This is a genomic window from Acidimicrobiales bacterium (assembly GCA_036491125.1).
Taxonomy (GTDB): Bacteria; Actinomycetota; Acidimicrobiia; order Acidimicrobiales; family AC-9; genus AC-9.
Genome location: DASXCO010000180.1, coordinates 1 through 45,302, shown reverse-complemented (window position 1 = coordinate 45,302; position 45,302 = coordinate 1). Strand labels below are relative to the sequence as shown.

Below are 45,302 nucleotides of genomic sequence, written 5' to 3'. Positions count from 1 at the left end.
TGGGCCGCCGCCTCGGCCAACCTTGCTGCGAGCCGGAGGCGCTGCTCGAAGTCATCGGGTCCCCAGCGCACGAGCAGCGCGGCGTCGAGCGCGTCGGCAAGGACGTCGGGATCGCCGAGTCCTTCCGCCAGATCCACAGCCTCCGCTGCGAACGCGACCGCTCGGTCAGCGTCGCCGCCATAGACCCACGCCCGCGCCAGCGCCGCGGCCAAGCGGCAACGGCTCAGACTTGACCCGGCGACGGTGTACGCCTCGTGCACGAGGGCAGGCACCTGCCCTGGATGTACGCCGAAGCGCTGACCCGCCGGCATGCCGAGCGCCGCCGTTGCCATGAGTTCGGCGTCGCCGGCCTCCCGGGCCTCGTAGAACGACTGGACCTGCGCCCTCAGGGCATCGCCGACCTTGTCAGCCGAAGCCTCCATGAGTAGATGGTAGAGCCGTCCCCCCAGGCTCCGTCAGGTCCTCAGCAGCTGCACCGTCGCTGCGTGGCTGGCCACGCGCTGGGAGTCCCAGTCACCTGTGCAGTACACCGACAGCTGCGAGATGGCGCCGTCGGAGACATCGGCCCGAATCAGCTCGCGGCAGTACCACGACTCGTTGTCCTGGTCCCACTCCTCCTCGACCTCGAGCACGAACCCGGTCGTGGTGGCGTCGAGACGTGATCGGGGGACCCGCCCCGGAGCTGGGTGCCCACCCTTTCGCAAGGCGACCACATCCTCGATGCCAGCCGCTTGCAGCCGCCATTGCGGCATCGTGAAGTCACAGAAGACCTCCGCGGTAAACAGACCGTCGGGCGGCGTGCCGGTCTCGAGAAAGGAGACCAACTCATCCGCCACCTCCCGGGTCGAACGCTCGACGGCCCTCACTCTGAACCCGCTACGGCCGACATATTGGCGGCCACAACCGCCATGGTTTGCTCCAGCTGCACCGAGGGACTGAACTCGACGGTCTCAGTCCCTGAAGTCACGATCGGCACGTGGCCAGGCGGGGCATAGTAGGCGTCGCCAGCCACGTAGGTCTCCTCGCGGTCGTGATATCGGAGCACCAGTCGACCGGAGACGACGAGGCCCCAGTGGGGGCATTGGCAGCGGTCATCCGGCAGGCCCCGGAACATCGGCGTCCCGTCGGCGTCGGCTCGGAAGGTCTCGAACGAGACGGTCCAGTCGTCGAGCTCGGCGTAGCGGCCCTGGATGACCGGTGCGTCGACAAGGATCGGCGCCTCCTTCTTGCTGATCCGCGGCATTGTGACCTCCTGTGTCGTTGGTGCCGTCACTAGGAAGGCGTGAATTCAGGCGTCACATTGTGACGTTGGCCAACAACCGATCGCACGAGCGGGGAAATCCCCGGTGGCCTGTTGGCGTCGAGCTCGAGCACGAGGACCAGAACGCTGACGGAACCGGGGCTGTGGTCGGCGAATGCGAGCCAGCGCCTAGCTACGCGAGAATCGGGCGCTGGTCTGTCGGCCTGAGGCAGCCAGGAGAGGAGTCGACCGGTGACCACTCCGCGCAGCTTGTCGAAGGCCAAAGCCAGAGAAGTCTTGCGTCGGGCCAACTACGGCGATGCGCTTATAGACGAGATCATGGCGCAACTTCCGGACCCGTTCGACCTCGATCGGGATAGCGCAGTCCTTATGCGCTACGGGCTCAATCGCGACACCCTCATCGGCCGCGCCGGGGGCAGTCCCTAGAGCCAGCCTGTCGGCTTACGCCGACGTGCCGGTCTGGTCTCGTCGAACGTCGAGCGCCAGCGGTGAGGTCAGGCACTGGAACCGTTCTTCAACTCTGCACCGAGAGCATCGAGCCAGTCGGCGGTGCCCTGCTCCCGCCACGCCGGCTGCTCCCGTCCGTCGAGGTAGGCGCCGGCCTCGACCAGCACCAGGCGGGTCCCTTGACCCTCGGGGACGAGCTCGATGGTGGTCAACGACGCGGTCGCCACCGTGCCCTGCTCGGAGAGCACCGACGTGTAGACGATGCGCTCGTCGGTGACGATCTCGCGGTAGAGCGACTCCCAGGTGATCTGCTTGCCCTCGTGGATGACCCTGTTGCGCTCGACGCCGCCGGGTCGAAAGTCCAGTTCGTAGTCTTCGGGGTTGCCAGCGAACCAGCGGACTTTGACCACCGGTTCGGCCCACGCCATGAAAACGGCCTCGGGCGGTGCTTGGTACGTGCGTTCGAGACTGAAGGTGGCATGAGTGACGGCGTGGTCGGTCATTGGGAAGTCCTTTCCGATACGGGTTGGGGATTCTCGGCGAGAAGTTCGCCGAGACGGTCGAGACGGTGCTCCCAGGCGGTCCGTTGCGCACGCAACCAGTCCTCGGCGACTCGCAGTCCTCCCGGCTCGATATGACAGGTCCTTACTCGGCCGACCTTTTCTGAGCGCACGAGACCGCACGCCTCGAGCACCCCGAGGTGCTGCATGACCGCAGGTAGCGACATGGCGAGGGGCTCGGCCAACTCCTTCACCGAGGCCGGGCTTTGGATCAGCCGCTCGACCATGCTGCGTCGGCTCGCATCGACCAACGCCTGGAACAGCTGGTCGAGGCCGGAAGGTTGGTTAGGCACAGACTTAACTGTATGTGAACCCCGTCCAACAGTCAAGTAGCTCCTAAACTATTGCCAGACCCATTTGGCCGCAACGCTGCATCTACCGGCGCTCGATGCGCAGCACGACGCTGGACAGTCGACTCGGAGGCAGAAAGGCGTGGCTTGGGACCCTGGTCACGACTCCGACGCGGTACACCTGCGACCATCGCTGCGACCCTGGGGCTCGTCCACCCGCCCATCGGGCGCCAACCTGGGTGGGAACCACGAGGTCAGCGGCCCGAAGTCGGCTCCCGCGGCCTAGCAGCCGACGCAGCAGGGCGGTGGTCACGGCGAAGGGCGGGTTCGCCACCACACTGAATGGTCGTCGCGGTAGACGCAGGTCCGCGGCGTCGGCCTCCACGACCACGACGGGCTGGTCCCGAAAGCGCGTCCGGAGCAAATTGGCCCTTGCCGGGTGCAGCTCGACAGCGACCACCCGAGCGCCGGACGAGACCAGATGCGACGTCAGCGCACCACTGCCGGCGCCGACGTCGAGGACCAGCTGATCCGGCCGGATACCGGCCGATTCCACCAACCTGCGAGCCCAGAGATCAGCGAGCTGGTGGTAACCCCAATGTGTCCGCCGCTCGACGGACACGACGCACCATCACCATCGCGGTTGTCACAACAGGAAGTATGGCCGCAGGCGCGAAGCCGAGGAAGCGAGTTTCGCGATCACCCCGAGGCGGTACTGACAACTAGCCGCACGCCGCATTCGGGCGCTCCGATTGGCCAGCACGCACCACCCCCGTCGAGAGATGGCTAGACTGTCTGACGAAGGGGAGTAGTCCGTATCCGTCTGGTCGACACACTGGGGCATGCGCCCCCGGTCGGCGGGCTCGGCGGCAGCGTCGAGTGGGCGAGACCTTCGGCAGGCAGCTGGTGCCGGCCGAGGTCACATTCCTCCTCCGGCACGAAGGAGGAGGTATGGACGAAGCGCCGATCGTGCCAGGGAGAGACACGGATCATGGCGGGCCGGGGGTCCTGGAGCGCCGCGGTCGTCGCCTCGAGTACCTCACCACGGCGTGGAACAGCCTGGAGGCCGTGGTGGCCATCGGCACCGGACTGGCGGCTCACTCGCTGGCCCTTGTCGCGTTCGGCCTCGATTCGTGCATCGAGGTCTTCGCGTCAGTTGTGGTCCTCTGGCACCTGGGTGGTGCGCCCGAGGCGGTGGAGCCGCTTCGAGCCCGGCGGGCGCTGCGTCTCATCGCCGGCGCCTTCGGGGTGCTCAGTCTCTACCTGGGGGCCCAGGCTGTGCATGCCCTCGTCGCACGAACGCGACCTGAGTCCTCTCCAGTCGGTATCGGCTTCATCGCTGCCACCGTCGTGGTCATGTTCGTCCTGGCTCGAGGCAAGCGTCGGACCGGCCGGGCGCTGGGCAACCGTCCACTCGTGGCCAACGGGATGATGACGCTCATTGACGGTTGTCTGGCGGCGGGGGTACTTCTCGCCCTTGTCCTGCAGACGACTACTGGATGGTGGTGGACCGACCCCCTGGCGGCCGGCGTGGTGGCGATCGTAGCGTTCAACGAAGCTCGCGAGGGGTGGCAGTCGGCAGACCGGTCCGCTGGGCAATCCGCTGGTGTGGCCGACCCGTAGAGCGCCGATCAGCCCGCCTGCTGCACGCCCAATCTTCGGCGCCGAGCCAGTCCGAGGGACCTCTTCGAGCCGCTCCGCTGGCTGACGAGGTAAACCGTCCAGCCGACGCCGGTCACCAACCAGAAGCTGATGAAACGGTAGAGGAGCACTGCAGCCACGGCCGAGGGACGCTGCATGCCGACGCCCACCAGCGCGACGGCGAGCGCTCCTTCGACCACCCCGAGGCCGCCAGGAGTGATCGAGATGCTTCCCGCCGCGATCCGGACCCCGTAGGCGAGGAGCACGCCTCGCCACGGCACGGTGCCGCTGACGGCGAGGATGCTCACCACCAGGACGCCTGCGTCAGTGAGCCAGTTCGCGAGGGCCAACCCGAGGACCCTGGCCCAGTCGGTTCGCCGGAGCCGAAGGGTCCGGACACGGGCGACGAATCCCGTGATCGCGGCGTGTGGGCTCCGATGACGAAGGCGGAGCACGCGCTGGGCACGCTCGAGGATCCACACCAGCCAATGCTCGACCGCCCGGTGAAGGGCCGGGCGGCGAAGCGCAAGGGTGGCGACGGCGAGAATTCCGACTCCGATGACACCGCCGATGGCGCCAGACTTCGACACCGCGCTGTTTCCGGAGAGTACGGTCCCTGCGACGATGACGAGGCCGGCGGCGAGCGACGCCACGACGCCCGAGACGACCAGCGCCCACCCCGCGAGTGCGGCGTCGATCCCCAGCCTCCGGAAGCGCCGGAAGGCAAAGGCGGTCCCGAGCTGGGGCCCGGCCAAGGGCACCGAGACCGAGATGGCGTTGCCAGCGACGGTGGTCGCCATCACGGACCTCTGCGTGGCGCTCTTGTTCCCCGCTCGAAAGAGACGGCGCTGCATCAGGGCGAAGGCCGCGATCGATGCCCATTCGAGGCCGAGCGCCGCCGGCAGCCACACCAGGTTGACGTGACCAAGAGTGGCGATAGACGACGCGATGAGGCTTCGTTGGGTGACGACCAGTACGACGAGGACGCCGAGGGCGAGAAGCGTGAGCGCGAATCGCACCTGACCGTTGCGTCGCCGACCCACCGGCGGTTGATTCCCGTCCGCCTCTCGTGCTTCCTCGAGCTGTCGGCTAGCCACCATTGTCACGATTAGATCCTCTTGAACTTAGAGTTCTGCGTGCGTTGCCCATGGGCCTGCATGGAAACCCCTGGGACCAGGCGTAAAGCGGCCTGAGAGTCTCCGTAGAATGCACGTCGAGGCGATTTGCAGTGGTTTCGGGACGCGGGGCCTAAGGCGGGTCCTTCAGACAACCGACAGGGGGCGTCGCCGATGATCGATGACATGGAGGATCCTCGCCGACGGGAGCCTCCATATGTCCTGCCCGAGCGGGAGATGCTCGAGGGATGGCTCGACTTCCACCGCACGACCCTTCTCCTCAAGTGCGAAGAGGTCGACCCGACACTGCGCAAGGCCCGACCGGTGTCGACCTCGAAGCTGTCGCTTCACGGTCTTGTGCGCCACCTGGCCGAGGTCGAGCGGGCGTGGTTCCGTCGGACGCTGCTTCGCGAGGCGAACGCGCCGCGTCTTTTCCGCGACCAGGCTGGCAGGGACAGCGAGTTCGACCGCCTGGAGGACGCCGATTGGGACGAGGACCTGCGCACGTGGGAGGCGGAGTGCGACGCCAGTCGGAGGGCTGCCGCCGCCTACGCGCTGGACGACACCGGCACTCGAGACGGGAAGCCCTGCTCGTTGCGCTGGATCTACGTCCACATGATCGAGGAGTACGCACGGCACAACGGGCACGCCGACCTCATTCGCGAGCTCGTCGATGGCGCTGTGGGCTGGTAACCGGGGTCGGCTCCCCGAGACTGGCCTTCACGCCAGTGTGCTCTTCTGGCACCGGGCCCGCCGGTTCGTGACCACACCGATGGGGGATAGGGTCGTCGCCCAGTGCGTGGTGCCTGGCGAAAGCGCCCCTTCTGATGGACGGAGAGCGCGCGTCGCTCTTCGTGCCGGGGACGACGCTGCTGGCCAGCCTGATCGCCGGGACGACCTACGCCGTCTACCGGGCCCGCCAGCTCGCCGAACGGTGGCGGCCCCGAGGCGTGTCGGTTCTACCGGTCCTGTTCGTGCTGGCCACCTCGATCAGCTATGTCGCCGACGGTGGCACGCTCACCCAGCCCGCCCCGCACCGGTTGCCCGGCGGGGCCCCTCCCCCTCCGCGAACCGCCACCGCGCCACCGCCGTCGGGGCCGGTCGCGACGCAGGGCGTCCCTGACTATGCCCTGCCCCGCCAAGGGCTCGACATCGGCTACGACTTCGGACCGCCGGGGAGTCCGCACCCCGTGCCGGCACCGGTGAGCGCCGCTGCGGCCACGTTCCCGGCCCCCCCGAAGGCCGTGCCACCGCGACCCGCGCCACCGCCCCCGCCCCCGCCCCGACGGAGCCTCATCCCGCCGGTGCCGCCCCTGCCGCTGCCGCCGCTGCCCCGGCCACCCTCACCTCCGATCCCGATCCCGAGGGTGGGCTGAGGCCCACCGGGTCGGGGACGTAGGTGGGGCCGGTCTGGCGAAACCGGATTGACGAGCCAGGCACGACCGCTGGCACGGCCGGAAGCGACGCCTGGCAACGCCGGCCTCCGGGTACCGTGGCCCCATGGTGATTGTCCTTGGCGCTGCGCTGGGTCTGGTCACGCTGCTGGCTCGCCGCTCGCTGTGGCGGGCGGTGATGCGCACCGCGGTGCTCCTCCTCCTGGTCACGATCATCGCCAGCGCGGCGATGGTGCTCGCTGGTCCTCGCTGGCCATTGATCGCAGCGGCCGTGGTCCTGCTGGTGGCCGCGGGCGTCACCTGGAAGACGGTCCGGTGGGCGCGCGCCGTCCACGCCGTGGCCATCGGCAGGCTGGTCTGGTTCGGCTGGCAACGGGTCATGGATGTTCGAGACGCGCATGCCTGGGCGCGGTCGGGCCGGTCGCTCCCGCCATCTTCCTCGTAGGTATCGCCCCCAAGGTCGATCGCCGGCGCCGGCAGGAGGTGTGCCCGTGAGCGGGGAAGTCCTCCAGGGTGATCGCCTCGTTCCCGCGCCCGCAGGCGTCCCTGATCGCGGCCGGTCCGGCCGAGCCCTGTCCAGCGCACGACCGCTGCTGGGCCGATGAGCCGAATGGCCAGCAGTGCGCCGCTGTGATCGACGACGACGATCTGCTCGGACTGTGTGAGCGCCATCGCGCCCTCCTTCGTCAGGAGGGCGGATTGAGCGGGGGCTCGGTGGCGGCCGAGGACTCGGCGGCGACGAGCGTCAGATAGCCGGTCAGGGTCGGGGTGGGGGACGGCCCCAGCCGGCTCAGCTTCGGCTGCGGTGGGCCCGGCGGGCTTGATCACCCAGGCGAAGGCCTCGGCCGGGTCTACCCAGCCCCGAAGGGCCCGACAACGGGAGATCGATCTCTGGGCGGGTGAATGCTCCACACCCCGGTTCAGCCGAAGATGCCGAGGTGCATGACCGTGGCCACGGCGTGGGACCGGTCGTTGACGCCGAGCTTCCGGTAGATCGACCGCAGGTGGGTCTTCACGGTCTCTTCGCCGACGACCAGTTGGGCGGCGATGAGACGGTTGCTCAGTCCCTCCACCAGCAGGGCTATCACCTGGCTCTCGCGCTGGCTGAGCGACAGCTGGCTGCCCGGCCACATCTCGGCGCCCCCGAAGTGGGCGCCGCGGAGGGCGATGCGGGTGGCCATCATGGGGTCGATGACGACCTGACCGTCGGCCACCCGCACCAGGTGGTCCGCCAGCTGGACCGCGTTGAGCGACTTGAGGAGGTACCCGGACACTCCGAGCCGCAGGGCCTCGAAGAGTCGGCGCTCCTCACTGTCGTCGGTGAAGATCACCAGCCGGAAAGGCGGCCTGTCCGCCAGCAGGCGGGCCGCCAGCTCGAGCCCGCTGGCGCCCTGGATGTGGAGGTCGACCAGTACGACCTCGGCTCCGAGATCGGGAATCGTCGACGCGAGGTCCTCGGAGGCCAGCACGCGCCCAACGACCTTCACCTGTTCCCTGTGGCTCGCCAGCATCGTCCGGAGGCCGTCGATGATGATCTGCTCGTCGTTGACGAGGACCACCCGCACCGGCTGGCGCTTGGGCTTCTGCGGTGTTGTCACGACCGGCAGGGCGCTAGCCCCGAGGCGCTCCCGCGCTCGGGTGCGCGCCTACCGCACTCGCCCTCTTCGCCATGGCGCTCCCCCCCTGGCACCGGTTTGTCGAGATGTCAGCCCGGAGAGCCAGGTTAGCTGCTCACCCTCCCGGGGGACGGAGAGCCTCGGCGAGGAAGCCGACGAGTAGGTCGTTCACCTCGCTCGGGCGTTCCTGAGCCGTCCAGTGCCCGCAGCCGGCCAGCACGTGCGAGCCCCGGAGATCGGGGAGGGTCTGGTCGAACCTGGCGATGGCCGATGCTCCCCACAGTGTGGGCCCGTCGCGGGTGCCCCCGATGAACAGCGAGGGCACCGTGATCGGCCGATGGGCCCAGATGGCGAGGTCCTCCCAATCCCGATCGACGTTGCGATAGCGGTTGAGCGCGCCGGTGAAGCCGGTTCGCTCGAACTCGGCAACGTAGGTCTCGAGGTCGTCCTCGGTGAGCCAACTGGGCAGGTGGTCGGGGATCACGAAGCGATCACGCATCCGGCCGCCCGGCGCCACCGTGGCGATCGTGTGCCCATCGGGTGGCGCCACCGCGTCTCCCGACGCCGCCACGTACATGCCGAGGAGCCAGGCCCGCACGTCCTCCTCGATCTCGGCCTCGGCCCGTCCCGGCTCCTGGAAATAGGAGATGTAGAACTCCTCGTCTCCACCCATGCGCCGGAAGGCGTCGGTGGGCCGCGTCCGTCCGGGTGGGGAGTACGGCACGCTAAGCAGGCCCACGGCCCGGAACACGTCAGGACGCAGCAGCGCGGAGGCCGCGGCGATGGGCGAGCCCCAGTCGTGGCCCACGACCGCAGCGGTCTCCTCGCCCAGCGCGGCCACCACCCCGAGGTTGTCGGCGACGTGCGCGAGCATCCCGTAGGCGTCGACGGCGGCGGGCTTCGACGAGCGGCCGTAGCCTCGTACGTCGATGGCCGCGGCCCGGTAGCCGGCGTCGGCCAGGGCGGCCAGCTGGTGCCGCCACGAGTACCACGACTCGGGAAAGCCGTGCACCATCAGCACCAGGGGGCCGTGGCCCTCCTCGACCACGTTGATGCGAACGCCATTGGCAGCGACGACCTGCTGGTTGCGTGCGCTCATGGCCGAAGAGTCTGGCTCATTCGGAATATCCGTGCCCCTGGCATTTACGCCGTTTACAATACGCGCTCGTGCTGGCGACTTCCTGATTTGTGATGGGGGCTCGGGATGGGAGAAGGCTGATGGGCGGTCGGAGCTACCCGCACAGGCTCACGATCGACGTGGAGCCGGAGGTCTACGAAGCCTTGCGGGTGCACGCCTTTCGAGAGCGGACGAATGTCGCCGAGCTCGTGCGGCAGATGGGGCGACGTCTGCTGACCGAGGATCGCAGCCTGGCGCGCGAAGTTCGTGAGCGACTCGACGGCAGCACATCCCGATCCGACGGGCGGACCCGATAGGCGCAGCGCGACAGGGCACACGTATCCAGCATCTGTGTCATCTGTGAAACACGGATGACACAGGCAACGTGCTGGGGTATCCTGTTGTCAGCTCGACCTGCGGCCACAGATTCCCCCCTCGTGGGCCCCGGGCGAACTGCGGTGGCCGGTAGGGGCGCCTCTTCGCCGCCGGGAAGGGTGACCCGCCGGCCACCCGCTACCTGGGTCATCCGCCGAAGGGCGGTCAGGCCCAGGCGTTGCGCACGGCGAGTGGTCGCAGCGTCGACGATGTCGGGGCTCGGTACTGCACGGTCCAGGGCTGGCGGCTGCGGTCGATCTTGCCGGCCAGTGCGCCCGAGGTGCAGAGGTACTCGAGGGTGGTCGTGCCGACCTGGGTCGCCGTCCCAGTGCCGAGGACGCATCGATCAGCGTTGGTCAGCTCCATGGCCCAGACCGGTCTGGGCCCGGAGCCGGGTGTGTTGGCCGCGTCGAGGGGCAACGACTGGGTGAGCAGCAACCGGGTCGCCGGCGCCCATGGCGTTGACGCGCAGACGAGTTGTGTTGCATCGGGTTGACCAGGTGGAGCGAAGCAGGGATCCATGATCTGGTTCGCCGCCGTGCAGCGCCAGGCGCTGGGGTCCTGGTAGAGGGTGAGAGAGCCCTCCCAGCATGATCCCGAGGTCGTGGTCGATGCCGCCGGAAGCGCGGTCGTGGCAGTGGTGTGCGAGGGGGCCAGGCCCTGCACGTTGGTATGCGCCGCGGGTGAGCTCGTGGCACAACCCCCGAGGCCCAGCGCCCCTGCCGACGCCGCGACGAGGAGTGCCCTCAGCCGCATGTCGCGATCTTACCGGCGTACGGTGTCGGGGCTGTGTCCGGGCGTCAGCCGGGCGCGCCCAGCGCTGCTTCGAACACGGCGATCACGCCGGGAGCACGCTCTGGTTGCGGTCGGCCTCCGGTCTGCAGGACGCCGATGAGCAGGGCCAGCACGATGGTCACCAACCCGTCGGCGAGCTGCGTGGGATCCACGTCGTGACGCACGGCCCCGATGTCCTGGTCGCTCGCGAGCAGCTCGGCCAGCTGAGCTCGCAGCCGGGCCAGGGCGGGGATGTCGAGCAGTCGCTCGGTCGACTCGGGCTCGAGGCCAGAGAGCACGCGCCGGGCGAGCGGATGGTCGGGCAGGGAGTCGAGCAACAGCTGGATCAGCGCGGCCCAGTCGCCCGTGAACCGGCCGCGTTCCACGGCGTGGAGGGCGACCTCCACCAGGGCGTCGGCGTCGGCGTCCACAGCGGCGGTGAAGAGGGCCTCCTTGCCCGGGAAGTAGGCGTAGACGGCCGCCGGCGTCACGCCCACGTCGCGCGCCACATCGGAGAGGGCCACGCCCCTCAGCCCGTCGGCCGAGAAGCGCTGGATGGCGGCGTCGAGGAGGGCCTGGCGGGTCCGCTCGCCCTTGGAGGGGGGTGCCGGCGTGGTGGTCCGAAGCGTGTCCAAGGTCACAGAAATGAAGGGTTGACGATTTCCGTCAATTCGTAGGATACTCCATCCATGGCTGCTGTGAGTGGGGACCTGAAGCCAGACGCGCAGGCGGACGTCAAGATCGAGCGGTTGTCGGCGGCGTCGCTGCGCCGCACGATCGAGCCGGACGTCGACGTGAGCGGCGAGGTGGGCGCCGGGGCGGTGCTGCCGTCCGAGCTGCTCAGCGTGGCGGGCCTTGATCTCGAGCTGAGTCCCGAGCAGCTGATCACGTTGTCCCGCGAGGAGGTGGCATCGATCGTCGAGGCGGGCCTCCAGTTCGAGGCCATCCTGATGGCGGGGTTCTCGTTCCAGCTGGCTCTGCAGCGGGATTACACCGACCCCCGCGTCGTGTACGCCCTCCACGAGATGGGTGAGGAGACACGGCACTCTCGCCTCTTCTCCCGGCTGCTGGACCAGTTGCAGCCCAGCGCCCGCAGCCCGTTGGACAAGGCGCTGTTCCGGTCGATCCAGCGGGTCGGGATGGGAGCCATCATCCGCCGGCCAGCGCTGCTGGACGTCCTCGTGCTGGCCGGTGAGGAGATCCCCGACCTCCTGCAGAAGAAGGCCGCCGAGCACCCCGACACCGACCCCTTCCTGGTCAACGTCAATCGCTACCACCGCCAGGAGGAGGCTCGTCACCTCGCCTTCGCCCGTACCGTGCTGCCCGAGGAGTGGCGTCGGGCGTCGTGGACGGACCGCTTCGCCGTTCGCCACATCGCGCCGCTCGTCATCCGGGACATGTTCCGCCTGCTCGTGCACCCCGGTGTGTACGAGACCGTCGGACTGCCGGGGTGGGCCACCTGGCGTGCCGCCAATCGCACCCCCGAACGGGTCGCCCTCCGATACGAGGCGACCCGGCCAGTCCTGGACGCCATGCTCCAGGCAGAGGTGGTCACACCCGGGCGGGTGCCCCGAGGCTGGCGAGACCTGTGCGGCGTCGACCCGCAAGGGACCCCGGCGGCATGACGGCCGGCCCGGGAGGCCGGCCCAGCCACACGGCCGGCCCGGGAGGCCGGCCCAGCCACACATCCACTCGATAGCGTCGGCACCCCGGCGACCCGAGGAGCCCCATTGCCGACCAGACCGAGCGCAGATCCATCCGCGGGGCCCGTCCTGGTCACCGGCGCCGCCAGCGGCATCGGGCGGGAGACGGCGCTCGCCTTCGCCCGGGTCGGCGCGTCCGTCCTGGCGGTGGACATCGACCAGGCGGGGGCCGAGGCCACGGCTGCCGACTGCTCGGGGATCGGCCCACCGGCCGACGCCTTCGGGGTGGACGTGGCCGACCGCGGGGCAATGACCGAGCTGGCGGAGAAGGTCCACGGCGTCCACGGGCCGTTGGAAGTGCTGGTCAACAACGCGGGCGTGGGCATGTCCGCCCGCTTCCTCGACATGGAGCCGTCGGACTGGGAGTGGATCCTCGGGATCAACCTGATGGGGGTGATCCACGGATGCCAGGCGTTCGGGCCCGCCATGGTGGCCCGCGGCAGGGGGCACGTCGTCAACATGGCGTCGGGACTCGCATACACGACCACGGCCAACGAGGCCGGCTATGTCACCAGCAAGGCCGCCGTGCTGGCGTTCTCGCGCTGCTTACGGGCCGACTGGTACCGCCAGGGGGTGGGGGTGTCGGTGATCTGCCCGGGAATCGTCAACACCCCGATCATCTCCCGGGCGCGGTTCCGGGGAGCCGATCCCGCCCAGGTGCGCCGTCTTGCCACCGTGTTCCGACGACGGAACTACCAGCCGTCGCGGGTGGCCATGGCGATTCTCGCCGCCGTCGAGCACGACCGCGCCCTGGTCCCCGTCTCACCCGAGGCCAAGCTGGGGTGGGCGCTCAACCGGCTCCTCCCGATCTCGGTGTCGGATCGGCTCGCTCGCGTGGGCGCGGGGCGGAGGTGACGCCGAGCCCGTTTCGCCCCAAATCCTCAATAGTTGATCAGGTTAGTCAGAAATCACGCTAGGATCGCGGGCCTGCGCCCGGGTGGCCGAGCCCGGACCATCTGCTCAGTCGAGGACCGGGATCGATGGAGTTCCTACGGCCGTTTCGGACGGTGGGAAAGCTCAACGAAGTCGAGCGGATCAAGCTGGCGCGCCCCCCCCTCGACGTCTACCAGGCCGTCATCGACCGCTACGCCAAAGAGGGCCCCGAGGCCATCGCCGCCGTTGACGGTGAGCAGGAGCGGCTCAAGTGGGTGGGCCTCTATCCCCAGCGTCAGGGCGGGGATGCGTTCATGGTGCGCATCAAGGTTCCGGGGGGTCGCCTCAGCGCCGTCCAGGCCCGGACCATCGGCGAGATCGCGGAGCAGTTCGCTCGCGGCCCGGAGCCCAACCCGGCGTTCGGAGACGGCTTCTGCGACCTGACGACGCGCCAGGACGTGCAGCTGCACTGGATCCGCATCGGGGACGTGCCCGAGATCTGGCGACGGTTGGAGTCGGTCGGCGTGGTCACCGTGCAGGCGTGCGGCGACTCGGCCCGCAACGTGCTGTGCTGCCCGGTCGCCGGGATCGACGCCGAGGAGGTCTTCGATGCCTCGCCCGTCGCCTCCGCCATCTCCAACTTCTTCACCGGGAACCGCGAGTACGCCAACCTGCCCCGCAAGTTCAAGATGAGCGTCACGGGGTGCCGTGAGGACTGCGCCCAGGCCGAGATCAACGACATCGGGATGTGGCCCGCTCGCGCCGAGGACGGAACTGTCGGGTTCAACGTCCTCGTCGGCGGGGGACTGTCCGACGGGCCCCGCATGGCGTCGGACATCGACGTCTTCGTTCGGCCCGAGCAGGCCGTGGAGCTCACCAGGGCCATCGCCCAGCTCTACGGTGAGCTGGGAAATCGGGAGAACCGCGGCATCTGCCGGATGCGGTATCTGGTCCAGGAGCTCGGGCCCGAGGGATTTCGCGCCGAACTGGGGGCAAGGAGTGCGGTTGCGCTCGCACCCGCCGGAGAGCAGCTGACCCGGCGCTACCGCGGCGACCACGTGGGTGTCCACGCCGAGCGTCAGCGAGGGCGGTTCTACGTGGGATTGAGCGTGACCGTGGGCCGGATGTCGGGAGGGGACCTCATCGAGGCGGCCCGACTGGCCGAGACCTACGGGGACGGCCAGCTGCGGCTGGCGACAGATCAGAACCTGGTTCTCCCGGGAGTGCCCGAGGATCGCCTCGACGATCTGCTGGCCGAGCCGCTGCTCGGGGTCCACAGTCCCAACCCTGGGCCTTTCACCCGCGGCGTTGCCGCCTGCACGGGCAGCGAGTTCTGTCGCTTCGCCGTGGTCGAGACCAAGGCGCGCGCCACGCAGTGGGCCCGTTTCCTCGACGACGAGCTGGGCGCCGACTGGACTGGGGCGAACGGGAGCAGCAACGGCGACGGCATCGTCCGCATGCACTTCTCGGGGTGCCCGGCATCGTGCGCCCAGCCCCAGATCGCCGACATCGGCTTCCGTGGGGAGACGGCGCACCTGCCTGATCGGATCTCCGAGGCGGTCGACATCGGCGTCGGGGGCAGCCTGGGCGCAGAGGCCAGGTTCACCGACTGGGTCGAAGGCGCCAAGCCCATCGACGACGTGCCCGACGCCCTGGTGCGGGTGTTGCGTCGCTACCAAGCCGAGCGCGCGGACGACGAGCCGTTCCATCGGTGGTCCCGGCGGGTGGCCAACGCCGACGTGCGGGCGACGCTGAACGGGTCCGCCTGATGGCCGGCTTCACCATCCGCGAGGAGATGAGCGGCGCCGAGGAGGCGCCCGGCAAGACCTGGTTCTGGGAGCTCGAGGCGGCGGTCATCGATGCTGAGCGCTGCATCCAGTGTGGCGCCTGCGTCGCGGTGTGCCCCTCCGACTCGATCGGCATCGGTACCGACGATCTGCCCGAGCTGGTGAAGATGTGCACGGGCTGCTCGCTGTGCTGGGACTTCTGCCCGCGGGGTGGGTTGCGCTACGAGGCGACCTGGCCGCTCATCGAGGAGACACCGGTCACCCTGTCATCCCGCCGCAACGGCAACGGGGCGCGAGGGCGGGCAGACGCAGTCAGCCCGCCGCCTGATGGTGCAGACTCGGGGTGGACGATCACCGGGGGACCGGCGAGCAACGGGCTGGGCGTCGTGCGGGACTCGCACACGGCCCGGGTGGCCGGCGGCATGTCGGGAGCCCAGGACGGAGGCGTGGTGAGCGCCATCCTCGTTGCCGCCCTCGAGGCCGGCCACCTGGACGGCGTGCTGCTGGCGCGCGAGGACGACAACAAGCCGTGGAAGGGCGTCGCCCACCTGGCCCGGACGCCCGACGAGGTCGCGGCTTCGGCCGGCAGCTTCTACAACCAGACCATGGCCCTTGGTCATCTGGATCTTGATCGCCACGACCTTCCCCCCGATCCACGGATCGCCGTGGTCGGCACGCCGTGCGAGGTGCAAGGGATCAGAGCCATGCAGGCCCGGCCGTGGACCTGGGGCAAGTCGCGGGTCGAGGCTGTCGTGCTCACGATCGCCCTGTTGTGCACCAAGAGCTTCGACTACCGGGGTCTCATGCTTCGCGAGCTGCGAGACGAGCGAGGACTTCTGCTGTCCCAGGTGGGCAAGGTGGACGTCATCCACGGTCGGATGATCGTCGAGGACCGCGAGGGGAACCGCCTCGTGGACGAACCCGTGCGCGACTTCCACGGTGCCGCCCTCAAGGGCTGCGACGAGTGCGCCGACTTCTTGGGCCACGGGGCCGACATCTCGGTCGGCAGTGTCGGGAGCGACGAGGGGTACTCGAGCGTCCTGGTGCGCACCGAGCCCGGTCGCACGGCCTTCGAGCTGGCGAGAGACCGGCTGGAGGTTCGGGGCCTCGACGCGGTCGAGCCGCTCCACAAGCTGAGCGGCTTCGACAAGAAGATCGCTCTCCAGACGCTCTCGAGGCCCTTCGACCCTGATGGGTCGCTGTTCGTCGACTTCGAGGAGCACCTCCGGTCGTATGCGGACACCGACCGGGCTCCCGTCTTTCGAGAGCGCTGAGCCTCGTGGAGCTGCCGGGGCTCGCCGAGCCGGTCGGACTGCGGGCTCGCGTGACGAGCGAGCCGGATGCGGTGCGGGCGAAGATCGCCTCGGGTCGGCTCATCGTCACACCGCTGTGGAAGGCGTGGGGTCCCGCGCTCGCCGGGCAAGGTGTGGATCGAGCCGCGCTGTCGGCGATCCTCCGCGGCTACGACTACGAGCTGTGGCTGTGGGCGGTAGGCGAGCGCACGTGGGCGCAGTGCCTCGAGGGCCTTGCCGGGAGAGTGAGCCGGCGGGTCGGCGCCAGGGCACCGGCGAAGCCGGCTCGGGCGGCTCGGGCAGCGAAGTCGACCAAGACCGCCAAGGCGACCAAGACCGCCAAGGCGACCAAGACCAAACGGGTCGCCGGGCCGGCGAGGAAGACCCGCCGGCGCTAGCGCGACCGCTGCTCAGGCCCGGATCTCGACCGGCGTGCCGAGGGGGAGCAGGGGAACGAGGGCGTCGACGTCGGCGTTGTTGAGCCGCACGCAGCCGTGGCTGACGCTCTGGCCGATGCTGGATGGATCGCCGGTGCCGTGAAGGCCGATCTCGGCGTCGTAGCCATCGAAGTCGGTGAGGGTCGGGGAGTGGCCCGACAGGCCGTAGGCGTAGTCACCGTAGACGTCGGGGTTGGTGGTCTTGAGCAGCTCGGTGATGTAGTAGGTGCCGAGGGGCGTGGGTGTCTCCGGTGCGCCCACCGCGATCGGGTAGGAGCGCACGAGGTTGTCGAGGTTGTACATACTCAGCTGGTGCGTCGACTGGGTGACGACCAGCCGGTAGGGGTCGCCCTGCACCTTCACCTCGCTCGCGGGAATCCAGCCGGTGCTGCCGTTGGGCTTGGTCGGTAGGAACACCTGGAGCCAGCCCCCCGCCGTCTGAGCGATGCTCGGCGTGAGGAGAAGGGTGAGCGGTGTGCCCTCAGGCAGCGGGCTGTTCAGGGTGAGCGTGGTCGGCCCGTTCGGGGCGCTGTGGACGTCGATCTGTGGACCCTGAGCGGTGGCCGTGTAGGCGGGGAACTGCGGGCCCGCGGGCGTCGCCTGTCGCGACACCGCCGTGGGGTGCGCCTTGGTCGACGCCGATGCTCTCAGGGCGGCCTTTGCTTGCGCGGCGTCGCTGCTATTGCCGCAGCCAGCGGCCAGGGCACTAACGGCAATGGCGGCAACCGCTGCGACGAACGTCATCGTCGACCTGGTCCGTGACATTGGCGGAACCCTCCCCCCTCGTTCCTGGAGCAATGGTACAGAGGGCCGCACACCTATGGCGTGCGGCCCTCTGTTCCGTACTTCGACTGGTAGTGCTAGCCGGTGAAGTGCGCCGTCGTGGTGACGGCCGAGGCCACCGGGGCCTGCTGGACCTGCTGCACGACCGTGTTGGTCTGCGGCACCACGACCGTCTTGGTCACGGTCTGCGGCACCACGACCGTCTTGGTCACGGTCTGGGGCGTGGTGTTGTTGAAGCAGCTGACCGACACATTCTGGTTGATCGCTGTGATGTTGTGGTTCTCGGTGCCACCGGTACCCCTGCCGTTGCCGGACGCGTCGCCATTGTTGACGGATGGGCTGTCGTTCGCGTTGCCACTGTTGTTGGTGACGGCGGCCTGAGCGGTATTGGCGCCGCTCACCTGCTGACCGACGACCGGCGAGCATGTCCCGGTGTGGTTGCCGGCGATGACCTGCACGGTGTTGTTCGAGAAGTTGCCGCCCCCGCCACCGCCGGTGGGCGCCGGCGATCGCAGAGCACCTGGGGCCGGCCCTGCCGGAATTGTTCCAGGCCCTCCCGGCGTTGTTTCGGGCCCTGTCGTGGCGGCACCGATCGCCGAGGCCTGGCCACTACCTGCGGAAGCGGCTCCGACAGCTGTGCCACCAGTACCCGCTGCCTGAGCCGACGCCGTGGCTGCAAACAACCCCAGCGAAACACTCCCCGATGCGAGCGTCAGCGCGCCCGCGATATGCCGAATGTTCGGCATAGTTGCTCCCCCCTCTTTTGTTATAGGACTCCGCCGAGCCCGCCGTTCTTTCATCGTTGTAACACAACGGGTCGTCTGCGTCTATGGTCGTTGTTTTGCCGCGCCCGAATTGCCGCGTATGTTACGAGGGGATGGGCGCCGTTCGCGCTCTATGGCTGAGGCGTGAACCGCACCGGGACGCTGGTGGGCTTGCGGAATCCGAGGCCATGAATATGCGGGTCAGCGGTATCCGATCCGTCTGGACCGGGTGCCAACTCGATGTCGGGTAGACGGTCCAGAATCGCGGCGAGCACGACTCGCATCTCCATGCGGGCCAGGTGCATCCCCAGGCACATGTGAGGCCCGGAGGCGAAGGCGAGCTGCTGCTGCTCTGGCCGATGGATGTCGAATCGGTCGGGCTCGATGAATCGGGTCTCGTCCCGGTTCGCCGAGCCGAGGCACACCGTCACACGGGCACCGGCTGGGATGGGGACCTCGGCGATGCTGACGTCACGGGTGGCTACACGAGGGATGAAGGGGATGGCCGGCTCCCAGCGGAACAGCTCTTCGATCGCTCGGGGCATGAGCGCGCTGTCGCCGCGTACGTCCTCGAGCTGGTCCCGATGGGTGAGCAGGGCGAAGAGGAGGTTGCCGATCGAGCAGTAGGTGGTCTCGGACCCAGCCGGGAGGAGGAGCCGGAGGTAGGAGACGATCTCCTCGTCGCAGAGCGCCTCGCCATCCATCTCGGCCGCTGCCAGCTCGCTGATGAGGTCGTCCGCCGGGCGGGCGCGCCGATCGCGGACAATCGGCAAGAGGTACGCGCCGAGCTGATCGGAAGCCTGGCGGCTGGCTCGGTATCCCGCGCCCACGCTGGTGAGCGTGAACGCGAGCTCCTGGAACATCGGGTAGTCGCCTCGGGGCAGACCGAGGATGCGGGCGATGACCTGGACGGGGAACGGGAACGTGAGCTCCCGCACCAGCTCGGCGTGACCACGCCCGGCGAACGCAGCGATGGTCTCCTGGGCGAGGGGCTCGACGAGCTCCGACTCCCATCGCTCCAGCGCCTTGTGGCGGAAGGCGTGACCCGCCAGTCTTCGGAATCGACCGTGCTCGGGGTCGTCCATCTCGAGGATCGTGTGCCCCATGACGGGGCCCATCACCCTCTCGTAGACCCGCGACGAGAAGGTCACGCTGTCCCGGAGGACGCCAGCGCAGTCGTCGTAGCGGAGGACCGCGAACCGTCGGCCGCTTCTGTCTGTGCCCGCGCCAGCGTCGGGGACGATGTCGCCCTCGACAACCCCGTCGTCTCGGCGCAGGGTGGCCAATCGGGTCCATGGATCCCGCGTGCCGCCGACGGTCCGATCGAAGGCCTGCTGGGCGCTGGACGACGGCATGGACCTCCTCCCCTGATCGCTGACGTCAGCGTCACCTTAGCTCGGGGCTGGCCGTCGCGCCGCCGGCTGACGACCTACGGGTTGCCGGGTACGTACAGACGCGGGTTGTGGGGCACGTTGTTGATGCGCACCTCGAAGTGCACGTGGGGACCAGTGGAGTACCCCGTCGACCCTTCGTACCCGATGACATCCCCCTGGCTCACCTTCTGGCCGCGGGTCACCGCGATACGCGACTGGTGCCCGTAGCCGGTCACGAGCCCGCTGCCGTGGTCGATCAGCACGAAGTTGCCGTAGCCGCCCTGCCAATCGGCCCAGGTGACGACACCGTTGCCAGCGGCGTGGATTGGCGTGCCGTACGGCGCGTCGATATCGATCCCGGGATGACCGTTGTGGCCGAACTCCTGGGCCACGGGACCGTGGACGGGCCAGATGAGACCAGCGGGGGCCGGCGCCGGCTGCACTGCGGCCACGGGCGGTCCGGGCGCGGCAGGCAGAGGGGGCGGTGCGCCGGAGAGCGAGTCCGTCGCCGGAGGGGCGGGAGGTACCACCACGACGTGTGTTGGTGCGCGTCGCGTCAGGCGCTCGTCCGGCCCGTGCCCTGTGGCCGAGACAGCGAACGCGCCGGCGTTCGCTGGTCCTCCGGATCCGTGGCCGGGGACGAGGCCCAGTGCGATCCCGGCGGCAGCGAGCACCGTCACCAGCGAGGTGCTCAGGACGAGGGTCGCCAGGACCGGTGGAGGTTGCCCCCAGGGAAAACCATTTGGTCGGTCGTCCCTGCGGGAGCGGGCCCGTGGCCAGAGTCGGTCGAGCTGGTGATGCACCCGGCGCCAGCGGGGCTGCAACGCGGCATCGAGGGCGAATGCCGTCCGGGCTAGGAGCCGGACGATGAGAAGGGGTGAGGAGGTGGCGCGTTCCGCGAGCTCGGCGGGACCAGGCGGCGATGGCGGCTGCGTCAGCGGGACTGCTGTCGGCCGTTCGTCCTGGAGCCGAGGTCGGCTCATCCGTTCTCCGGCGCGACGAACCAACGCACTCTCCGCGACATGGGAAGAGTGGTTCGGCCCACCCCAGGGCGAATCCTGCCGTCATCTCGACAATTCCGACATTTGACCCAACCGCACCACAGTGCGGCGGAGCGGGTTCGAGACGCCTAGTTGTCGGCGGCCGGATGCTCCACGACGCTGACCACCCGGGTCGACATGAAGCGGGCGGTGCGCACCGGCTGCCCCGACCGGGTCACCTCGGTCACCTCCATCACGCCCCGGGCGGTGGACACCTCGATCCGCCGGCCCGCCTTCGTCGCTCGCACGTCGAACTGGCGCACGCCGCCGCCGACGTCCACGAGGATCTCGACCCGGTCACCCTTCACGGCCAAAGCGTAGGACCGGAGGTCACGGAGGGCGTGGATGGCTCGACCCGGGGCGGCCCGCTGGAGGCATGCTGGTCGCCACTCGTTGACGTTGGCGGCTCCGGTGGCGAGACTCGGCGGTGATCGGAGGAGGTCGTATGAGCTACGCGCTGCGGGGAGCGCTGGTGGTCGACGGGTCAGGTGGGCCGGGCCGTAGGGCCGACGTGGTGATCGATGGTGATCGGATCGTGTCGGTCGATGGCGCTCCCGATGACGTCTCGGATGCTGAGGAGGTGGACCTGTCGGGGCTCGTCCTGGCGCCGGGCTTCATCGACATCCACACCCACTACGACGCCCAGATCCTGTGGGACCCCGATCTCACTCCTTCCTGCTGGCACGGGGTGACGACGGTGGCCATGGGCAACTGCGGTTTCGGGATCGCCCCCACTCGACCCGAGCACCGGTCGACGATCGCTCACACGCTCGAGAACGTGGAAGGGATGTCGGCCGAGGCGCTGGAGGCTGGCATCCCCTGGGGGTTCGAGACGTTCCCGGAGTACCTCGACACGCTCGACCGCATCCCGAAGCGGATCAACGTGGGCGCGTTCATCGGTCACACGCCCCTCCGTCTCTACGCCATGGGAGACGAGGCCGTCGAGCGACCCGCGACCGACGACGAGGTCGAGGCCATGCGCCGGATGGTGCTCGAGGCGATGACCGCGGGTGCCCTCGGGTTCGCCACGTCGCGGTCACCGACGCACGCAGGGGCCGGGGGCCGACCCGTGCCGAGCCGCCTGGCCGAGGTCGACGAGGTCTTCCGTATCGCCGACGCGCTGCGCGAGGCGGGCAAGGGCCTCGTCCAGATCACGCCCGGTCCCGGACTGTTCCTCGACGAGTTCGCCACCCTCTCCACCCGGCTGGGGTTGCCGGTGACGTGGACGGCGCTGCTCACGGGCTTTGGTGCGCGGGGAACGGCCACGGCCCTGGCGGAGCAGACCGCCACGTTGGGGGGCGAGGTGTGGCCGCAGATCGCGTGCCGTCCGCTGGTCATGCAGGTGGCGCTGGAGGACCCCTTTCCCATCGCCATGCTCCCGTCGATGAAGGACGTGCTGGCCGTACCGCGCGCCGAGCGGCCCGGCGTGTACGCCGACCCGGCGTGGCGGGAGCGGGCCCGTCCGGAGGTGAACCAGGCCTGGGCGAGACGGTGGGCCAAGATGTCGATCGAGGAGACCGAGTGTCATCAGGCACTGCGAGGTCGCACCGTGGCGGAAGTCGCCGAGGAGCGTGGTGTCGAGCCCTTCGACGTGCTCGTCGATCTGTCGCTGGAGGAGGGTCTGCGGACGCGGTTCCAGGTGGTGCTGCTCAACGACGACGAGGTCGAGGTGGCCGACCTGTTGCGGGACAAGCGGACCGTGCTTGGCCTGTCGGACGCGGGGGCGCACGCCAGCCAGCTCTGCGACGCCTGCTTCTCGACCCACCTGCTCGGTTACTGGTGGCGCCAACGACAGACCCTGTCGCTGGAAGAGGCCGTCTGGCGGCTCACCGGCCATCCGGCCGAGGTGTTCCGATTCGGCGGGCGGGGCCTGGTCCGCGAGGGGTACGCGGCCGACCTGGTGGCGTTCGACCCCGAGCTGGTGGGCACGACCGAGCCGACCCGCACGTGGGACCTTCCGGGCGGTGCCGACCGGTTGGTCGTCGACAGCGTGGGCATCGATCACGTCTGGGTCGGTGGCACCCCAACGCGGGCCGGCGGGGTCGACCTGGAGGACGCGCGGCCGGGACGGCTGCTGCGGAGGTAGCGGCGCCGTGCGGGGGGACTTCAATTCCCGGTCGGTGGACGACGCCGTGCTCTCGCTCGGTGTCGACCTCGGCGCAGAGGGCCGGCTGGAGCGGCTGGCGGAGGCGGCCCGAGGCCTGGTCGGCGCGCGCTACGCCGCCATCGGCATCCCCGACGACGAGGGTGAGTTCGCCCAGTTCGTGACCTCGGGCCTGAGCGACGAGGCGGTGGCTGCCATCGGGCCCCTGCCGAGGACGCACGGGCTGCTGGGCGCCATCCTCCAGGACGGCAAGGCCTACCGCAGTGACGACATCCAGTCCGACCCCCGCTTCGAATGGTGGCCCGCCGCCCATCCCCGAATGGGAACGTTCCTTGGCGTCCCCGTGGAGCTCGAGGGACGGGTCATCGGGGCCTTCTACCTGGCGGACAAGATCGAGGGCGGCTGCTTCGACGAGCTCGACCAGGAGCTGATCCAGGGGTTCGCGACGCGGGTCGCGTTGGCATTGGAGAACGTCCGACTCCACGAGGAGCGGCTCGAGCTCGGGGTCGTCGAGGAGCGCAACCGCCTGGCCCGGGAGCTGCACGACTCGGTGACCCAGACACTCTTCACCTCTGTCCTGTTGTCCGAGACCGGGCTGACCATGCTGGGCAGCGAGCACGCCGAGGCGGCGGAGCAGCTGCGTCGGTCCCAGGAGCTGGCCCGCCAGGCGCTGGAGGAGATGCGCTCGATGATCTTCGAGCTGCGCCCTCCCGAGCTCGCCAGCGACGGGCTCGTGCCGGCCCTGCGCAAGCACATCGAGATCCTGCGACGCGTGCACCGGGTTCCCATCGGGCTCACCGCGACCGGCGAACGTCGGATTCGGCCCCGCACGGAGCGGGAGGTGTTCCGCATCGTGCAGGAGGCCCTGGGCAATGCCGTGCGCCACGCCCGCCCGAGCGCCGTGGATGTCACCGTCGAGATGACAGCGAGGCGGTTGGTGGTCGTGGTCAGCGACGACGGCGTGGGCTTCGATCCGGGGTCGTCCGGTCTCCGGGCCCGTCACCTCGGCCTCACATCGATGGAGGAGCGGGCTGGCGCCCTGGGCGGAACGCTGGTGCTGGAGTCTGTTCCGGGCGGGGGGTCGACCATCCGAGCCGAGGTGCCGGTTGACGCCTGAGGTCCGGGTGGTGATCGTCGACGACCATCCGGTGGTCCGAGAGGGGCTGCGCACCTTCCTGGCAGTCCAGGACGGGATCGCCGTCGTGGGAGAGGCGGGTGACGGCACCGAGGCCCTGGCGGCGGTCCGGTCGCTGGCTCCCGACGTCGTCCTGCTCGACCTGGTCATGCCCGGCATCGACGGCGTCGCCGCCGTCGCCCGCCTGACCGAGGAGCACCCGGGCACCAAGGTGCTGGTGCTCACCAGCTTCCCCGATGACGACAAGCTGCTGGCCGCCGTCCAGGCGGGCGCCGCCGGCTACCTCCTCAAGGACGTGGCGCCGGCCGAGCTGGCCGAGGGCATACGCGCCGTGGCGAGGGGTGAAGCGGCCTTGAGCTCGCGGCCAGCGGCCCGCCTGCTGCGCGAGTACGCCGCGGGGCGATCGGGCGCCGGTCCCGTGGCCCTCACGGACCGGGAGCGCGAGGTGCTGGCCCTCGTCGGTCGGGGCCTGGCCAACAAGCAGATCGCCCGCGAGCTGTCGATCGCCGAGAAGACGGTGAAGACCCACGTCAGCCACGTCCTGAGCAAGCTCGGGGTGGCCGACCGGACCCAGGCGGCCCTTTACGCGGTCCGCGTGGGGCTGGTGGATCCAAACGCTGGCTCGGGCCCCACGGCGCCGTAGCAGCGCTCGACGGCGGCCGCTCACTCAGCCCGCAGTCCTAGGACCAATTACCGGGTCCAGCTGGGCCGTGCGCCCGATGACGCAGAGCCTTTCCATCCGTAGGTTCGGCTTCATGACTGAGACAACGACATCTCGTGGCGAACGGGTCGCCATCATCACCGGTGCCTCGAAAGGACTTGGGTTCGCCCTCGCTCGCGCTCTGGCCAACCACGGTTGGCGTCTCGTGCTGGACGCCAGGGGCGGTGAGTCGCTGACTCGGGCCGGCGCCGAGCTGGGACGGCGCACGACGGTGGTCACCATCATCGGCGACGTGGCCGACGAGGATCACCGGAGCCGCCTCGTGGCCGCGGCCGCTCGACTCGGCCGACTCGACCTGCTCGTCAACAACGCCAGCGTGCTCGGACCGAGCCCCCAGCCGGCGCTCGCCCACTACCCACTGGATGAGCTCAGGCGCGTCTACGAGGTCAACGTCGTGGCGCCGCTGCGGCTCGTGCAGCTGGCCCTACCGCTCCTCGAAGCGACGGGCGGTCGTATCCTGAACGTGACCTCGGACGCCGCCGGTGAACCCTACGCCGGCTGGGGAGGCTACGGATCGTCGAAGGCAGCCCTCGAGCAGCTCAGCAACGTGCTCGCTGCGGAGCATCCCGAGCTGCCGGTGCTGTGGGTCGATCCGGGCGACATGCGGACCGACCTTCACCAGGCGGCGTTCCCTGGCGAGGACATATCGGACCGTCCGCTCCCCGAAGCGAGCGTTCCCGGTCTGCTCGCCCTGCTGGGCCAGGGCACGCCGAGCGGCCGGTACCGCGTCGATGCGGTCAGCGACGACGCGGCGGCGCGGAGCGAGTTGGTGGGGACATGACGACGGCGACGGCGTCGTTGGATTTCGACCTTCCTCCGGCGCTCGAGGCGCGTGAGCCGCCAGAGGTTCGTGGGCGGGGGCGGGACGACGTGCGCCTGCTCGTGTCGAAGGGAGCGGCCGAACCGGCGCACGCCTGCTTCAGTGGCCTGCCGACACTGCTCGAGGCCGGCGACCTGCTGGTGATCAACACGTCGGGCACGCTGCCGGCGGCGCTGGCGGGACGACTCGACGGCAGCGGGGTCGACGTGCACCTCTCAGGACGGCTGCCGGGCGGCGAGTGGCTCGCCGAGCTGCGCCGACCGGCCTGGCCGGCGAGCCTTCCCGAGCCCGGGGGACGGGACGGCGACGTGGTGTCGCTACCGGCGGGGGGATCGGTGCGACTCGTGACCCGCTGGCGGGGCTCTGCCCGTCTGTGGGTCGTCACCCTGGAGCTGCCGATCGGCGACCTGGCGTTCGTGCAAGCCCACGGTCGACCCATCCGGTATGGCCACGCGCCCGGCGACTGGCCCCTCGCGACCTACCAGACCGTCTACGCGACCGAACTCGGCAGCGCGGAGATGCCGAGCGCGGGTCGAGCCTTCACCGCCGACATCATCACCGCCCTCGTGGCCAGGGGCATCGCCGTGAGCCCCCTCGTGCTCCACGCGGGCGTGTCATCGCTCGAGGTCGGCGAGCCGCCCCCGCCGGAGTGGTATCGGGTGCCGGCGGCCACGGCCCGTCGGGTCAACGACACCCGCGCCTCGGGTGGCTGCGTCGTGGCCGTGGGCACGACGGTCGTGCGTGCCCTCGAGACCGTCGTCGACGACGACGGTCTCGTGCACGAGGGCGTCGGGTGGACGGAGACGATCGTGACGCCGGACCGGCCTGTACGCGCCGTCGACGGCCTGCTGACCGGCTGGCACGAGCCGCGGGCCAGCCACCTGCTGATCCTCCAGGCCATCGCCGAGCCGTTCGCCCTGCAGTCCGCCTACCGGGCCGCGCTCGACGGCGCGTATCTGTGGCACGAGCTCGGCGACCTCCACCTGATCCTGCCGTGATCCTGACGGCGAACGACTGAGGAGTGCCCGCTCCTAGGACACGACCTCTTCGTTCTCGTCTTCGTCCTCGTCGTGTCGGCGCGGTCCGTTGGGGGCCGCGGTGATGTCGATGGCCGATGGGGGTGGTCCCCGGAGTCCGCCGCGGCTGGCGCCGTCCGACGTCGCCGACATCGGCGCCGGCTCGGGATGGCGAGCAGCGCTGACGCCGACCAGGTCGTGCTTGTCGGGCTCGCGCCGGTCTGTCCGGAAGAAGTTGGCGATCCACCCGGGCCGGTGCACCGTGAAGGCGGCGACGGCGACGACGGCGCCGACGATAGATCGGGCGACCCAGGTCCCGGCCAGCTTGGTCGCCAGCTGGTCCAGCCAGCCCTCACCGCCGGGAGCCACGGCAAAGGTCGGTATGACGCTCGCCCAGATGATCGCCCGCTCCCATCGGTCGGCGGCGGTCGCGGCCACGAGCATGAGCCCCCACGTGAGGTACCAGGGGTAGAAGGTTGGTCCGAGGACGGCGACCACGATCAGGGCGGCGCCAAGAGCGGGGATCCATCGGCCCCGCGGACTCCGGAGCACGAGGTAGGCGACGGCGGCGAGGGCAACCAACATGGCGAGGTCTCGCCACAGGTGCAGCGCGGTGAGGAACGAGAGACCGAGATAGTGATCGAAGCCGAAGGCCAGGTCGTTCGCCACCGCCAGGCGCGGTGAGGCCGTCCCCGGTACGCCGAGCGCACCCAGCCATCCCCAACCCAGCCCGGAGGCGGCCGTGGCGACGACGATGGTGCCCAGGGCTGCGACCCCACCCTTCGCCAGGACGACGGCCCGGGCCCGGACCGACGGAAGGTCTCGGACCATCTCCCACCCGATGAACACGATGGCGACGCCCGCCGGCAGCTTGACGGCGGCGGCCAGGGTGCACAGCACGATCCCGGCCAAGGGTCGTCCGGAGGTGGCGAGGGCAACGCCGGCCGCGAGCAGTCCAACCATGATGGCGTCGTTGTGGCCAGCGCTGATCAGATGGAGCAGGGTAAGCGGGCTCAGCAGGGCCAGCGCCAACACGTGCGCGGGCCGTTGGCCGTGGCGGCGGGCGATGGCGGTGAGCGAGACCCCTGCCAGGGCCAGGCCGGCACAGGCGAGGACCCTGAAGGCGATCACCGCGCCCACGACCGTGTGTGCACCGATGGTGGCTGCCACCCCGGCCATCCGGAGGAAGAGCGGGCCGTAGGGGGACACGGTGTGGAGCCACACTCCATGGGCGGCGCTCCGAAACGGGCTCGGCCCCAACGCGTATGCCGTCATGCTGTACGGGTTCAGGCCGTGGCTCACGAGCTGGCCGTCGGCGGCATACACGAACACGTCCCCGCTGAACAGGGGTGGACCGACGAGCAGCGGGAGGGCCCAGATGGCCATCACGACGATGACCGGGCCGGTGGTCGGCCCGTCAGCGGACCGGGTGGCGCGGACCACGGCGAGCCACGCCCCGACGAGGAGGACGACGCCGAAGTAGAACGCGACCAGCGACGGATTCTGTGAGGCGCCTGAGAACGGCGGGATCCGGAAGAACCACGGGTCCGATCGGACCAGGAACATCCCTCCGGGGTGCGTGGCCGCGATCGACGCCAGGAAGGTGCCGAGGAACCCGACCGCGCCCGGCACCGCCAGTTGGTGGCGCGACACCCGCCGTGCCGACGCCACGAGGCCAGCGAGCGCCGTGCCGGGGCGCGCCGAATCGGCCCACAGGCCGCCCTCAGCTGGGGCGCGCGGTACCGCCGAGGGTCGTAACACGTTCGCCATATATCCTACGGCCCGCACCGTAGCCGGGCTGGGCAATGCGGGGCGTGCACCCCGGCCAGGGCTACCGCGTCATGACCTGTTCGGTGTCACGGTCAGGTCGGCACCCACCCTGATCGAGTCGATCAGTCGTTCACCAGCGCGCACGATGCCATCAGGCCAGACGACCGAGCGAACGACCTCGCCGTGCACGATCGCACCGGGCCCGATCACGCTCCGCCCGCCCGACGCGGCCAGGTTGGCAGCCAGGTAGTCGCCCAGCGTGCCGCAGTCCAGGAACGGGTGGGCGGTGGTGACCAGATCGAGCTGGCCGGCCGCGTCGAGCGACCGCCACGACGCCTCGTAGAGGCCGGACGGCTCTGGCTCGAGCCCAGCCACCGCCGACCAGGGCATCAGGGCCGCTCCCGCGTAGGTGAGGGGGCCGAAGCCCCGCCCGTCGCCGCCCGCCACCATGAGGAGTCGTGCCCGGGCCCCGTCCCAGCCCTCGACGAGCTCGGAGAGGTGGTACCGCGGCCAGACGTCCGAGCTCACCACGAGCACCGGGCGGCCGGCGATCCAGCCCCGCAGCAGACCGAGGGCGCCCGCTGTGCCGAGGGCCTCGGGCTCTTCGAGCGAGAGGTGGACTCTCCCGGCCAGGTGCTGCTCCATCAGCTCCCGGCCGTAGTGGACGTTGACCGCGATCTCGGTCGCGACGGTCTCGGCCCGCTCGAGCGCGAGGTCGACGAGGGCGACGTTGTTCACCGGGCACAAGGCTTTCGGTCGTACGTCGCTCAGCGGCCGCAGGCGACGGCCGGCGCCTGCGGCCAGCACGACGGCAACCAGGTCGCGGTGCTCGCCGTCGGACGTGGCCGTCGCGCTCGGGTCGGACACCTGTCGCCTACCACCTGCGGGCGCCGCACCCATCGCCGTCCATCAGCTCCCGTATACGCCGGCGGGTGCCCGCCGAGGCGTCAGGCGGAAGCGCGGCGAGCGGGAAGAGCTGACACGCCTCGATCTCGAGGTCGCGCTTCTTGCCCAAGGTGAAGGAGCGGCAGACGAAGACGGTGATGTGATCGCTCTTCCCGTCGCGAAAGCGACTGCACACGCAGAACAGCTCCATAGGTCCGATGGTGGCGCCGAGCTCTTCCGCGCACTCGCGGCGCACCGCCTCTTCCGGGGTCTCGCCCCTTTTGATGCCGCCGCCTGGCAGCAGCCATCCCGGCTGATAGGTGTGCTGCACGAGGACGATGTCGTCGTCCGCAATCAGCATGGCCTTGACCCCGAGGGTCACGGGCCGGCGGATGAGCCACGTCAACCGCAACAGCTGGTAGGCCAGCCGGGCCGCCCATCTCATGCCCGCCGACGCTAACGGCCGACGGGGAGGTTCGGGGTGATCAGTGTCGGATTGACAACCGCCCTGCCGATAGGCCATGAAACGGGGATGCCGATCAGACCTGGGTCCTTCGCCGTGGTGACCGGCGCCTCCGCCGGCCTCGGACGCAGGATGGCGCTCGACCTGGCGGCGGCGGGCGCGGTCGTGACCGCCCTGGCCCGGCGGGAGGAACCGCTGCGGGCCGTGGCCGCCGAGATGCAGCGGAGCACGTCCGGGTCCACCTACCGCGTCTGCGATGTCAGCGATGCGTCCGGCTACGCCGCCCTCCTGGGCGAGCTGGAGCAGCAGCACGGTCGGATCGACCTGCTGGTGAACAACGCCGGGGTGGGCGAGGAGGCGACCGAAGGGGACCCGCTCGATCGGCACCGCCGGCTGATGGAGACCAACTACTTCGCCGCCGTCGCCGGCACCCTGGCCGTGCTGCCCGGCATGCTCGAGCGCGGCCACGGCTCGATCGTCAACGTCTCGTCGGACGCCGCCCGGGCCCCGGCACCCGGCGAGCCCGCCTACTCCGCCTCCAAAGCGGCGCTGAGCGCGTTCACCGAAGGCCTCTCGTACGAGGGAGAGGCCAGGGGAGTGCACCTTCACGTCCTCTACCCGGGTTGGGTGCCTACGGCGATGGGTCGCGCTGCGGTGGACGCCGGCATGCCGCTGCCCCCTCGATCGGTGCGACGCACCGAGGAGCAGGTGTCGCGCGCCCTCCTCGACGGCGTCGGCCGATCGCGTCTCGAGATCGACGTCACCCGGGTGGCCAGGCTGGCTCCGGTGGCGCGGGTTCTCGCCCCTCGACTCTACCGTCGGGCTCTCCGAGCGTCTGGGGGGTGACAGGCGGGTGGGTGGCACGTCCGTCGCCCCCCGGAAGCCCACTGACCAGGGAGGACGGCGCGCCTGGCGACCTCGTTGGGCTAATCTCAGAGGGCCGGTCGTCCCCACCGAAGGCACAGCTCGCAGGCGGGGCGGCCCGGCAGCTGGGGAGGTGAGGGGATGGGGAAGGGGCGCCTGGCCAAGGCCCGGCTGTGGACGCCCAGGCTGACGCGCCGGGTCCTCATCGGCACCGTGGCCGCCAGCGCCGCGCTGGGTGGCGGAACTGCTGGCGCGTTGCTGTCGATCGGGGCCGCGTCGACCCATGCTGCCCGCCCCGCCCACGCGGTCGACAGGACGCCCGTCTCGATCGATCCCGGCGGACCGATCATCATGGCGCCGGACCCGAACCCCTCGTCGTCGCCGGCACCGCCTCCACCCCCGGGCGCGCCCCTGGTTCGCCCGACCCCGCCCACCCCGCCACCGCCGCCCATCGGCGCCGCCGCCCTGTCGCAGATCTCGTATCCCTGGCAGCAGTTGGGGTACCAGATCGTGTTCCTCGGGGCGCGACCGGATCTGATGGGCCAGACGATCTTCGACGAGCACCGGATCGAGATCTACCTGCGGAATGGGGAGTCGAAGCAGACAGTCGCCCACGTGATCGCCCACGAGATCGGTCACGCTGCGGACGTGGCCTACAACACGCCCGAGCGCCGGCGGGAGTGGCTGCACCTGCGCGGCGCGTCGACGTCGGCGCCCTGGTTCGGCTGCGACGGTTGCGACGACTTCTCGTCGCCCGCGGGGGACTACGCCGAGACCTTCTCGTTCTGGCAGGTGGGCCCCAACGCCGACTTCAGCCAGCTGGCGCCGCGGCCAGGGCCGGACCAGCTGCGGCAGCTGATCCCTCTGTTCTTCGCGTCGAGCCCGGGCAGCTCAGAGAGCGCTGCGGGGCCGCCGCCCTCCTCGTCGTCGCCTCCCTCCTCGGGCGGCTCGGGGCCGCCGCCGGGCTCGAGCTCACAGCCCGGGGGTCAGTCGTGCCTGACGGTGCTGTGCAGCTCGTCCGGCTAGGCCGGCCCGGAAGGCCGGCCTGATGGAAGCAGCCGCCGGCGCGAAGCGGCGAGGCCGGCCCGGAAGGCCGGCCTGATCGAAGCGGCCTAAGGTGGGCGACACTCGAATGGCCGGTCGATGCGGGCCGCGGCCCAGGGAGGCGCCATGCAGATCCGGGACAAGATCTATGTCGACGGGGCGTGGGTGCCCTCGGCCGGCAAGGGGACGATCGACGTGACCAACTCGACCACCGAAGAGGTCATGGGCACGATCCCCGAAGGGACGCCCGAGGATGTCGACCGCGCCGCCAAGGCGGCGAAGGCGGCCTTCCCGTCGTGGTCGCAGACCTCGGCGGAGGAGCGCTCGAAGTACCTGTCTCGGATCCAGGAGGGCCTCCAGGCCCGCATGGCCGACATCGCCAACGACATCGCCAGCGAGGTCGGCATGCCGATCAACCTGTCGATGATCATCCAGGCCGGTCTGCCGACGTTGAGCTTCGGGTCGATGGCCCAGCTGGCGACCGAGTTCAGCTTCGAGGAGCAGATCGGCAACTCGCTCGTCGTCAGGGAGCCGATCGGCGTGGTGGGGGCCATCACCCCGTGGAACTATCCCCTGCACCAGATCGCGGCCAAGGTCGCGCCGGCGCTGGCGGCCGGTTGCACCATCGTTCTCAAGCCCAGCGAGGTGGCACCCCTCAACGCGTTCATCCTCGCCGAGATCATCGACGAGGTGGGTCTCCCGGCGGGCGTGTTCAACCTGGTGAGCGGGACCGGTCCGGTGGTGGGCGAGGCGATCGCATCGAATCCTGACATCGACATGGTCTCGTTCACGGGATCGACCCGGGCAGGCAAGCGCGTCAGCGAGCTGGCCTCGGGCACCGTCAAGCGGATAGCCCTCGAGCTGGGCGGCAAGTCGCCCAACGTGATCCTCGATGACGCCGATCTGCAGCAGGCCGTGCCCGCTGGCGTCGGGGCGTGCTTCCTCAACTCGGGCCAGACGTGCAGCGCCCTCACCCGCATGATCGTCCCCCGCTCGCGCCTGGCCGAGGTGGAGGACCTGGCGGTGAAAGCCGCCGAGACGTACACGCCCGGCGACCCGTTTGCCGACGGATCGCGTCTCGGACCGCTCGTCTCCGCTGCCCAGCGGGAGCGGGTGCGTGGGTACATCAAGAAGGGCCTCGACGAAGGGGCTCGACTCCTCACCGGCGGCGCCGAGGCGCCCGAGGGACAGGAGCGGGGCTACTTTGTGCGACCGACGGTCTTCTCCGACGTTCGGCCAGGAATGACGATCGCCCAGGAGGAGATCTTCGGGCCGGTGCTGGCCATCCTCCCGTACGACACGGAGGAGGAGGCCGTCAACATCGCCAACGACTCCCTCTACGGCTTGGCAGGCGGTGTCTGGGCGGGCGACGCCGAGCGGGCCAAGGAGGTCGCCCGCCGGCTCCGGACCGGTCAGGTCGAGGTCAACGGGGGCAGCTTCAACCCCCTGGCGCCGTTCGGGGGTTACAAGCAGTCGGGGAACGGCCGGGAGCTCGGCCACTTCGGCCTGGAGGAGTACCTGGAGGTGAAATCCCTCCAGCTGTAGGTGCGCCGATCAGCCGAAGAGGTCGCGCATGCCGACCGAAGCCGACGCGTTGTTCAGATAGCTGCTGATGCCGAAGGAGTCCTCCACGGTGCGCAGCAGTGACGCGTGGTCGTACGCGGTCGAGATGGTCTGTCCGGCCTTGACCCCCGGGCCGAGGGCCAACAGTCCGACTCGTCCGCCGAAGCCCGGGCCTCCGCCGGGACCACCGTGGCAACAGCCGGTCGTGTCGCTGGTCGAAGCCTCGTCTGTCGTGATGACCAGCAGACCATTGTGGGCCTGGAGGTAGCTGAGGAGGGAGGGGATGTTCGCTGAGAGCCAGGCATCGGCTGCGGTCAGGCCCCCGGTCGTCTTGCCTGCACAGGGATTGTCGTGCCCGTCGTTGCAGGTGTCGGGCGTGACGAACGAGTAGGCGGGAACCGTGTCGTTGGTGATGTCGGTGCTCAGCTGGGAGTACGGCACGTCGTGGGCCTGGCAGCGGGCGTCGTTGCCGACTACGTCGGAGTAGTAGAGGAACGGCACGTGCCGGTCGGCGTAGTTGGGGCCGGCGGGCGGAGGACTCGCCCCGGCGCCCTGGTACGGGTCGGTACCCGCCGTGGGGCTGTAGGAGGCGTGCAGGCAGCTCGTGCTGATCCCGTCGGCGTACTGCTTCCAGCCGAGGCCGGCGGCCTCCAGCTGGTCGCCGACGTTGGCGCCGTTCGACATGGCCTGCTGGCCCTGGACGCAGGTGTAGAGGTTGACGGTGGCGCAGTCGGAGCCGGTGACCGGTTGGTCCGGCTGCCCGCTGGTCATGGCGATGTAGTTGTCCAGACTGGCGTGTCCGGTGGCGTAATAGTTGGTCGCCAACGCGCCCTGTGGGACCAGCGACTTGAGGTAGGTGGCCGGGCTGGCGGGACCGTAGGTGGAATCGAAGCCCTCGTTCTCGAGGACGACGGTGACGATGTGTGAGTAGGCCGGGATGCCTTCCAGGCCCGTGGCCGCGGTCGCCGTCCCGGCCGACGTCGCGACGGTGAAGATGCTGGCGAGGACGGCTCCACCGACGGTGGCGGTGGATCGGAAGGGCACCCTGCCGAGGGTCTTGCGCATGCGAGTCTCCTTCGCCCTGACCGGCCCGCTGACCTGCCAAATGGGCCGTCCATCGACAAAAGCCCCGGACCCAGCCCGCCTATGATTCAGTGGGTGTGGGTGGCGGCGGCAGGGGCTCCGACGCGCTGCTCGTAGCCCGGTAGCGCCGTGCGATAGATGCAGCAGTCGCAGTTCATGACCGCGCCGCCGGTCCTCGCCTCGTCGTAGCGCTCGATGACGAGGCGGGCCACGCGCTCGTCGGGACCGAGCTCGCTGCCGACCACGACCTCGACGTCGGGATGACGCTCGGCCCAGACTCGGGCCTGTCGCTCGATGCGGTCGACCAGGAGCCCGGTGAAGAGGAAGTAGGGGACGACGGCGACGGTGCTGGCGCCGAGTCGGCGGCAGCGGTCGAGGGCGTCGGCGACCGACGGACGGGCGAGGGAGACGAAGGCCGGCTCGACCATGCCCAGCCCCCTCGAGTCGTCGAGCAGGCGCCCCACCTTGTAGAGGTCGGCGTTGGCGTCGGGGTCGCTCGACCCCCGCCCCACCAGGACGACCGCGTCGCCGCCGGCGGTGCGTATGCGATCCTCGGCCACGGCCAGGACGGCGGGGTGGATTCCGAGGTCGCGGGCGTAGGTGAAGTTGACACCGGGATGGCGGATCCGGCCCCGTGAGAGCGCCGCGGGGCCGTCGCTCTTGAGGTGTCCGGCGCCGAGCAGCACCAACGGCATCGCGATCACCGATGTCACGTCTCGCTCGACGAGGTCGCCGATGGCGTCGTCGAGGTCGGGTCGGGCCAGCTCGATGAAGCCGCACCCCATCGTCAGACCCGGCCGCGAACGGCGAACCGCATCGGCGAGCATCCAGTACTGGTCGACCCCGGCGGCGGAGCGGCTGCCGTGCCCGATGAGGAGCAGGGCGGGTTCGCGCTCAGCCACTGTCGCCCCCGCCTCCTGGAGCCCGTGCCAGTCGGACGATGGCGTTGACGGCGGCGGCGGCTACGGCCGAGCCCCCCTTCTCTCCCACGTTGGTGATCGTGGGTAGGCCGCTGGCCCGGGCCGCCGCCTTGGCGTCTGCGGCCCCTACGAAGCCGACCGGCAGGCCGACGATGACCGCTGGCGCGAACGCCTCCTCTGTCGCCATCCGCACCGCTTCGAGGAGCGCAGTCGGCGCGCAGCCCACCGCCACCACTGCCCCCGTGGGGTGGCGGCGAGCCGCCAGCGCCATGGCCCGGGCGCTGCGCGTCGGTCCGGACGGCGGCGTCGACTCGATCTCATCGAGACAGCAGACCGACGCTGTGCCGGTGATCCCGTGGCCGACCATCTCGACGTCGGTGATGACCGGAGCGCCAATGCGCACGGCCTCGATGCCGGCGAGCACGGCATTCTCGTCGAGGACCATGGTGCCGGCGTAGTCGGTGTCGGCCGTGGCGTGGATCACGCGGGCGACAACGGCGCGCACGAGCGGCGCGAGGTGCGACAGGTCGACCCGCTGGTCGAGGAGACGGTAGCTCTCGACCTCGATGGGATGGGGAGTAGTCAATGCCAACCTTCGGACACGGCACCCGCCGGGCACACCTCGACACAAGCCAGGCAGCCGGTGCATCGGTTATCCACCACGAGCGGGCGTCGCGGTGCCGGCAGCAGCGCCGTCTCGGGGCACGTGACGATGCAGGCCCCGCACGCCGTGCAGCGGGCGTCGATCGTCACCGTGGGTCGAGACGGGCCGGCGGGGAGCTTCACGGCCGGTACCCCCTGGGCGTGACCATCCTGCCGTCCACGACCCGCGTCGCCGACGAGCCGACGACGACACACGTGGTCATGCCCACCTCCTCCGGGTCGAGATCGGCGAGGGTCGTGACGCGGACCCGCTCACCATTGCGGAACAGATCGGTCGCCACGCCGACGGGCGTGGACGGCACCCGATGCTCGAGGAGGATCCGGCGGGCGGCGTCGAGCTGCCACGGGCGTCCCCGGGAGCGGGGGTTGTACAGCGACACGACGAGATCGGCAGCGGCCACGGCCTGGAGCCGAGACTCGATCGTGGCCCACGGGGTCAGCAGGTCCGAGAGGCTGATGGCGGCATGATCGTGGCCGAGGGGAGCGCCCAGGGCTGCGGCCGCGGCGGTGGCGGCGGTGATACCGGGCACGACGTCGAGGTTGAACGCCGATGCCGCGCCCTCGCTCGCCGTCGCCTGCTCGAGGGCGACCGATGCCATGGCGTAGACCCCGGCGTCGCCCGAGCTGACGAGGGCCACCCGACGGCCGCTGCCGGCCTGCTCGACGGCCTGGCGGGCCCGGTCCTCCTCGTCACCGATGGGGGAGCGGACGATCTGGTGGTGCGGGCCGATCAGGTCGGCGCACTGCTCAACGTAGGGGCCGTAGCCGATCACGATGTCGGCGTGGCGGACGGCGGCCTCGGCGGCGGGCGTGCGGTGGCGGGGATCGCCGGGGCCGAGGCCGACGATGGCCAGGTGCCCTCGGGGGCGGCGCCGTCGAGCTACGGCCACGGCCGCGTGGGCGGACGTGCGTTTGGTGATGACCAGCTCGGCGCCCGGGCCGGCGGCGAGGAGCGCCGCCGCCTCGGCGACGCTCGGCGTGCCGACGGCGGAGTCCACGGTCCCGCTGGGCGTCGGCACCCGGACTCGCCGCAGGGTCTCGGCCGGGAACAGTCGCAGGGGACCACCGAAGGCGTGGAGCGCGGGCTCGTCCGCCCGGCGGTCGATGGTGGCCACCTCCGCCACACAGGCGGCGTCCAGCCCCGCCTCGGCCAGGCTCGTGCCGAGCAGCCCCACCACCTCGTCGGGCGGCGCACCGGTCGAGGTGCCGATCCCGGCGACGAGGGTGGGTGGTCGCAGGACGGCCACGCCATGACGGCCGGGCTCCACGCGCCGGTCGGTGATGACCAGGCGCTCAGGCCCGGCGCCCACGGGCACCGTCGAGGGCAGCGGCCAGGACAGGTCGTTGTCGACGAGTGGTGCGCGTCCATCGAGCATGGCCGCGGTCACCCCGGCCACGTCGCCGTCCGCAATGAAGCCCGGCAGCGCGTCCAGCGGGCAGGTGCCGGTGGCGTCGGTGGCCGTGGTGACCACGGGCTCGGCGCCGACGAGCGCGGCCACCTGTCGGGCGAGCGTGTTGGCACCCCCGAGGTGGCCACCGCAGAGGGCCACGGCAAAGCGCCCGGCCTCGTCCAGACACACCACCGCGGGGTCGACTCGCTTGTCCTCCAGCAGAGGGGCCACGATCCGCACGGCAGCGCCCGTGGCCAGCACGAGCACCAGCGCATCCACCTTGGACCACCGGGCCCGCACGGTCGCGCCGACATCGCCGTGGGTGTGCTCGAAAGGCAGCCGTTTAGCCAGCAGCCGACCGCGCTCGGTGACGCTGATCGTCAGCACCGTCACGCTTGCGGACCCCACGCCACGAAGACGGGGTTCTCGGCCGCCAGGCGCAGACCCCCGTCGGGAAGGCGCCGCCCTCGCGAGACGGCCACCTGCACCACCGCGCCCAACCGATCGGCAGCGGCGACGGCCCGGTCGACGGCGGCGTAGGTCGCGACAACCCGACCGCCGGGACGGAGTCGTTCGAGCACAGCCGACAAGACGGCGTGACCGCCACCGCCGACGAACACCCGGTCGGGATCGGGAAGCCCCTCGAAGGCCGCGGGCGCCCGGCCCGTGACCACTTCCACGGTGACGCCGTGGCGGTCGGCGTTGTGCGAGATCCGTTCGGCGTCGGCGATGTTCTCCTCGACGGCGAGCACCCGCGCGGCCGGGACCGAGCGGGCGCACTCGATGGCGACGCTGCCGCTGCCGGCGCCGACGTCCCACACCACGCCGCGGGACGGCAACGACAGCTTGCCCAGGGCGACGGCGCGCACCTCGGCGTGGGTGATCATCCCATCCCGATGATCGAACGATCCGTCGGGCAGACCCCAGGCGAGTACCGGCGCAGACTGCCGGTCCGGCTCGGCCAGCAGGATCACCACCGAGATCGGGTCCCAGGTGCCTGCCGCCAGGGCGTGGAGGTCCACGAGGTCGACGCGCTCATCAGGGGCTCCCAGCCGGGCGCACACCGCGGCGCGCCGATCAGTGACGCCCAGCTCGAGGAGGGCGCGACCGAGCGCCTCGGGCGGCGAGTCGGGCGAGACGAGCACCGCCACCTTGGCGTGTGAGGACGCGGCCCGGGCGGCCGCCGTCAGCGGGCGCCCGTGGGCAGAGACCACGGCCGCGTCGTCCCACGCCATCCCGAGCCGCGCGAACGCCAGCGCGACAAAAGACGGAGCCGGATGCACCTCCAGCCCCTCCGCCCCGAACCGCTCGGCGAGCGGACGGACGATCCCGAAGAACCCAGGATCGCCCGACGCCAAGACGCAGACCGGGCCCGCCTCGGCCTCGATCTCGTCCAGGGCCGCGCCCACGTCGGCCGTGAGCGGCGCGGTGCGCGTCCCGCTCGGCGGTGCGAACGCGGCGAGATGACGGCGTCCGCCCACCACGAGCGTGGCTCGCTCGATGGCGCATCGCGCCTCGCTGCCCACCCCGCACAGCCCGTCGGCGCCGAGGCCCACCACGGCGATGCGGTCAGCCACGGGCGACCACCTCGGCCCCGTCGAAATCGACCATCCACACCTCGACGGTCAGCCGCCGGTCGACGTGCGCCTCACACGCAGCACGCGCTTCGCGGCAGAGTGCCTCGAGCGGGGACGCGAACCCCTCGGCCCGGCACGCGTCGAAGAAGTGCCGGGCGGTGGCGGTCGCCGTGGCCGCGTCGAGAACGGGCGGTGGCGCCGACGTCTCCCGGGCCACCCGGGCCATGAGGTCGTTGTCGACCCTCGACCGGTGGAAGTGGGTCATCATCACTCCCGCGGCGAGCTTGGTGATCTTCCCTGCCATTGCGACGAGCACGGCCCGTCGAAAACCGGCGGCGGCGGCGCGCCGCAAGGCGATGCCGGTGAAGTCCCCGACCTCCACGACACAGACCGGGTCCAGGCGAGGGAGCAGGCGCACGGCGGCCTGCTCCGAACGGCTGCCGGTCGCCAGCACCATCATCGTCTCGCCCTGGGCGGCGGCGACGTCGACCTGCTGGACGACCGACGCCCGGTAGGCCGCGGTCGAGAAGGGCCGGACCACCCCAGTCGTTCCCAGGATGGAGATGCCGCCGACGATCCCCAGCCGGTCGTTGGTGGTCTTGGCCGCCATGGCCTCGCCCCCGGGGACCGAGAACGTGACCACCAGCGGTCGGTCGGTCACCTCGGCCAGGGCGGCGCCGATCATGCGGCGGGGGACCGGGTTGACGGCCGGCTGGCCCGTGGCGAGGCCCAGCCCCGGCTTGGTGATCGTCCCCACGCCCGGGCCGGCTCGCAGCTCGGGGCCCGAAAGCGACGCCGCGCCCCAGGCCACCTCGGCCGTGATCCGGGCCCCGTCCGTGCAGTCGGGGTCGTCGCCAGCGTCCTTCACCACGACGGCCCGGGCTTGAGCGCCGCCGGGCTCGATGGCGAACTCGACCCGGCGCCCGTCGGGGAGGGCGATGTCGACGGTGGCGGGGACCTCGCCGCTCAGAAGACCCTGCGCGGCCGCCTTGGCTGCGGCCGACGCGCAGGTACCCGTCGTCCAGCCCGTGCGCAGGCCGCGCCCTCGCTCCGGCGAAATGGTGGTTCGCTCCGCCGATCTCACCGCGCCCCCTTGGGGGCGGCGCGGCCCGCCGTCGACCCCCGCGGCGACCGGCGCCGGAACTGGTGTGAGAACGCCGGCGAGTAGAGGTGGCTGCGGGTCCCGTCACTGCCGGCGGCGCCGGCCAGCGCCGGTCCCACCAGGACGAGGACGGTGGTCCTGGCCCCGGTCGCGGCCAGATCCTCCGCCAGGCGACCGACCGTCGTCGGTACCACCACCTCGTCCGGCCAGGAGGCGCGCACCACGATCACGGCCGGGGTGTCACGCCCATAACCGCTGCCCTCGGCCAGGAGCTCATCCTGGAGCTGGCGCGGCCGGGCGCCCGACAGGAAGACCGCCATCGTGGCGCCGTGCGCGGCGAAGGCGGCCACCGATTCGCGCGCCGGCATAGACGCCGCCGTCCGCCCGGCCAGCCTGGTCATGACCACGCTCTGCGCCAGGGCGGGCACGGTCAGCTCCCGCCGTGCAGCTGCGGCCGCAGCTCCCAGGGAGCTCACGCCGGGCACGATCTCGAAGTCCCGCCCGTTGTCGACGCACCAGGTGATCTGCTCCTGGATGGCGCCGTACAGCGCCGGGTCGCCGGAGTGGAGGCGCACGATCGACGCGTCGGGGTGGTCGCCGTAGACGGCGAGGACGTCCTCGAGGGTCATGGTCGCCGAGTCGTGGACGACGGCGTCGGGCCGGGTGTGGGTCAGGAGGGCGTCGGGCACCAGCGAGGATGCCCACACGACCACGTCGGCGCGGCCGAGCCGCTGGGCGCCCCGCAGGGTGATGAGGTCGGCGGCGCCCGGGCCGGCGCCCACGAAGCTGATCACCGCTCCTCGCGTTCCACGGGCGGGCCTCCCGGGCCGGCCTCGCGCTCTCGACGGGCGCTCGGCGGGACGATGACCGTCGCCAGGTAGGTGGCCGGACGGTCGGCGAGCCGGGCCAGGGGTCCGACGCGCTCGCCGGGCAGACCGAGCAGCTCGCCCATGACCGCACCGTCGAGGCGACCGGCGCGCGAGAGGCTGGCAGCGATCTCGGGCACGTGGCGGCCGCCCTTGTAGACGACGACGGCGCGGGTCGGGTCCTCGATGGCGGCGTCGAGTGCCTCGGGCCCGTCGAGCGCGGTGACCAGCGACAGCGACTCGGTGCCGTCGAGCAGCACGGCGCCGGCCTCGGCGGCCAGGGCCTGGAAGGCCATGATCCCGGGCACCGTGCCGATCTCCACCGCTGGTCGCAGGCAGCGGACCGCGGCGGTCAGCGACGAGAAGGTGCTGTAGATGTTCGGGTCGCCGAGGGTGACGAAGGCGATCTGTTCGCCGTCGTCGAGCCAGGGGAGGAGGGAGTGCGCTGCTGCCCGGTGGGAGGCGTCACGGGCCGCCCGTCCACCCAGGGTGCCGTCAGCGGTCATGTCGAAGACCAGTCGGTCCATGCGGAGCCCCGGGCTGGCCTGGCGGACGATGGCCTCGGCGCGCCCGACGGCGTCGACCGCGCTCGACGGCGCCACGACCCGGTCCGACTCGGCGAGGACCCGGAGCGCCTGTCGGGTGACCAGCTCGGGGTCGCCCGGGCCGACGCCGACCCCGACCAGGCGGCCGCGGGGCTCGGTTGCGGCCGTGGCCATGGTTCGCCTCCGCGTGCACGCTGATCCTCGTCGCTGCCGGTGTCTGGCTCCCGGATCGCCGCTCGCCCCGGTCATGGGGTTCGCTCCCCGGTCACAGTGGATCTGACTCGCGCCGGTCTCCCACCGGCTTCCCGCGCTTGGCGACGGGCGACGATCCTAGTTCCGTGAGCAATGGGGCGGCCCGGGAGGCCGGCCCGAGGACGTTTGCGGCAGGCGCGGCGCGCCTACGGGCGGCCCGGGAGGCCGGCCCGAGGACGTTGCGGCGCGCCTAGGCTGAGGAGATGGGCAGAGGAGCACGACCGACGGTTCGCTGGCACAACGACCGTGTCCGCCGCAAGAAGGCACGCATGAAGCGCCAGGCGCTCAGGCGGGCCGAGGCGGCCCGAGCCGAGCAGCCCGCGACCGGTCCCTAGCCCGGCTGCGGCCCTCCGCTCGGCTGGCCGCGGCGACCAGCCGCTCCGCAGGGCCCGGGTCGGCGCCGAGGTGGAGGTGGAGATAGGACGCGAGGAGCGTGGGCGTGGCGAACCCGCCCCTACCGGCGCCGAAGCGTCCTTCGAGGTCGAGGGCCTCGCCCGCCGGATCCAGGACGGAATAGTGGAACTCGTGCCCGCGTAGCTCCGCGCCCGGCTCGGCCAGTGGCGAGGCGACCCGGGTCCGGGCTCGGCGATAGCCGAGGGTGAGACGGTCGGTCATGCGGCCGACGGCTGGTACGACACCCGAGAGCGGCCGCCCGTCGAGTGAGCGGGCCAGCCACAGCAGCCCGCCGCACTCGGCCCAGGTGACCAGGCCGCCGGCCACGCGGCGTCGCACGTCGTCCACCATCGGCGAGTTCGCGGCCAGCGCCTCCAGGAAGACCTCCGGGAACCCGCCGCCGGCGTACAGGGCATCGACATCATGCGGCAGCGTCGCATCGTCGGCGGGGTCGAACGGCACCACCTCGGCTCCTGCCTCCTCCAGCCGCTCGATGTTGTCGGGGTAGGAGAAGCTGAAGGCGGGGCCGCCGGCCACGGCCACCCGAGCGGACCCGCTCGCCCGAGCCGGGGCAAGCGCAGCGGCCTGCTGCTTCGGTGCTGACCGGGCCAGCCGCATCAGCCCGGGCACGTCGCAGTGGCGCTCGATCGCAGCTGCCAGCGCGGCGAGCGACTGATCGACCTCCTGCCGCTGCTCCACGACGGGGACCAGGCCCAGGTGACGCTCCCGCCACTGCAGCGTGTCGTCGCGGAGCAGGGCGCCGTAGACAGGGATGCCGAGCGGCTCGAGGGCCTCGCGCAGGAGGACCTCGTGGCCGGGACTGCCCACACGGTTGAGCACAACTCCCGCTACCTGGACGCCGCGGTCGAACGAGCTGTACCCATGGACCAGGGCGGCGACGGACGTGCTCATGGCGGACGCGTCCACCACGAGGACGACAGGGGCGTCGAGGAGGGACGCCACCTCCACCGTGCTCCCTCGCGCGCCGTCGGCCTCGAACGCGGCCCCGTCGAAGAGCCCCATCACCCCCTCGACCACCAGCACCTCGGCCGATGCGGCGGCCCGGGCGGCCAGCGGCGCTATGGCGGGGGGGCCGCAGATCCAGGCGTCGAGGTTGCGGGCGGGCCGTCCCGTGGCCAGGGCGTGGTAGCCGGGATCGATGAAGTCGGGTCCGACCTTGGCGCTGGCGACGGCGACGCCCCGCCGCGACAGGGCCGACATGAGCCCGGTGGCGACGGTCGTCTTACCAACCCCGGAGTGGGTGCCGGCCACCACGAGGCGGGGGCCGAGCTCACCCACGTCAGTACTCGATGCCCTTCTTGGCCGTGATGCCGCGGTCGTAGGCGTGCTTGACCTTGCGCATCTCGGTCACCGTGTCCGCCAGCTCGACCAGCTCCGGCGCAGCGTCGCGGCCGGTGACCACGACGTTCGTGCGGGGAGCGCGATCGCGTACACCCGACACGACGTCGTCCACGGTCACCCAGCCGTAGCTCACGGCGTAGGTGACCTCGTCGAGGATCAGCAGGTCGTAGTCGCCCGAGGACAGCTTGGCCCTGGCCACCTCCCAGGCGTGCCGCCCCTTGGCCGCCGTCTCGTCGAGATCGGTCGACTCCCAGGTGAAGCCGTCGCCCAGGGTGTGCCACTCCACGCCGAGGTGATCGGCGAGCTTGCGCTCACCGACCTTCCATTTCCCGCCCTTCACGAACTGGACGACGCCGACCCGCCAGCCTCGGGCCCAGGCCCGCCCCATCACGCCAAAGGCGGCTGACGACTTGCCCTTGCCGTGCCCGGTGTTCAGCAGGACGATCGAATCGGCGCGTGCCATTCCCGGCACGGTAGTGTCGGCGCCGCAGCGCAGGGAACCCGGTGGGAGTCCGGGGCTGTCCCGCAACTGTGACCGGGGAGCGATCCTCATCGCCAGGCCACGGCCCAATCGGGCGGGAAGGCCGAGGGGAGCGTCGATCCGGGAGCCAGGAGACCTGCCTGCCCGGACCCCTTTTCACGGCCGGGTTGCGGAGGGACGCGTGGACGTCATGCAGTTGCAGATCAGGTCTCGCCGGGAGAGCGGGCGCGACCTTCCAGTGCTCGTGTGGAGGTCGCCGGCGCCCGTGCGCGCCATCGCCTCGGCGCCGCACGGGGGCGGGCTCGGGGTCAGGCGCTGGGTCGTCAACGCCCAGGTGCCAGCGTCCTACGCCCGGCGAGACCCCGATCACCACCTGGGCAAGCTCGGGGTGTCGCTCGGCCTGCCGGGCCGCGGTGTCGGCATGCTCACCGCCGCCGACGTGCGCCAGTACGGCGTGGCGACCGACGGCGGGGTGGGGGTGGTGGCGACTGTCGGCCTGAGCCATCCGCTGCTGGCCGCGGCTCCGGACGCTGCCCGCCAGCCGCTGGTGGGCACCATCAACATCGTGGTCAGCGTGCCCGAGCGGCTGAGTGACTCGGCGCTCGTCAACGCCGTGTCGACCGCGACCGAGGCCAAGGTGCAGGCCCTCTCCGAGCTGGGAATCGACGCCACGGGTACGGCGACCGACGCGGTTTGCGTCCTCTGCCCCGCGGAGGGGCGGCCGTTCGCCTTCGGCGGGCCGCGCTCGACGTGGGGATCGCGCCTGGCGCGCGCCGTCCACGCCGCGGTTCGGCGTGGAACCTGGGAGCGAGAAGGGTGATCACGCTGGTGCTCGGGGGAGCCCGATCGGGCAAGTCGCAGGTGGGTGAGAGGGTGGCGGCCGGGCTGCCCGGGCCCGTGACCTATGTGGCCACGACGGTGGCCGCAGACACCGAGATGGCCGAACGCGTCGCGGTGCACCGGGCCCGCCGGCCGGCCAGCTGGTCCACCGTCGAGGTCGGGCGGGGCGAGGACCTGGGTGCGGCGCTGCGTGCGCTCCCGGGCACCGCGCTGGTCGATTCGCTGGGCGCCTGGCTGGGCGGCGTGCCGTCGTTCACCGCTGACGGCGAGCGGCTCCGCGACGACATCGCGGCGCGCGCCGGTGACACCGTCGTCGTCAGCGACGAGGTGGGCCTTGGGGTCCATCCGAGCAGCGAGATGGGACGCCAGTTTCGTGACGAGCTCGGCGCGCTCAACCAGGTGGTCGCCGCCGCTGCCGACGAGGTCCTGCTGGTCGTGGCGGGACGGGTCCTACCGCTCGAGCGGGCCTGACGGCGGTGCGGCGCGCCCTCTCCTTCCTGACCCCGCTCGGCGGGTCCAGCCGCCCCACGGGCAGCGCGCTGCTGTGGTTCCCGTTGGTCGGTGCCGCGCTGGGGCTGGCCCTGGGCGGGGTCTGGTGGGGAGCGACGAGGGCGTGGAACGCGCCGATCGCCGCGGCCGTCGTGGTGGCGGCGGACCTCGGGCTCACCGGTCTGCTGCACCTCGACGGTCTCGCTGACGCCGCCGACGGGCTCCTTCCGCATCTCTCGCGTGAGCGGCGGCTCGCCGTGATGACCGAGCCGGGCGTCGGAGCCTTCGGGATCGGCGTGGTCGGCGCCGTG

General features: G+C 70.9%; 52 protein-coding genes and 2 riboswitches. Of the genes, 23 read left to right on the top strand and 29 right to left on the bottom strand.

The genetic code is table 11. The features are described from left to right. The 3 genes from VGF64_14340 to VGF64_14330 form a co-directional block, all read right to left on the bottom strand. Positions 1-422: hypothetical protein (locus tag VGF64_14340; protein ID HEY1635939.1), on the bottom strand; the 422-nt coding region annotated here is incomplete at its 3' end. A gap of 33 nt (positions 423-455) precedes the next feature. After that, positions 456-866, bottom strand: a complete 411-nt coding sequence (locus VGF64_14335) for a hypothetical protein (GenBank protein ID HEY1635938.1) — start codon at positions 864-866, stop codon at positions 456-458. Next, positions 863-1,243, bottom strand: coding sequence for a hypothetical protein (locus VGF64_14330; protein HEY1635937.1), 381 nt, complete (start codon positions 1,241-1,243; stop codon positions 863-865). Before VGF64_14330 ends, VGF64_14335 begins: the two co-directional genes overlap by 4 nt. Before the next feature lie 249 nt (positions 1,244-1,492). Between VGF64_14330 and VGF64_14325 the strand changes: the two genes are divergently transcribed. After that, positions 1,493-1,687 carry a hypothetical protein gene (locus VGF64_14325; GenBank protein ID HEY1635936.1) on the top strand — a complete coding sequence of 65 codons (195 nt, stop codon included), beginning with the start codon at positions 1,493-1,495 and terminating at the stop codon, positions 1,685-1,687. A gap of 68 nt (positions 1,688-1,755) precedes the next feature. Here the strand turns inward: VGF64_14325 and VGF64_14320 are convergent, their stop codons facing one another. From VGF64_14320 to VGF64_14310, 3 genes are all read right to left on the bottom strand, one after another. After that, positions 1,756-2,211, bottom strand: coding sequence for an SRPBCC family protein (locus tag VGF64_14320; GenBank protein HEY1635935.1), 456 nt, complete (start codon positions 2,209-2,211; stop codon positions 1,756-1,758). Next, positions 2,208-2,561, bottom strand: coding sequence for a metalloregulator ArsR/SmtB family transcription factor (locus VGF64_14315; protein ID HEY1635934.1), 354 nt, complete (start codon positions 2,559-2,561; stop codon positions 2,208-2,210). The genes VGF64_14320 and VGF64_14315 overlap by 4 nt, the downstream gene beginning before the upstream one ends. An 82-nt stretch (positions 2,562-2,643) precedes the next feature. Next, positions 2,644-3,180 carry an rRNA adenine N-6-methyltransferase family protein gene (locus VGF64_14310; protein HEY1635933.1) on the bottom strand — a complete coding sequence of 179 codons (537 nt, stop codon included), beginning with the start codon at positions 3,178-3,180 and terminating at the stop codon, positions 2,644-2,646. A gap of 329 nt (positions 3,181-3,509) precedes the next feature. Here VGF64_14310 and VGF64_14305 point away from each other — a divergent pair, with 329 nt between their 5' ends. Then, positions 3,510-4,181 carry a cation transporter gene (locus VGF64_14305; GenBank protein HEY1635932.1) on the top strand — a complete coding sequence of 224 codons (672 nt, stop codon included), beginning with the start codon at positions 3,510-3,512 and terminating at the stop codon, positions 4,179-4,181. A gap of 8 nt (positions 4,182-4,189) precedes the next feature. Here VGF64_14305 and VGF64_14300 read toward each other — a convergent pair whose 3' ends face one another. Next, complete coding sequence (locus VGF64_14300; protein HEY1635931.1) at positions 4,190-5,299, bottom strand: YbhN family protein; 1,110 nt, start codon at positions 5,297-5,299, stop codon at positions 4,190-4,192. A 189-nt stretch (positions 5,300-5,488) separates the two neighbouring features. Between VGF64_14300 and VGF64_14295 the strand changes: the two genes are divergently transcribed. The 4 genes from VGF64_14295 to VGF64_14280 all read left to right on the top strand — a co-directional run bounded on the left by VGF64_14295 (position 5,489) and on the right by VGF64_14280 (position 7,461). Beyond that, on the top strand, positions 5,489-6,007 hold the full coding sequence (locus tag VGF64_14295) for a DinB family protein (GenBank protein ID HEY1635930.1): 519 nt from the start codon (positions 5,489-5,491) through the stop codon (positions 6,005-6,007). 134 nt (positions 6,008-6,141) lie between these two features. Continuing rightward, positions 6,142-6,690 (top strand): hypothetical protein, encoded by a 549-nt coding sequence (locus tag VGF64_14290; GenBank protein HEY1635929.1) that lies wholly within the window; start codon positions 6,142-6,144, stop codon positions 6,688-6,690. Between the two features lie 124 nt (positions 6,691-6,814). Beyond that, positions 6,815-7,153: a hypothetical protein gene (locus tag VGF64_14285; GenBank protein ID HEY1635928.1), complete on the top strand. Its 339-nt coding sequence runs from the start codon at positions 6,815-6,817 to the stop codon at positions 7,151-7,153. Positions 7,154-7,221: 68 nt separating this feature from the next. Continuing rightward, entirely contained in the window at positions 7,222-7,461 is a 240-nt protein-coding gene (locus tag VGF64_14280) for a hypothetical protein (protein ID HEY1635927.1), read from the top strand. Positions 7,462-7,628: 167 nt separating this feature from the next. Here the strand turns inward: VGF64_14280 and VGF64_14275 are convergent, their stop codons facing one another. Both VGF64_14275 and VGF64_14270 read right to left on the bottom strand, forming a co-directional pair. Next, positions 7,629-8,306: a response regulator transcription factor gene (locus VGF64_14275; GenBank protein HEY1635926.1), complete on the bottom strand. Its 678-nt coding sequence runs from the start codon at positions 8,304-8,306 to the stop codon at positions 7,629-7,631. A gap of 133 nt (positions 8,307-8,439) precedes the next feature. Then, positions 8,440-9,423: an alpha/beta hydrolase gene (locus VGF64_14270; GenBank protein ID HEY1635925.1), complete on the bottom strand. Its 984-nt coding sequence runs from the start codon at positions 9,421-9,423 to the stop codon at positions 8,440-8,442. 119 nt (positions 9,424-9,542) lie between these two features. On the opposite strand from VGF64_14270, the gene VGF64_14265 reads away from it, so the two are divergent. Further along, complete coding sequence (locus VGF64_14265; GenBank protein HEY1635924.1) at positions 9,543-9,758, top strand: hypothetical protein; 216 nt, start codon at positions 9,543-9,545, stop codon at positions 9,756-9,758. A 223-nt stretch (positions 9,759-9,981) separates the two neighbouring features. On the opposite strand, the gene VGF64_14260 is transcribed toward VGF64_14265, so the two are convergent. Together VGF64_14260 and VGF64_14255 are read right to left on the bottom strand one after the other, a co-directional pair. Continuing rightward, the gene (locus tag VGF64_14260; GenBank protein ID HEY1635923.1) at positions 9,982-10,572 is read right to left on the bottom strand and encodes a hypothetical protein; all 591 of its coding nucleotides are present in this window, start codon (positions 10,570-10,572) and stop codon (positions 9,982-9,984) included. A 44-nt stretch (positions 10,573-10,616) separates the two neighbouring features. Continuing rightward, entirely contained in the window at positions 10,617-11,231 is a 615-nt protein-coding gene (locus VGF64_14255; protein HEY1635922.1) for a TetR/AcrR family transcriptional regulator, read from the bottom strand. Between the two features lie 48 nt (positions 11,232-11,279). On the opposite strand from VGF64_14255, the gene VGF64_14250 reads away from it, so the two are divergent. From VGF64_14250 to VGF64_14230, 5 genes are all read left to right on the top strand, one after another. Next, positions 11,280-12,215: a diiron oxygenase gene (locus VGF64_14250; protein HEY1635921.1), complete on the top strand. Its 936-nt coding sequence runs from the start codon at positions 11,280-11,282 to the stop codon at positions 12,213-12,215. A 105-nt stretch (positions 12,216-12,320) separates the two neighbouring features. Then, a complete protein-coding gene (locus VGF64_14245; protein HEY1635920.1) occupies positions 12,321-13,148 on the top strand; it encodes an SDR family NAD(P)-dependent oxidoreductase in 828 nt (275 codons plus the stop codon). 125 nt (positions 13,149-13,273) lie between these two features. Next, positions 13,274-14,935, top strand: a complete 1,662-nt coding sequence (locus tag VGF64_14240; GenBank protein ID HEY1635919.1) for a hypothetical protein — start codon at positions 13,274-13,276, stop codon at positions 14,933-14,935. Then, positions 14,935-16,227 (top strand): Coenzyme F420 hydrogenase/dehydrogenase, beta subunit C-terminal domain, encoded by a 1,293-nt coding sequence (locus VGF64_14235; protein ID HEY1635918.1) that lies wholly within the window; start codon positions 14,935-14,937, stop codon positions 16,225-16,227. Before VGF64_14240 ends, VGF64_14235 begins: the two co-directional genes overlap by 1 nt. A gap of 5 nt (positions 16,228-16,232) precedes the next feature. Beyond that, positions 16,233-16,643 carry a hypothetical protein gene (locus VGF64_14230; protein HEY1635917.1) on the top strand — a complete coding sequence of 137 codons (411 nt, stop codon included), beginning with the start codon at positions 16,233-16,235 and terminating at the stop codon, positions 16,641-16,643. Positions 16,644-16,655: 12 nt separating this feature from the next. Here VGF64_14230 and VGF64_14225 read toward each other — a convergent pair whose 3' ends face one another. The 5 genes from VGF64_14225 to VGF64_14205 all read right to left on the bottom strand — a co-directional run bounded on the left by VGF64_14225 (position 16,656) and on the right by VGF64_14205 (position 20,950). Further along, on the bottom strand, positions 16,656-17,426 hold the full coding sequence (locus tag VGF64_14225) for a L,D-transpeptidase (GenBank protein ID HEY1635916.1): 771 nt from the start codon (positions 17,424-17,426) through the stop codon (positions 16,656-16,658). Between the two features lie 116 nt (positions 17,427-17,542). After that, entirely contained in the window at positions 17,543-17,923 is a 381-nt protein-coding gene (locus VGF64_14220; GenBank protein HEY1635915.1) for a hypothetical protein, read from the bottom strand. Positions 17,924-18,360: 437 nt separating this feature from the next. Beyond that, a complete protein-coding gene (locus VGF64_14215) occupies positions 18,361-19,584 on the bottom strand; it encodes a cytochrome P450 (protein ID HEY1635914.1) in 1,224 nt (407 codons plus the stop codon). A 74-nt stretch (positions 19,585-19,658) separates the two neighbouring features. Then, positions 19,659-20,585 carry a M23 family metallopeptidase gene (locus VGF64_14210; GenBank protein ID HEY1635913.1) on the bottom strand — a complete coding sequence of 309 codons (927 nt, stop codon included), beginning with the start codon at positions 20,583-20,585 and terminating at the stop codon, positions 19,659-19,661. A gap of 146 nt (positions 20,586-20,731) precedes the next feature. Further along, positions 20,732-20,950, bottom strand: a complete 219-nt coding sequence (locus VGF64_14205; GenBank protein ID HEY1635912.1) for a hypothetical protein — start codon at positions 20,948-20,950, stop codon at positions 20,732-20,734. A 137-nt stretch (positions 20,951-21,087) separates the two neighbouring features. Here VGF64_14205 and VGF64_14200 point away from each other — a divergent pair, with 137 nt between their 5' ends. The 5 genes from VGF64_14200 to VGF64_14180 all read left to right on the top strand — a co-directional run bounded on the left by VGF64_14200 (position 21,088) and on the right by VGF64_14180 (position 26,420). Continuing rightward, positions 21,088-22,728, top strand: coding sequence for an amidohydrolase family protein (locus tag VGF64_14200; GenBank protein ID HEY1635911.1), 1,641 nt, complete (start codon positions 21,088-21,090; stop codon positions 22,726-22,728). 7 nt (positions 22,729-22,735) lie between these two features. Continuing rightward, positions 22,736-23,863 (top strand): GAF domain-containing sensor histidine kinase, encoded by a 1,128-nt coding sequence (locus VGF64_14195; protein HEY1635910.1) that lies wholly within the window; start codon positions 22,736-22,738, stop codon positions 23,861-23,863. Next, positions 23,853-24,524 (top strand): response regulator transcription factor, encoded by a 672-nt coding sequence (locus VGF64_14190; protein ID HEY1635909.1) that lies wholly within the window; start codon positions 23,853-23,855, stop codon positions 24,522-24,524. The genes VGF64_14195 and VGF64_14190 overlap by 11 nt, the downstream gene beginning before the upstream one ends. A 112-nt stretch (positions 24,525-24,636) precedes the next feature. Beyond that, positions 24,637-25,383 carry an SDR family oxidoreductase gene (locus VGF64_14185; protein HEY1635908.1) on the top strand — a complete coding sequence of 249 codons (747 nt, stop codon included), beginning with the start codon at positions 24,637-24,639 and terminating at the stop codon, positions 25,381-25,383. Further along, the gene (locus VGF64_14180; GenBank protein ID HEY1635907.1) at positions 25,380-26,420 is read left to right on the top strand and encodes an S-adenosylmethionine:tRNA ribosyltransferase-isomerase; all 1,041 of its coding nucleotides are present in this window, start codon (positions 25,380-25,382) and stop codon (positions 26,418-26,420) included. The genes VGF64_14185 and VGF64_14180 overlap by 4 nt, the downstream gene beginning before the upstream one ends. A gap of 33 nt (positions 26,421-26,453) precedes the next feature. Here VGF64_14180 and mptB read toward each other — a convergent pair whose 3' ends face one another. The 3 genes from mptB to VGF64_14165 form a co-directional block, all read right to left on the bottom strand. After that, a complete protein-coding gene (mptB, locus tag VGF64_14175; protein HEY1635906.1) occupies positions 26,454-28,208 on the bottom strand; it encodes a polyprenol phosphomannose-dependent alpha 1,6 mannosyltransferase MptB in 1,755 nt (584 codons plus the stop codon). A gap of 69 nt (positions 28,209-28,277) precedes the next feature. Next, positions 28,278-29,075: a sugar phosphate nucleotidyltransferase gene (locus VGF64_14170; protein ID HEY1635905.1), complete on the bottom strand. Its 798-nt coding sequence runs from the start codon at positions 29,073-29,075 to the stop codon at positions 28,278-28,280. Positions 29,076-29,082: 7 nt separating this feature from the next. Further along, a complete protein-coding gene (locus VGF64_14165; GenBank protein HEY1635904.1) occupies positions 29,083-29,538 on the bottom strand; it encodes an NUDIX domain-containing protein in 456 nt (151 codons plus the stop codon). Between the two features lie 87 nt (positions 29,539-29,625). On the opposite strand from VGF64_14165, the gene VGF64_14160 reads away from it, so the two are divergent. The 3 genes from VGF64_14160 to VGF64_14150 all read left to right on the top strand — a co-directional run bounded on the left by VGF64_14160 (position 29,626) and on the right by VGF64_14150 (position 33,009). Beyond that, positions 29,626-30,402: an SDR family NAD(P)-dependent oxidoreductase gene (locus VGF64_14160; GenBank protein HEY1635903.1), complete on the top strand. Its 777-nt coding sequence runs from the start codon at positions 29,626-29,628 to the stop codon at positions 30,400-30,402. A gap of 159 nt (positions 30,403-30,561) precedes the next feature. Continuing rightward, positions 30,562-31,446 carry a hypothetical protein gene (locus VGF64_14155; protein HEY1635902.1) on the top strand — a complete coding sequence of 295 codons (885 nt, stop codon included), beginning with the start codon at positions 30,562-30,564 and terminating at the stop codon, positions 31,444-31,446. A 117-nt stretch (positions 31,447-31,563) separates the two neighbouring features. Further along, the gene (locus VGF64_14150) at positions 31,564-33,009 is read left to right on the top strand and encodes an aldehyde dehydrogenase family protein (GenBank protein HEY1635901.1); all 1,446 of its coding nucleotides are present in this window, start codon (positions 31,564-31,566) and stop codon (positions 33,007-33,009) included. Between the two features lie 9 nt (positions 33,010-33,018). Here the strand turns inward: VGF64_14150 and VGF64_14145 are convergent, their stop codons facing one another. From VGF64_14145 to cobO, 10 genes are all read right to left on the bottom strand, one after another. Continuing rightward, the gene (locus VGF64_14145) at positions 33,019-34,092 is read right to left on the bottom strand and encodes an alkaline phosphatase family protein (protein ID HEY1635900.1); all 1,074 of its coding nucleotides are present in this window, start codon (positions 34,090-34,092) and stop codon (positions 33,019-33,021) included. Between the two features lie 86 nt (positions 34,093-34,178). Continuing rightward, positions 34,179-35,012 (bottom strand): sirohydrochlorin chelatase, encoded by an 834-nt coding sequence (locus VGF64_14140; GenBank protein HEY1635899.1) that lies wholly within the window; start codon positions 35,010-35,012, stop codon positions 34,179-34,181. After that, a complete protein-coding gene (locus tag VGF64_14135; protein HEY1635898.1) occupies positions 35,005-35,616 on the bottom strand; it encodes a precorrin-8X methylmutase in 612 nt (203 codons plus the stop codon). The genes VGF64_14140 and VGF64_14135 overlap by 8 nt, the downstream gene beginning before the upstream one ends. A 196-nt stretch (positions 35,617-35,812) precedes the next feature. Then, positions 35,813-37,477, bottom strand: a complete 1,665-nt coding sequence (gene cobJ, locus VGF64_14130) for a precorrin-3B C(17)-methyltransferase (GenBank protein HEY1635897.1) — start codon at positions 37,475-37,477, stop codon at positions 35,813-35,815. Next, positions 37,474-38,661, bottom strand: coding sequence for a precorrin-6y C5,15-methyltransferase (decarboxylating) subunit CbiE (cbiE, locus tag VGF64_14125; GenBank protein ID HEY1635896.1), 1,188 nt, complete (start codon positions 38,659-38,661; stop codon positions 37,474-37,476). Before cbiE ends, cobJ begins: the two co-directional genes overlap by 4 nt. After that, positions 38,654-39,745 carry a cobalt-precorrin-5B (C(1))-methyltransferase gene (locus VGF64_14120; GenBank protein ID HEY1635895.1) on the bottom strand — a complete coding sequence of 364 codons (1,092 nt, stop codon included), beginning with the start codon at positions 39,743-39,745 and terminating at the stop codon, positions 38,654-38,656. The genes cbiE and VGF64_14120 overlap by 8 nt, the downstream gene beginning before the upstream one ends. Next, positions 39,742-40,557 carry a precorrin-4 C(11)-methyltransferase gene (gene cobM, locus VGF64_14115; GenBank protein HEY1635894.1) on the bottom strand — a complete coding sequence of 272 codons (816 nt, stop codon included), beginning with the start codon at positions 40,555-40,557 and terminating at the stop codon, positions 39,742-39,744. The genes VGF64_14120 and cobM overlap by 4 nt, the downstream gene beginning before the upstream one ends. After that, positions 40,554-41,348, bottom strand: a complete 795-nt coding sequence (gene cobI, locus VGF64_14110) for a precorrin-2 C(20)-methyltransferase (GenBank protein HEY1635893.1) — start codon at positions 41,346-41,348, stop codon at positions 40,554-40,556. The genes cobM and cobI overlap by 4 nt, the downstream gene beginning before the upstream one ends. A gap of 17 nt (positions 41,349-41,365) precedes the next feature. Next, a riboswitch (cobalamin riboswitch) is annotated at positions 41,366-41,519 on the bottom strand. A 192-nt stretch (positions 41,520-41,711) separates the two neighbouring features. Next, positions 41,712-43,118: a cobyrinate a,c-diamide synthase gene (locus VGF64_14105; protein ID HEY1635892.1), complete on the bottom strand. Its 1,407-nt coding sequence runs from the start codon at positions 43,116-43,118 to the stop codon at positions 41,712-41,714. A 1-nt stretch (position 43,119) separates the two neighbouring features. Continuing rightward, positions 43,120-43,653 (bottom strand): cob(I)yrinic acid a,c-diamide adenosyltransferase, encoded by a 534-nt coding sequence (gene cobO / locus VGF64_14100; GenBank protein HEY1635891.1) that lies wholly within the window; start codon positions 43,651-43,653, stop codon positions 43,120-43,122. Beyond that, a riboswitch (cobalamin riboswitch) is annotated at positions 43,645-43,821 on the top strand. It overlaps the preceding gene by 9 nt. A gap of 31 nt (positions 43,822-43,852) precedes the next feature. Between cobO and VGF64_14095 the strand changes: the two genes are divergently transcribed. From VGF64_14095 to VGF64_14085, 3 genes are all read left to right on the top strand, one after another. Then, positions 43,853-44,482 (top strand): adenosylcobinamide amidohydrolase, encoded by a 630-nt coding sequence (locus VGF64_14095; GenBank protein HEY1635890.1) that lies wholly within the window; start codon positions 43,853-43,855, stop codon positions 44,480-44,482. Continuing rightward, the gene (locus VGF64_14090) at positions 44,479-44,973 is read left to right on the top strand and encodes a bifunctional adenosylcobinamide kinase/adenosylcobinamide-phosphate guanylyltransferase (GenBank protein HEY1635889.1); all 495 of its coding nucleotides are present in this window, start codon (positions 44,479-44,481) and stop codon (positions 44,971-44,973) included. The genes VGF64_14095 and VGF64_14090 overlap by 4 nt, the downstream gene beginning before the upstream one ends. A gap of 5 nt (positions 44,974-44,978) precedes the next feature. Beyond that, positions 44,979-45,302 (top strand): adenosylcobinamide-GDP ribazoletransferase (locus tag VGF64_14085; GenBank protein ID HEY1635888.1); only part of this gene is annotated, 324 nt, incomplete at its 3' end.

Coding starts and splice junctions, on each gene's coding strand:
- VGF64_14330 (HEY1635937.1), bottom strand. CDS start 1,243: ATGCCGCGGATCAGCAAGAAGGAGGCGCCGATCCTTGTCGACGCACCG.
- VGF64_14320 (HEY1635935.1), bottom strand. CDS start 2,211: ATGACCGACCACGCCGTCACTCATGCCACCTTCAGTCTCGAACGCACG.
- VGF64_14305 (HEY1635932.1), top strand. CDS start 3,510: ATGGACGAAGCGCCGATCGTGCCAGGGAGAGACACGGATCATGGCGGG.
- VGF64_14300 (HEY1635931.1), bottom strand. CDS start 5,299: ATGGTGGCTAGCCGACAGCTCGAGGAAGCACGAGAGGCGGACGGGAAT.
- VGF64_14295 (HEY1635930.1), top strand. CDS start 5,489: ATGATCGATGACATGGAGGATCCTCGCCGACGGGAGCCTCCATATGTC.
- VGF64_14290 (HEY1635929.1), top strand. CDS start 6,142: ATGGACGGAGAGCGCGCGTCGCTCTTCGTGCCGGGGACGACGCTGCTG.
- VGF64_14285 (HEY1635928.1), top strand. CDS start 6,815: ATGGTGATTGTCCTTGGCGCTGCGCTGGGTCTGGTCACGCTGCTGGCT.
- VGF64_14270 (HEY1635925.1), bottom strand. CDS start 9,423: ATGAGCGCACGCAACCAGCAGGTCGTCGCTGCCAATGGCGTTCGCATC.
- VGF64_14265 (HEY1635924.1), top strand. CDS start 9,543: ATGGGCGGTCGGAGCTACCCGCACAGGCTCACGATCGACGTGGAGCCG.
- VGF64_14260 (HEY1635923.1), bottom strand. CDS start 10,572: ATGCGGCTGAGGGCACTCCTCGTCGCGGCGTCGGCAGGGGCGCTGGGC.
- VGF64_14250 (HEY1635921.1), top strand. CDS start 11,280: ATGGCTGCTGTGAGTGGGGACCTGAAGCCAGACGCGCAGGCGGACGTC.
- VGF64_14240 (HEY1635919.1), top strand. CDS start 13,274: ATGGAGTTCCTACGGCCGTTTCGGACGGTGGGAAAGCTCAACGAAGTC.
- VGF64_14235 (HEY1635918.1), top strand. CDS start 14,935: ATGGCCGGCTTCACCATCCGCGAGGAGATGAGCGGCGCCGAGGAGGCG.
- VGF64_14225 (HEY1635916.1), bottom strand. CDS start 17,426: ATGACGTTCGTCGCAGCGGTTGCCGCCATTGCCGTTAGTGCCCTGGCC.
- VGF64_14215 (HEY1635914.1), bottom strand. CDS start 19,584: ATGCCGTCGTCCAGCGCCCAGCAGGCCTTCGATCGGACCGTCGGCGGC.
- VGF64_14210 (HEY1635913.1), bottom strand. CDS start 20,585: ATGAGCCGACCTCGGCTCCAGGACGAACGGCCGACAGCAGTCCCGCTG.
- VGF64_14200 (HEY1635911.1), top strand. CDS start 21,088: ATGAGCTACGCGCTGCGGGGAGCGCTGGTGGTCGACGGGTCAGGTGGG.
- VGF64_14185 (HEY1635908.1), top strand. CDS start 24,637: ATGACTGAGACAACGACATCTCGTGGCGAACGGGTCGCCATCATCACC.
- VGF64_14180 (HEY1635907.1), top strand. CDS start 25,380: ATGACGACGGCGACGGCGTCGTTGGATTTCGACCTTCCTCCGGCGCTC.
- mptB (HEY1635906.1), bottom strand. CDS start 28,208: ATGGCGAACGTGTTACGACCCTCGGCGGTACCGCGCGCCCCAGCTGAG.
- VGF64_14165 (HEY1635904.1), bottom strand. CDS start 29,538: ATGAGATGGGCGGCCCGGCTGGCCTACCAGCTGTTGCGGTTGACGTGG.
- VGF64_14160 (HEY1635903.1), top strand. CDS start 29,626: ATGCCGATCAGACCTGGGTCCTTCGCCGTGGTGACCGGCGCCTCCGCC.
- VGF64_14155 (HEY1635902.1), top strand. CDS start 30,562: ATGGGGAAGGGGCGCCTGGCCAAGGCCCGGCTGTGGACGCCCAGGCTG.
- VGF64_14150 (HEY1635901.1), top strand. CDS start 31,564: ATGCGGGCCGCGGCCCAGGGAGGCGCCATGCAGATCCGGGACAAGATC.
- VGF64_14145 (HEY1635900.1), bottom strand. CDS start 34,092: ATGCGCAAGACCCTCGGCAGGGTGCCCTTCCGATCCACCGCCACCGTC.
- cobI (HEY1635893.1), bottom strand. CDS start 41,348: ATGGCCACGGCCGCAACCGAGCCCCGCGGCCGCCTGGTCGGGGTCGGC.
- VGF64_14095 (HEY1635890.1), top strand. CDS start 43,853: ATGCAGTTGCAGATCAGGTCTCGCCGGGAGAGCGGGCGCGACCTTCCA.